The 57,671-nt window shown below is 22.3% G+C and carries 47 protein-coding genes and 2 pseudogenes (1 of these 49 only partly in view); 37 read left to right on the top strand and 12 right to left on the bottom strand.

The features are described 5' to 3' along the window. The first annotated feature begins 457 nt into the window (after positions 1 to 457). Positions 458 to 2,326, top strand: coding sequence for a hypothetical protein (locus tag ACJA27_RS02535; RefSeq protein WP_406617736.1), 1,869 nt, complete (start codon positions 458 to 460; stop codon positions 2,324 to 2,326). A 74-nt stretch (positions 2,327 to 2,400) separates the two neighbouring features. Next, on the top strand, positions 2,401 to 4,587 hold the full coding sequence (locus ACJA27_RS02530; RefSeq protein ID WP_406617734.1) for an ATP-dependent Clp protease ATP-binding subunit: 2,187 nt from the start codon (positions 2,401 to 2,403) through the stop codon (positions 4,585 to 4,587). Positions 4,588 to 4,829: 242 nt separating this feature from the next. Here ACJA27_RS02530 and rpmA read toward each other — a convergent pair. The 4 genes and pseudogenes from rpmA to ACJA27_RS02510 all read right to left on the bottom strand — a co-directional run. Continuing rightward, positions 4,830 to 5,090: pseudogene (rpmA, locus tag ACJA27_RS02525) on the bottom strand (50S ribosomal protein L27); the annotation flags it as partial. Positions 5,091 to 5,128: 38 nt separating this feature from the next. Next, complete coding sequence (gene rplU, locus ACJA27_RS02520) at positions 5,129 to 5,428, bottom strand: 50S ribosomal protein L21 (RefSeq protein ID WP_406617733.1); 300 nt, start codon at positions 5,426 to 5,428, stop codon at positions 5,129 to 5,131. 119 nt (positions 5,429 to 5,547) lie between these two features. Beyond that, positions 5,548 to 5,823, bottom strand: coding sequence for a hypothetical protein (locus ACJA27_RS02515; RefSeq protein WP_406617732.1), 276 nt, complete (start codon positions 5,821 to 5,823; stop codon positions 5,548 to 5,550). Positions 5,824 to 5,922: 99 nt separating this feature from the next. After that, positions 5,923 to 7,299, bottom strand: coding sequence for a YitT family protein (locus tag ACJA27_RS02510; RefSeq protein WP_406617731.1), 1,377 nt, complete (start codon positions 7,297 to 7,299; stop codon positions 5,923 to 5,925). Between the two features lie 146 nt (positions 7,300 to 7,445). Between ACJA27_RS02510 and ACJA27_RS02505 the strand changes: the two genes are divergently transcribed. From ACJA27_RS02505 to ACJA27_RS02410, 20 genes and pseudogenes are all read left to right on the top strand, one after another. Beyond that, positions 7,446 to 7,703 carry a DUF2188 domain-containing protein gene (locus ACJA27_RS02505; RefSeq protein WP_406617730.1) on the top strand — a complete coding sequence of 86 codons (258 nt, stop codon included), beginning with the start codon at positions 7,446 to 7,448 and terminating at the stop codon, positions 7,701 to 7,703. A gap of 14 nt (positions 7,704 to 7,717) precedes the next feature. Further along, the gene (locus ACJA27_RS02500; protein ID WP_406617729.1) at positions 7,718 to 7,984 is read left to right on the top strand and encodes an HPr family phosphocarrier protein; all 267 of its coding nucleotides are present in this window, start codon (positions 7,718 to 7,720) and stop codon (positions 7,982 to 7,984) included. 42 nt (positions 7,985 to 8,026) lie between these two features. After that, positions 8,027 to 8,995 (top strand): ABC transporter permease subunit, encoded by a 969-nt coding sequence (locus tag ACJA27_RS02495; RefSeq protein ID WP_406617728.1) that lies wholly within the window; start codon positions 8,027 to 8,029, stop codon positions 8,993 to 8,995. Next, on the top strand, positions 8,982 to 10,142 hold the full coding sequence (locus tag ACJA27_RS02490; RefSeq protein ID WP_406617727.1) for an ABC transporter permease subunit: 1,161 nt from the start codon (positions 8,982 to 8,984) through the stop codon (positions 10,140 to 10,142). Before ACJA27_RS02495 ends, ACJA27_RS02490 begins: the two co-directional genes overlap by 14 nt. Positions 10,143 to 10,152: 10 nt before the next feature. After that, a complete protein-coding gene (locus ACJA27_RS02485; RefSeq protein ID WP_406617726.1) occupies positions 10,153 to 12,369 on the top strand; it encodes an OppA family ABC transporter substrate-binding lipoprotein in 2,217 nt (738 codons plus the stop codon). A gap of 107 nt (positions 12,370 to 12,476) precedes the next feature. Continuing rightward, positions 12,477 to 12,677 carry a 50S ribosomal protein L32 gene (gene rpmF, locus ACJA27_RS02480; protein WP_406617725.1) on the top strand — a complete coding sequence of 67 codons (201 nt, stop codon included), beginning with the start codon at positions 12,477 to 12,479 and terminating at the stop codon, positions 12,675 to 12,677. A 77-nt stretch (positions 12,678 to 12,754) separates the two neighbouring features. Next, the gene (pip, locus tag ACJA27_RS02475) at positions 12,755 to 13,705 is read left to right on the top strand and encodes a prolyl aminopeptidase (RefSeq protein ID WP_406617724.1); all 951 of its coding nucleotides are present in this window, start codon (positions 12,755 to 12,757) and stop codon (positions 13,703 to 13,705) included. A 107-nt stretch (positions 13,706 to 13,812) separates the two neighbouring features. Then, positions 13,813 to 13,962 (top strand): 50S ribosomal protein L34, encoded by a 150-nt coding sequence (gene rpmH / locus ACJA27_RS02470; protein WP_406617723.1) that lies wholly within the window; start codon positions 13,813 to 13,815, stop codon positions 13,960 to 13,962. A gap of 28 nt (positions 13,963 to 13,990) precedes the next feature. Next, positions 13,991 to 14,317: a ribonuclease P protein component gene (rnpA, locus tag ACJA27_RS02465; RefSeq protein ID WP_406617722.1), complete on the top strand. Its 327-nt coding sequence runs from the start codon at positions 13,991 to 13,993 to the stop codon at positions 14,315 to 14,317. Then, complete coding sequence (gene yidC / locus ACJA27_RS02460) at positions 14,307 to 16,235, top strand: membrane protein insertase YidC (protein WP_406617721.1); 1,929 nt, start codon at positions 14,307 to 14,309, stop codon at positions 16,233 to 16,235. The genes rnpA and yidC overlap by 11 nt, the downstream gene beginning before the upstream one ends. Before the next feature lie 49 nt (positions 16,236 to 16,284). Then, entirely contained in the window at positions 16,285 to 16,896 is a 612-nt protein-coding gene (gene trmB / locus ACJA27_RS02455; protein ID WP_406617720.1) for a tRNA (guanosine(46)-N7)-methyltransferase TrmB, read from the top strand. Positions 16,897 to 17,019: 123 nt separating this feature from the next. Then, the gene (gmk, locus tag ACJA27_RS02450; protein WP_406617719.1) at positions 17,020 to 17,607 is read left to right on the top strand and encodes a guanylate kinase; all 588 of its coding nucleotides are present in this window, start codon (positions 17,020 to 17,022) and stop codon (positions 17,605 to 17,607) included. A 1-nt stretch (position 17,608) separates the two neighbouring features. Continuing rightward, positions 17,609 to 18,385, top strand: a complete 777-nt coding sequence (locus tag ACJA27_RS02445) for a PP2C family protein-serine/threonine phosphatase (protein ID WP_406617718.1) — start codon at positions 17,609 to 17,611, stop codon at positions 18,383 to 18,385. A gap of 1 nt (position 18,386) precedes the next feature. Beyond that, entirely contained in the window at positions 18,387 to 19,391 is a 1,005-nt protein-coding gene (locus ACJA27_RS02440; protein ID WP_406617717.1) for a serine/threonine-protein kinase, read from the top strand. A 7-nt stretch (positions 19,392 to 19,398) separates the two neighbouring features. Beyond that, positions 19,399 to 20,259, top strand: coding sequence for a ribosome small subunit-dependent GTPase A (gene rsgA / locus ACJA27_RS02435; protein ID WP_406617716.1), 861 nt, complete (start codon positions 19,399 to 19,401; stop codon positions 20,257 to 20,259). Next, positions 20,252 to 20,926, top strand: a complete 675-nt coding sequence (locus ACJA27_RS02430; protein WP_406617715.1) for a ribulose-phosphate 3-epimerase — start codon at positions 20,252 to 20,254, stop codon at positions 20,924 to 20,926. The genes rsgA and ACJA27_RS02430 overlap by 8 nt, the downstream gene beginning before the upstream one ends. A gap of 146 nt (positions 20,927 to 21,072) precedes the next feature. Further along, a pseudogene (locus tag ACJA27_RS02425) lies at positions 21,073 to 22,918 on the top strand (ribonuclease J). Positions 22,919 to 22,938: 20 nt separating this feature from the next. Next, a complete protein-coding gene (locus ACJA27_RS02420; protein ID WP_406617714.1) occupies positions 22,939 to 23,634 on the top strand; it encodes a pseudouridine synthase in 696 nt (231 codons plus the stop codon). A 199-nt stretch (positions 23,635 to 23,833) separates the two neighbouring features. After that, a complete protein-coding gene (locus ACJA27_RS02415; RefSeq protein ID WP_406617713.1) occupies positions 23,834 to 24,037 on the top strand; it encodes a hypothetical protein in 204 nt (67 codons plus the stop codon). Beyond that, positions 24,021 to 24,929, top strand: a complete 909-nt coding sequence (locus tag ACJA27_RS02410; protein WP_406617712.1) for a discoidin domain-containing protein — start codon at positions 24,021 to 24,023, stop codon at positions 24,927 to 24,929. Before ACJA27_RS02415 ends, ACJA27_RS02410 begins: the two co-directional genes overlap by 17 nt. A 335-nt stretch (positions 24,930 to 25,264) precedes the next feature. On the opposite strand, the gene ACJA27_RS02405 is transcribed toward ACJA27_RS02410, so the two are convergent. Then, a complete protein-coding gene (locus tag ACJA27_RS02405; RefSeq protein ID WP_406617711.1) occupies positions 25,265 to 26,572 on the bottom strand; it encodes an ATP-binding protein in 1,308 nt (435 codons plus the stop codon). A gap of 429 nt (positions 26,573 to 27,001) precedes the next feature. Here ACJA27_RS02405 and ACJA27_RS02400 point away from each other — a divergent pair, with 429 nt between their 5' ends. Next, a complete protein-coding gene (locus ACJA27_RS02400) occupies positions 27,002 to 27,190 on the top strand; it encodes a hypothetical protein (RefSeq protein WP_406617710.1) in 189 nt (62 codons plus the stop codon). A 61-nt stretch (positions 27,191 to 27,251) separates the two neighbouring features. Here ACJA27_RS02400 and ACJA27_RS02395 read toward each other — a convergent pair whose 3' ends face one another. Beyond that, a complete protein-coding gene (locus ACJA27_RS02395) occupies positions 27,252 to 30,476 on the bottom strand; it encodes a DEAD/DEAH box helicase (protein WP_406617709.1) in 3,225 nt (1,074 codons plus the stop codon). An 85-nt stretch (positions 30,477 to 30,561) separates the two neighbouring features. On the opposite strand from ACJA27_RS02395, the gene mnmE reads away from it, so the two are divergent. The 5 genes from mnmE (at position 30,562) to rsmA (ending at position 35,095) form a co-directional block, all read left to right on the top strand. Continuing rightward, positions 30,562 to 31,893, top strand: coding sequence for a tRNA uridine-5-carboxymethylaminomethyl(34) synthesis GTPase MnmE (gene mnmE, locus ACJA27_RS02390; protein WP_406617708.1), 1,332 nt, complete (start codon positions 30,562 to 30,564; stop codon positions 31,891 to 31,893). Positions 31,894 to 31,902: 9 nt separating this feature from the next. Beyond that, the gene (locus ACJA27_RS02385) at positions 31,903 to 32,670 is read left to right on the top strand and encodes a TatD family hydrolase (RefSeq protein ID WP_406617707.1); all 768 of its coding nucleotides are present in this window, start codon (positions 31,903 to 31,905) and stop codon (positions 32,668 to 32,670) included. A 2-nt stretch (positions 32,671 to 32,672) separates the two neighbouring features. Next, entirely contained in the window at positions 32,673 to 33,566 is an 894-nt protein-coding gene (locus ACJA27_RS02380; protein ID WP_406617706.1) for a DNA cytosine methyltransferase, read from the top strand. A 70-nt stretch (positions 33,567 to 33,636) separates the two neighbouring features. Next, complete coding sequence (locus ACJA27_RS02375; RefSeq protein ID WP_406617705.1) at positions 33,637 to 34,332, top strand: UpaP162 family type II restriction enzyme; 696 nt, start codon at positions 33,637 to 33,639, stop codon at positions 34,330 to 34,332. After that, the gene (gene rsmA, locus ACJA27_RS02370; protein ID WP_406617704.1) at positions 34,313 to 35,095 is read left to right on the top strand and encodes a 16S rRNA (adenine(1518)-N(6)/adenine(1519)-N(6))-dimethyltransferase RsmA; all 783 of its coding nucleotides are present in this window, start codon (positions 34,313 to 34,315) and stop codon (positions 35,093 to 35,095) included. The genes ACJA27_RS02375 and rsmA overlap by 20 nt, the downstream gene beginning before the upstream one ends. A gap of 37 nt (positions 35,096 to 35,132) precedes the next feature. On the opposite strand, the gene ACJA27_RS02365 is transcribed toward rsmA, so the two are convergent. Continuing rightward, positions 35,133 to 37,766 (bottom strand): hypothetical protein, encoded by a 2,634-nt coding sequence (locus ACJA27_RS02365; RefSeq protein WP_406617703.1) that lies wholly within the window; start codon positions 37,764 to 37,766, stop codon positions 35,133 to 35,135. A gap of 176 nt (positions 37,767 to 37,942) precedes the next feature. Here ACJA27_RS02365 and ACJA27_RS02360 point away from each other — a divergent pair, with 176 nt between their 5' ends. From ACJA27_RS02360 to ACJA27_RS02335, 6 genes are read left to right on the top strand one after another with little or no spacing between them, the layout of a single operon-like run. Continuing rightward, positions 37,943 to 39,160: a replication-associated recombination protein A gene (locus tag ACJA27_RS02360; protein WP_406617701.1), complete on the top strand. Its 1,218-nt coding sequence runs from the start codon at positions 37,943 to 37,945 to the stop codon at positions 39,158 to 39,160. A 1-nt stretch (position 39,161) separates the two neighbouring features. After that, positions 39,162 to 40,121, top strand: a complete 960-nt coding sequence (pheS, locus tag ACJA27_RS02355; protein ID WP_406617700.1) for a phenylalanine--tRNA ligase subunit alpha — start codon at positions 39,162 to 39,164, stop codon at positions 40,119 to 40,121. Further along, complete coding sequence (locus ACJA27_RS02350; RefSeq protein WP_406617699.1) at positions 40,111 to 40,764, top strand: uracil-DNA glycosylase; 654 nt, start codon at positions 40,111 to 40,113, stop codon at positions 40,762 to 40,764. Before pheS ends, ACJA27_RS02350 begins: the two co-directional genes overlap by 11 nt. A gap of 1 nt (position 40,765) precedes the next feature. Beyond that, positions 40,766 to 43,030, top strand: a complete 2,265-nt coding sequence (locus ACJA27_RS02345) for a phenylalanine--tRNA ligase subunit beta (protein ID WP_406617698.1) — start codon at positions 40,766 to 40,768, stop codon at positions 43,028 to 43,030. Positions 43,031 to 43,047: 17 nt separating this feature from the next. Further along, positions 43,048 to 44,313, top strand: coding sequence for a serine hydroxymethyltransferase (gene glyA / locus ACJA27_RS02340; protein ID WP_406617697.1), 1,266 nt, complete (start codon positions 43,048 to 43,050; stop codon positions 44,311 to 44,313). After that, a complete protein-coding gene (locus ACJA27_RS02335; RefSeq protein WP_406617696.1) occupies positions 44,313 to 45,338 on the top strand; it encodes a hypothetical protein in 1,026 nt (341 codons plus the stop codon). The genes glyA and ACJA27_RS02335 overlap by 1 nt, the downstream gene beginning before the upstream one ends. 211 nt (positions 45,339 to 45,549) lie before the next feature. Here ACJA27_RS02335 and ACJA27_RS02330 read toward each other — a convergent pair whose 3' ends face one another. From ACJA27_RS02330 to ACJA27_RS02310, 5 genes are all read right to left on the bottom strand, one after another. After that, positions 45,550 to 45,753, bottom strand: coding sequence for a hypothetical protein (locus ACJA27_RS02330; RefSeq protein WP_406617695.1), 204 nt, complete (start codon positions 45,751 to 45,753; stop codon positions 45,550 to 45,552). 269 nt (positions 45,754 to 46,022) lie between these two features. After that, positions 46,023 to 46,418, bottom strand: coding sequence for a hypothetical protein (locus ACJA27_RS02325; RefSeq protein ID WP_406617694.1), 396 nt, complete (start codon positions 46,416 to 46,418; stop codon positions 46,023 to 46,025). 127 nt (positions 46,419 to 46,545) lie between these two features. After that, positions 46,546 to 47,250, bottom strand: a complete 705-nt coding sequence (locus tag ACJA27_RS02320; RefSeq protein ID WP_406617693.1) for a hypothetical protein — start codon at positions 47,248 to 47,250, stop codon at positions 46,546 to 46,548. 60 nt (positions 47,251 to 47,310) lie between these two features. Beyond that, entirely contained in the window at positions 47,311 to 48,999 is a 1,689-nt protein-coding gene (locus ACJA27_RS02315) for a hypothetical protein (RefSeq protein WP_406617692.1), read from the bottom strand. 441 nt (positions 49,000 to 49,440) lie between these two features. After that, positions 49,441 to 52,716, bottom strand: coding sequence for a hypothetical protein (locus tag ACJA27_RS02310; protein WP_406617691.1), 3,276 nt, complete (start codon positions 52,714 to 52,716; stop codon positions 49,441 to 49,443). A gap of 128 nt (positions 52,717 to 52,844) precedes the next feature. Here ACJA27_RS02310 and ACJA27_RS02305 point away from each other — a divergent pair, with 128 nt between their 5' ends. The 3 genes from ACJA27_RS02305 to ACJA27_RS02295 form a co-directional block, all read left to right on the top strand. Beyond that, positions 52,845 to 54,896 (top strand): MAG3240 family lipoprotein, encoded by a 2,052-nt coding sequence (locus ACJA27_RS02305; protein WP_406617690.1) that lies wholly within the window; start codon positions 52,845 to 52,847, stop codon positions 54,894 to 54,896. 124 nt (positions 54,897 to 55,020) lie between these two features. Then, positions 55,021 to 56,895 carry a hypothetical protein gene (locus ACJA27_RS02300; protein ID WP_406617689.1) on the top strand — a complete coding sequence of 625 codons (1,875 nt, stop codon included), beginning with the start codon at positions 55,021 to 55,023 and terminating at the stop codon, positions 56,893 to 56,895. A gap of 39 nt (positions 56,896 to 56,934) precedes the next feature. Further along, a protein-coding gene (locus tag ACJA27_RS02295; protein ID WP_406617688.1) for a hypothetical protein crosses the window boundary here: on the top strand, positions 56,935 to 57,671 show its beginning. The gene runs 8,248 nt beyond the window's last position; the window shows 737 of its 8,985 coding nt (coding positions 1-737); the start codon lies at positions 56,935 to 56,937; the stop codon falls past the right edge of the window.

Raw genomic sequence — 57,671 nt, 5'->3', positions numbered from 1 at the left:
ATTATTAAAGGAGTAATAAATATAAAAGAGAGAAGAAACCCAATAAATAATATTTTAAATTATATTAAACAAATTTTTTAATAAATGAAAACATTAAAAATATATAACGATATAACGAATAGTTAATACAATACACAATAAGAGATATATTAAAATTTAATAAATAATTCATCAATAACAATAATGAAAGATATAGAAAGGAAACATTGTTATCAATGGATCTATAATACGAAAAAATTTTAAATTTATAAAAACATATATAAAAGATTAAAATTATTCTACTCATTTAATAAGAGTAGGCCTACTTTTCAATAGGCTACTTTATTATAGTAAAAAAATAAAGCATTATTTATGTTTAACCAATAATTCACATATTTTTATAAAAATTACTATTTTATAGGTAAAAAAATAAAAATTTTTTTGAATAAATACTTATTATTATAAGTATAATAAACATATGAAAAAGAAAATTATTTTTTTTTTGGTACCTATAATACCTTTATCAACAATCTTTATTTCTAGTAATTGCGAAAATACAATAAATGATAAAAATAAGCAAACACAAAAAGAAATTAACAGATTAGATGAAATTATAAAAAAAACTAATCCTATTTTTAAAGAAAAACTTATACAAAAAGATCAAGATGGAAAAATTTTATCTACAACAGAATTAATAGATGTTAAAACAAAAAAGTCATTAATAAAACCTTCTAATTTAATTTTTAATTCTTCTAATATAGATTATGTTTTGAACCATATTTATTTTAATGATGTAAATAATAATTTTTTAAAAGATAAACAATTAAAAATTGTTGATAATTATATTTATTTTAATAAAGAACATACCAAAGCATTTTTATCTTATAGATTAGAATCAACAAAATTAGAATTTCAAAATTTAAATATTAAATCTAAAAGAATTGAAAAAGAAATTCAAAATTTAGAATTCCCTAATAAATTAGATTATAAAGAATTAAAATCTGGTAAGATTCTACATCAAAATACTATTTTTATGCACCATAGTTCTTCAATACCTTTGTTTAAAAATGATTTTTATAGCTATATAATGAATTTATCTTCTATTAATTTTAATATTGGTAAAAAATTTAAAAACACATTTAGATTTTTACAAAATTGAATAAATGAATTAGAAGAACAAGAAAAAAATAATACTCTCAAATTAGAATTAAAAAATATGAATACATATTTAACTAATTTAAAAGATTCTTTATTAAATTTGTTGAAAACAATGTTTAATATTGAAAATACATATTTTGAAATGAATTTTTACATAAAAAAGAAAAAAAATATTGAAGATATTAAAGAACAAATTGATAAAGAAACAAATGAATCTATAAAAGCTAATTTAATGAAAAAATTAGAAGATGAAGAAAAAAATCTTTTACCAGATTTAGAAAAACAATATTTATATAGTTATTTTGATAAAAATATAAACAATTATAAAAAATTAGCCAATTATGTTTTAGGAGCTTTTGGTATAGAAAATGATGCAAATTATGGAATGTATAAAACTACCATTAATGAAGAATTACAAAAACTTAAAAGTACAATTGATACATTAAATACTCAAAAAGAAGTAGAAGAAAGATGTGAAGATTTTTATTTTAAAATTTCTTCTTTACTGTTTTCACCAGAAAATTATGATAAATTGAATATCCCGGAAGTAAAAGATACAATTAACCAATATAAAGAACAAATTTATAACATTATTCTTTCTGGTTTAAATTCTTTAGCAAAGAATTTTTTTAAAGATGAAAAAGATTATTCTAATGTGGATATTAATATAGAAAACAATATCCTAAAACGTTGAAATAAATTGATAAATGATTCAAAAGCAAACCCAAACAAAACAATAATGATGCTTATAAAAGAAAAAAACCATTATAAATATGATTTTTCAAAAAGTGAATTTGATTGATATAAGAAAAATTTAGAAAATAAAATGAATTACTTTATTCAAAAGGTAAAAGAAGAAAAGGGAAATGATTTTCAAGTAATTGATAATAATACAAAAGATTGAGAAGATTTATATTTTGATCCAGTAGAAAATAATAATCTTCATAATGAAAATATTTTTAAACTTTTTTCAACAGATAAAACAAGATTATTTAGAAAACAATCTGTTGGTAAACATATATTGTCATTAGTAGAATATTATAGTGGTAGTTTTATTGATATATATAGTAAAAAAGAAAAAACAACAGCTATTTTTATAAAAAATGGAAAAATTATTGGTAGACTATATGATAAATTAGATAGTATTACTCAAATCAGCAAAGAAATAATAAATGAAATAATTGAATAAATATTTAGCACTCTAATGGTTAGAGTGCTAAATTTATATGTTATAATTTTTTTTATCTTCAAAAGGAGGATAAAATGAATTCATGATTTGATGACTTTATGAATAGTTTAAATGATGCTGATCCAACTAATACTTCTTCAAAAGAATCTAAAAAAGATCCTTTAAAAGAATTTGGTAGAAATTTAACAGATTTAGCAGTTAAAAACCAATTAGATCCTGTTATAAATAGAGATGATGAAATAAGAAGAATGATAAGAATTCTTTCTAGAAAAAATAAAAACAATCCTGTATTAATAGGGGAACCAGGTGTTGGAAAAACTGCTATTGTTGAAGGATTAGCTAGAAAAATTGTTGAAGGAAATGTTCCTGAAAACTTAAAAGATAAAGAAATAATTGAATTAGATTTACCAGCAATGCTAGCTGGTGCATCTTTTCAAGGACAATTTGAACAAAGATTAAAAGATGTATTAAAAAAAATAGAAGATTCAAATGGGGATATTATTGTTTTTATTGATGAAATACATATGCTTATAGGTACTGGAAAAAATGCACAAGGTGGAATGGATGCTGCTAATATTGTAAAACCTTTAATGGCGCGTGGAAAAATGCATTTAATAGGAGCCACTACTTTTGATGAATATCGTAAATATATTGAAAAAGATGGAGCATTAGAGAGAAGAATGCAAAGAATTGATGTTCAAGAACCTTCTATTAATGATACTATTACAATTTTGAGAGGTATTAAAGATCGTTTTGAAAATTACCACAATGTTAAAATTCAAGATGAAGCTTTAGTTTCGGCAGCTAGATTAAGTTCAAGATATATATCTGATCGTTTTTTACCTGATAAAGCAATTGATTTAGTCGATGAAGCAGCAGCTACTATTAAAACAGAAATGGGATTTCAACCTGAAGAATTAGATAAAGCAAAACAACAAAAAGCTAAATTAGAAATGGAAAAAATTGCTTTATCAGAAGATAAAAAAGCTAATAATACAAGATTACAAGAAATTGAAAAAATTTCGAAAGAAGTAGATTCTAAAATAGAAGAATTGCAAGAAAAATGAGATTCAGAAAAGAAAAGATTAGAAGAATTATCTAATTACAAAGCAAAATTGGATAATATGAAATATCGTTTAAATATTTTTCAAAATGAAGGTAATTTTGAATCTGCTTCTAAATTAATGTACAATGATATTCCTGATTTAGAAAAGAAGATTAATGATTTAGAAAAAAAACTTAATACTTCAAGTAATACTTTAATTAAAGATACAGTAACTAAAGAAGAAATAGCCAACATTGTATCAAAATGAACTAAAATTCCTGTAACTAAACTTTTAGAAACAGAAAAAGAAAAACTTTTAAATTTAGAATCAGAATTAAATAAAAGAGTTAAAGGACAAGAAGAAGCAACTAAATTGGTAGCCAATGCTATTTTAAGAGCAAAAGCTAATATTAATGATCCTAATCGACCTTTAGCTAGTTTTTTATTTATGGGGTCAACAGGTGTTGGAAAAACTGAATTAGCAAAAGCATTAGCATATACTTTGTTTGATAGTGAAAAACAAATGATTAGATTAGATATGAGTGAATATATGGAAAAACATTCAGTAGCTAAATTCATTGGTGCTCCCCCAGGTTATGTAGGTTATGATGAAGGCGGATCTGTAAGTGAAAGAATAAGAAAAAATCCTTATACTATTTTGCTTTTTGATGAAATTGAAAAAGCTCATAATGATGTTTTAAATATACTTTTACAAATTTTGGAAGATGGAATTATTACCGATTCAAAAGGTAGAACCATTAATTGTCGTAATTTAATTGTAATAATGACAAGTAATTTAGGAGCAAATTTAGTTGAAAAAGAAAATGAAAATGAATCTATAACTAAAAAAGATCTTAAAAATGAATTGATGAATAAATTAAAACCTGAATTTATAAATAGGATTGATGAAATTGCTTGATTTAAATCTTTAGATAAAGATACAATTAAAGAAATAGTTAAATTAGAATTAGATAAATTATTAAATAGAATTTATGAAAGTAAAAAAGTTTCTTTAGCTTATGATGAAAAAACTATTGAATTTATATCAGAATCTGCTTATGATTCAAACTTTGGAGCAAGACCTATAAGAAGATTTATTCAAAATCAATTAGAAAGTTTAATTGCTTTACAAATTATTAAAGATAATATTAAAGAAAATAAAAAATATAAAATCTCTGTTTTTGCTGGTTCATTTATTATTAAAGAAAACAAATAAAAATAGGATTCATAAAACTTAAATCCTATTTCATAAAATGAAATATCAAGTGCAATATATGTGCTTGCTATTTTTATATTTATATTAAAAAATTCAAGTGCAACATAATTGGATAGAATCTAATTGTTTTGTACTTGAATTTTTAATTATTTTTCAACTGTTTTTTTAGTTGATGTTTTTTTAATTTTTTTTGTATCTGTAGCTTTTACAGTTACTTTTTTTGAAGATTTAACAATTTTTTTATCTTGTTGTCTTTCTTTGTAAACAGAAGCATATTTTCTATTTCTTTTTGTTTCAAATTTAACAAAACCATCAATTAATGAATATAATGTATCATCATTTCCTCTACCAACATTTGTACCAGGAAAAATTTTTGTTCCTCTTTGGCGAAAAATAATTGAACCTGCTGTACAAAATTGACCATCACCTAATTTAATACCTAATCTTTGTCCACGTGAATCACGGCCGTTTCTACTAGAACCACCGGCTTTTGTATGTGCCATTTTAAATTTCCTTTATTTTAAAAATATAAATAATTAAATTAAGCAACAATTTCAGTTATTTTTACACGTGTATAAGGTTGGCGGTGTCCTAATTTTCTTTTGTGAGTAGATTTAGGATTATGACGATAAACAATAATTTTTTTTGCTTTTCCTTGCTTTTCAATAATTCCACTAACATGTGCTTTTGCAAGGTATGGTTTGCCAATTTTTTGATCAACAACTAAAATTTTATCAAAGGTAACTTTACTTCCTTCATTGCCTTCAATTTTTTCAATAAAAATTGATTGATCTTTTTTAACAAGAATTTGCTTGCCTCCGGTTTCAATAATCGCAAACATTCGATTATTCCTCCATAAAATTGACACATCCTTAAGGTGGTAATAAAACACTTGTAAACCTTTTTAGAATGGTTACAAAAAGTAACACTACTATTATATATAAAATATTTATATAGATACTAAAAAGCAATTATTGTAGGTCCTGATGAAGTTCCACTAGAAGATGGGTTTTTCTTTGTTGGTTCAGTTTTTTTATCATTTGAACCATCATTCCAATTAGCATTACCAGTGTTAGATTCATAAGAACCGTTTTTTGATTTGATAATTTTTATAAAGGTACCAATAGCGGTTAAACCTTGAGAAATTAATGGGACAACAGTTGAAGCAATTCCAAGAAAGCTTCCTCCATAAATTTCAGTTTGTTTTTTGTTGTTAAGTTTTTTAAAATTTTTCATAAAAAATGTCCTCCATATATATATGTCCTTTTTTTACAAAAAAGCCAAAAAAATTTATAAAAAAATGCAAAATAGGAATTTTTTTATTTTTGCATTTTTTTATTCAACATAACTTGTGTTAAATTTACCAATAGCTTGTTTAACAGGTTTTATACTTATTCATGCTTTTGGTTCAATTTTTTTAATGTCTAAGATTAAGTTTTTGGTTTCTAATAAAAGCATTACAGATTCAATAATATAAATATCATTTCCTGTATATCCGCTTTTTACTTTTTTAATTGAATATGCATGTCAAAAGTTAATCTTTTTGAAATATTTTAAAATTACATCAGGATTTGAACATGAGACCTCAAATTGAACTTTGGCATATTTAGGATAAATAAGTGTTAGAACAATGTTATTAATCAATATGTAAAGTAAAGTAGATAATTCTCTCATTCCAAAAGTAGTGGTTTTATTTAACTTATTGATTCCTCTGATTTGAGGCATATAAGGAAAAGTATTGGTTTCATTTAAATATTGAATGGATCTAAAAGAGATAGAATGAGGTTTGGTAAATCTAAATATAATTAAAAAAGTTAAAGAAAACATTAAGGATATTAAAGAAAAAATAGAAGCAACATTTTTTTTGGATTTAGTAGCAAAGTAATAGATAACTATATCAGTTCCACCAGTTGATCCTCCACTTTTCCAAGTTAAAGAAATAGCTACTGCTATACAAATAGCACCAAGAACTCCATATACAAGAATTGGTCAACTAGTTGGATTTTCAATTACATATGGATTAACTGATTTTCTATATCATTCTGTAGTGATATTAGAAATATATTCTTCTTCTATAACTTGTAATTCTCTTGATCAATTGGGAGTTAAATTGAAAGTTCTATATAAAAAGTCATTTATTGGTGTTCAAGTAAAAAAGAAGTTTGTAGGAATTTGAAAAAGCATAAACAACAAAGTTAGTATGATGAAAGATCTTTTTTCTTTTAGACCAAATGTTAAAAATAAAGGAATATTGGCGCCTAAGTAAATTAAAGCAAAATATGGTTTGATTTTAGGAAAAATTAGAACTAATAAAGTAGGAAAACCTGTTAAACCACTAGGTATAGTTTCAGAACGATTAATGAAAGTATTTATTCCAAAATTGAAAAGCAAAGCAGATAAAAAAACTATTAAAACTCTTTTTCAATAATTTTGAATAATAAATTTAATTTTTTCTTTGACATTTTTGTGTTCATGTTTTAAATTTTTTAAGTAATATTTACCCATTTCTAATTTTTCTAAAGGTAAATCATTTTCTTCTTTATTTTGTATTTCATTTTCCTTATTTACTTTTAAAATTGAAGAATTAGTTATTTTTTCTTCATCTTTTTTTTCTTTTTTTTCTTGATTTTTTAATGTTTCATCATATGATGGAACATTATTAAGATTTTCTTGTAATTTGGTTTTTTGCCTTGATTCTTTTTGCTCATTCATAAGTATCTAAATTATCATATATTTATATATTTTTTTTAAATAAAAAATAATAATTTATAATTATTAAAGATACTATATAGAATTTATTTTAATATTCATTGTTGTATATATAAAACTTAATTTTAAGTATTTATAGAAAGGCATTAATGGCTACAGAAACAGAAAAAAAACCTTTACCAATTTGACATATAACTCCTAAAGGTAAAAAATGACAAATCAAAGGAGTTGGTCGTGATAGAGCAACTAAAATTTTTGATACTCAAAAAGAAGCGATAGATTATGCAAAAGTTATGGTTAAAGATAATGAAGGAACTTATTTAGTTCATAAAGCAACAGGTCCTATTAGAGTTGGACAAAGTTATAAACCAAAAAAAGTTAAAAAAGAAACAAAACCAAAGAAATAAAAACAGGAGAAGATATGAAACAAATTATTTGTAAAATTGTTGAACCTTTAGGTTTACATGCCATTCCTTCTAGTATTTTAGCAGGCACAGCTTCAAAGTATAAATCATCTATTACTATTACTACTGCTAATGGACATCAAGCTGATTTAAAATCTATTATGAACATTACTTCTTTAGGAATTAAACAAGGTTATGAAGTGATTATTAAAGCAGTAGGTGCTGATGAGCAAGAAGCAATTGAGGATATTAAAAAGGTTTTAGAAACAAATTTAATAATTTAATTTATGTAGAAAGTTACTTTTTATCTTTAAAAAGTATTACTTATGAATTTTTACTATTTTTTATTTAAGAAAATTAGTTTAGCAATTTTAGGGGTTTTTATAACTCTTACTTTTTTATTCTTTTTTTTAGGTATTTTTATAAATAGTGATTTTTCTTCACCATTGGTTATCCAATATTTTAAATATCTTTTATCAATTTTTACTTTTAAATTTGGAAAAATTTATAATTCAACTATTTCAAATTCATTTATTAATCCAGCAACATTTTATTTTTTTTATATTAAATTATCATTAATTTTTACTTTAATTACATTTTTATTGTCAATAATTATAGGATTTGGTATAGGTATTTTTAGTGCTTATAAAATTAATACGAAATCAGAAATTCTAACTAATATTATTATTTTCTTTTTTTCTTCTATTCCTACTTTTATCTTAGCGCCTATTGGGATTATTTTGGCAGAAAAATTAGATTTTCCAATTAATTATATTGATCCAAATTTATTGGGATTTAGCTTTACTATTAATTCTTTTATAATTCCAGTTATTATTCTTTCTTTAGGAACAATTACTATTTTTTCTATTTTAACTAAAAAAGTTCTTTTAAATATTTTAAATCAAGATTATGTAATTATTATGAAAGCTAATGGAATGAGCAGTTTTAAAATTTTTTGAAAAGTAATATTCAAAAATTTAATTATTAATCAATTAAACTATTTAATTCCTATTTATGTTGCAATGGTAAGTTATAGTATGATTATTGAAAGAATTTTTCAAATTCCTGGTCAAAGTTTACTTTTAAATAGCGTTATTAAAATGAATGAATTAGAAATTCTATCTACTTTTATTTTTTTTACTTCTCTTTTTATATATCTTGCTCAAGCTTTAATTGAAATTTTGTATCAAACTTTAAATGTTGACAATAAAATGAATTTTTATTTCAAAATCCAAAATAGAAAAATAAATTTATTTAACGAACAAAGAGAGGGGGTAAAAAATGAAATCAAATAAATACCATCATGTGCATTGTGTAGTTGATGATGATGTTAAGCATCATTTAAAACATTTACTTAAAAAAGTAGAACATAAACATTATGCTGTTTCATTAACAAAACAAAAATCTAATATAAAATTATTTTGGAATCGTTTTATAAATAGAAAAATTAATTTAATTCTTTTATCTTTTATAGTTTTATTTACTTTATTTTTAATTTTTACTTCTTTATTTTATCCATATAGTTCTAAAAAAACTGCTATTTCTAATCCTCTTTTATTAACTAATTTACCTAAATTTTATTCTCCAATTGTTGAAAAAAACCTTCCAGTTGGAGAAGAATATAATATGATAAAAAATATTGCTAATTTATCACCTCATAGAAATATTATTATTTCTGAAAAACAAATTTTAGGTTTTATTCAATTAAAATATAACCCTTATGAATTACTTTATGCTACCTTAGAATTAGGTGGTAATAAGATGACAAAACTTAATTTTTTATTAGGAACAAATGAGAATGGAATTGATAATTTTTCTCTTATCATAAATTCAATTTTATGAACAATAATAATTTCCTTATTTTCCTTATTTATAGGTTTATTAGTAGGAACTTTATTAGGTTCTTTTGTTGCTTATTATTCAGAAAAAACAAGTGTAAAAATTGGTTATTATACTTTTTCTAGTTTATCAATTTTACCTTATTTAATTTTTTCAATATTTTTATTTTCTATATTTAAGTTTTCAATATTAAGTTCTATTATTATTTTTAGTTTATTAAGTAGCATTAATTTCTTTCACTCTTCTTATGCTTCTGGTTTAGAAATCAAAAACAAAGAATTTATTATAGCTGATAAAGCATCAGGATTTAATAATTGAAATATCATTATACGAGATTTATTTAAATACAATTGGTGAAACAATATTGTTATTATTTCTGATCAATTATCATTAATATTTTTAAGTTTAGCAGCATTAGCATTTTTTAATATTAATGGTGTTTCAAATTCTAACAACATAGGTTTAATTTTTAAACAAATTATTTCAGACGTTACTAATTTTGATTATTTATTTACTGTCATTTTTTTAAGTATTTTATATCTTATATTAACTAAATGATTAAGTATTTCTCTTTATGTTTCTTCAAATCCAAAACTAAAATAAAAAGGAAAATATGAAAAAAAATAAATTATTATTGGGTTCTTTATCTTTAACTTTTCTTACGTTAACTTCATTATCTTGTCAAAACATTAGAGAAAAAAGAGAAAAAGATACTTATATAAAGCAATACAATAGAGAAAATTTTTATAAAAATAAAGATTTTTACTACAATAAAAAAGTAGAAAATGATTTTGAATCACTTATCCATAATCCTTTAATTCGTTATGAATATCAAGATAATATAAATTATGATAATGTTAATAAAACATTTATACATCCAACAAGAAAAAAGTTAAGTTTTAATTTAATTGAAAAAATCATTTTATCAATAAAAGGTGAAACAGATAAAGAATATAACAATGATGATAAAGATTTATTTTTGCCTCCACAAAATAAAAATTTAGGTTATAACTCTGGAATAATTTCTTATTTTTCAAAAAATGAAAGCAATATTAATCATCCAGATTTTTTAAAGAATTTACAAAGAGCTTACAAAATTAGATTTGTTTTAAAAAAAGATATTTATTTTATCAATAATAAAGGTGAAAAAACTAATAAACAATTAAGTCCTAAAAATTACTTAAAAACTTTTGATAAAAATTTAAAAGATTTTCAAGAAATAATGAATAGTTTTAATTTAAATTACAAAACTACATTAAATTCAAAAGGAAATTTTTTAGATTTTGAACAAAAAAATATGAATTATGCTAATAAAATGGTTTCATTTTTAAATAATCAGATTATTACTAATTTATTATTTAATCCTACATATTTAGAAGAAAATGAAAATAATTATTTCATTGGTAATTATTACTTAAAAGAAAATACATTAAATAACCAAACTTTTCATATTAATAATTATTTTTATTTAAATAAAAGCACTAAAAATAAACTTAAAAAAATTATTTTAAAATATAATCCATTACCTTTAGATAGAGAAACTTTTTCTCTGCAATCATTTAATTCTTATCGCCAAAATCTAATATCAGAAACAGATTTTGATCATTTTAATAAGAAACAACAAAATGAAATATATTACAATAAAAAACTTTACGGGTTAAATTATCAATTAAAATCTTCAACAAATAATATTCCTATCAATACATTTTATAATTTTATTTTTGATAATAAAAATTCTATAAAATTTAATGATATTTTTTCCGAATTGTTTTATGGTTTAGATAAAAAAGAAATAATAGAAGGAAAAAATATTCTTAAAACATATAATCAAAAAAATCAATATTTATTTAGAAGCATTTTATCTTTAATGATAAATAAAATAACATATTTAAAAAAATTAAATTATGATAATTTGTGAAATTCATATGTTCCTGAAAATCTAGAATTGGATGGTAATGATATTGAAAATTCATCATATAAAAAAGCTTATGATGCTAAAAATTATTTAAGTTCAGAATATGGAATAGATGGTAATTTAATAAATGAAAATAATTACAAAAAAAGTTTTTATGATTATAAAAATTTAATTGACATTTTTAAACAATACCAAGGTATAAATTTTGAAAAAACAAAAGAAATGTTAAACAAGATAATTGATGATTTATATGCTGAAAAAAATTATGATAAGAATCAAAAAATAGAATTTACTATACCTATTTTTGAAAATGAAAATGATGATTTAAAACAAATTTATGATATTTTGATAAGTTTATTTAAAAAGATAGATAAAAGGATTAATCCATCTTATGAATTTGTGAAAAATAGTGATGATCAATATTTTATAAATTATCAAAAAATTTCTTTAGTAGAAAATTCCATTTCTAATTTTTTAAAACAAATGTTTTTTGAAAATAACAACTCTTGATTACTAATGTTAACTTTTATAGAAGAAGACAAATTATTTGGAAATGAATTGATTAGAGAAATTAAAAATTTTAAAAATGATTTTTTAAAAAAACAAACAAATGTTTTTGATAAATTAAAAAGTATTCAACTAAAAAAAGGTTTTTCTCTAAAAAGATATTTATTTTCAACAAATGAAGAATATTATGAATTTGAGCAAAAATTAGATACATATCTAAAAAAATTAACTTCATGAGAGCAAATAAAATTACTATTACAATTGAATAATTTGGTAAGAATTCCTTTTAATACTCAAAATTATTCTAATTCAGAGAAATATGAACAAATATTAGTCCAGAATTATTTAATAAAACCAATAAATGATTTAGGATATACTCAATTTCAAGACATAAAGTTAAAAAAATAGTATTTTGAATAAAAATGCTTAATTATTTTTTGCTTATTGTCTTATAATATATACATTAAAAATGACTTTTGCTGTAATATTTTTAGCAAATAATAAGGAGAAAAGATATGATTAACCCAAAAAGAAAAACTAGTAAACAAAGAAAACATAAGAGAAGAACTCATGATGCTTTACCAGTTCAAAATTTAGTTCAATGTAAAAATTGTTCAATGTTATATCAACAACACCATGTTTGCAAAAATTGCGGTTTTTATAATGGAAAAAAAGTTGCTGGTTATTTAGCAAATGAAGATCGTATAAAAGCATAATATTATCTTTTCTTAATTTTAAAAACTGCTATGTTAGCAGTTTTTTATATCTAACAATTAATATAAAAGGAGTGGGAATGGAATTATATCCAATGATAGAACCATATAATAGTGGTTATTTAAAAGTAAGCCAATTGCATAGTATTTATTTTGAAGAAGTGGGGAATCCACAAGGTGTTCCAATTCTTTTTGTTCATGGCGGCCCTGGCGGTGGTATTAGTCCTTCTAGTAGACAATATTTTGACCCTAAATATTACAGAATAATTTTATTTGATCAAAGAGGTTGTGGAAAAAGTTTACCAAGTGCTGAAATTAAAGAAAACACAACTTTTGATTTAGTGGAAGATATAGAAAAATTAAGAAAACATCTTAATGTAAAACAATGAATTCTATTTGGCGGTTCTTGAGGTTCAGCTTTAAGTTTAATCTATTCAATAAATTATTCACAAAATGTTTTAGGGTTAATTTTAAGAGGTATTTATCTAGGCAGAAAAGAAGATAATGAATATCTTTATCAAGAAGGGGCTAATTTTTATTTTCCAGATTTATTTAATGAATTTAAAAATTTTGTTGCACCAAATGAACAAAATCATTTAATTAAAAGTTATCATAAATATTTAAATGATACTAATTTACAAATTGCTACAAAAGCTGCATATCATTGAGCAAAATGAGAATTGAGTTTAATTACTTTAAATCCTATTTTGGGACTAGAAGAATATTTAAGTGATGCAAAGGCCAATTTAGAAATTGCTAGACTGGAAAATCACTATTTTATAAACAATAATTTTTTATCAGATGATAACTATATTTTAAATAATGCTAATAAAATAGAAAATATACCAACTATTATCATTCATGGAAGATATGATATGGATTGTAGACCTATAGGTGCTTATTTATTAGCACAAAAATTAAAAAAATGTGAATTAAATTTTATAAATGCTGCAGGTCATTCTTCAAAAGATTTACCAATTAGTGAAGGATTAGTAAATGCTACTGAAAAATTTAAAAGCATTATTAAATAATTTTGCTTTTAATATATATAATTGTTATTATTTAGTATCTATTTATATTAAAATAGATATATATTTATAATTAATTATCAACAAAATAAAATGTTTAAGGAGATATTATGAGTTTAAGAACTTACCAACCAAATAAAGCTAAACATATTAAAACTCATGGATTTAGAGCTAGAATGGCTACTGCCAATGGTAGAAAAGTTTTGGCTGCTAGAAGAGCAAAAGGAAGAGCAAGATTAACTGTTTCAGATGCTAAATAGTTAATTTTGCCATTTTTTATTTTTAATTATGAAAAAAATATATAGGCTTCAAAAAAATTGACAATTTGAAGAAGTTATAAATGGCAAAAAACAATTGATTAATAAATATCTAGTTATTTATTTTTTACCTAGTAAAGAATTTAAAATAGGAATTACTGTACCTAAAAAATTTTGTAATGCTGTAAAAAGAAATTATTATAAAAGACAATTAAAAGCAATTATTCATTCATTAAATATTTATGAAATGAAGTATAAATTTGTTTTTATTTTACGTAAAGAATTTCTTAATCAAAATTACAAAGTTAAATTGGATACAACTAAAAAACTTTTTGAAAAGATAAAATATGGAAAATAGATCAAAAAACTTTGATTTTTTCACTGAAAGTGGAAATGCTTCAAATAAGAAAAAGAATATGTGAAAAAAAATATGGTTCTGAATAAGAATCGTTCTTTACTTATTCGTTTTTGCATTATCACTTTCTGCTTGTGTTCAAACTTGTGTAATTAAAAGCTCTAACTATACAGGAGCAGGTGCTGAATTTTATCGTAATAAAAATGAAGTAGCACCAAGGGTTGCTTCTTTTGAAGCTAAAAATAAAAAAGATGGTGAATTTTATAAATATGAAAGAGTTCAAAATTCAAACATTTTTTTAAAAAATAAAGAACATAATAATATTCTAGAAAAATTACATCAACAAGATCAAGCTAATAAAGGTTCTTTAGGTGAATATAATTCTTCCACATATTCTTCTGCAGTTCATTTTAGTGATGATAAAGATGACAAATTTATTCACAATGAAAATGGAAAATATTTATTTTACTCAGGTAGAGAATTATCTTTAACTAGAAAAGAAAAAAAACAAAAATTAACTTTAGAAAATAAATTGCAAAATCAAGGTGAAATAGAAAATTATGATTCTATTTATGATGGTTATGAAGATATAGTTTGAATGTCATATAAGGTTATTAAAACCAAAACTAAAAATAAAACTGAAACCACAATTATTTCTCATTTGCCAACTAATGAAAAAGATAAAACTGCTGATGGTAAATGAATTATTAAAAAAGAAAAACTACAAAATAAGGATTTAAAAAGAGAATTAAAAAGTGCTAAAACTTATGATGATATTAAGAAACTTCCTAAAAATGGTTTATCTGGAAGAGAAGCATTTGCTAGAGATGTATTTGAAACTTTATATAGAAAAACTTTCAAAACAAAATATTATGTTGATAGATTAAATCGTTCTATAAGTTCTCGTGGTTGAAGTGATGTTAAATCTTTATCTGCTTATATTAACAAAATTTATAATGAAATTATTTCTAATGGTCAAATTGAATTAACTAATGAAGAATTAGAATTAATTAATACTTATCAAGATGTTATACGTGAATATTTAGCTACTTCTGGTTATGATATTCAAGCAAATAAATATATCTATAATGGAAAAGTTCCTTTGAATCTTGATAGTGAAGTTCAAAAAGCAACTTATAGTGCTGCTGGTTATTGAAGATATGGTCCTTTCTATGGTTTAATTGTTTGACCTTTATCTTTATTAACTCAAGCTCTTAGAACTTCAATGCCTGATATGAATGGTTGAGCTACTATTATCACCATTATTGTAGTAGTAGTATTAACAAGATTAATTACTCTTGGATTGACATGAAAATCAATTGTTAATCAATCACGTCAAGAAGATATAAAAGCTAAGAAAGCAAAAATTGATGCTAAATATGCTCAATATGATCGAACTAATAAACAAATGAAAGCTCGTCAACAACAAGAAGTGATGGAACTATATAAAAAGAACAATATCAATCCATTGGATAGTTTTATTAGTTTAATAGTAGGAATGCCAATTTTTATTGCTATATGGAGGGTAATTCAATGTATCCCAGATATAAAATCTACTCATTGAGCCGGTTTAGATTTCTCAGCTACTTCATGAAGAGAATTATTTGCTGGTAAATTTGTTTATTTATGAATTATTGTAGCTTCTGTTCTTATTCAAGCTCTATCTCAATATCTTCCTAAATTATTAGCACTTAAAAGATTTAAGGAAAGAACAACTATTGAAGATAAAGCTGCTCTTAAAAAAGCAAATAGAACTCAAAATTTAATTTCTATTTTCTTCTTAATTTTTACAGTTATTTTTACTGCAGGGGTTCAAGTTTATTGAATTATTGGTGGTATATGATCGGTAGGACAAATCTTATTGATTCACTGATTTAAAAAATCTAAATATTATAGAGAAAAATATTTACAAAAAAAATAAGTCAGTAAAAAACTGATTTATTTTTTTCTTATAAACATAAAGGACAAATATGCGATTAAAATTTGATAAAAATGCTATAAATAAGTTAGAAAAGACAAAATATTTGGTTAAAAATTACCCTTTAAAATTGGATGAAAATACCATTTTAGAAATAGGAATGGGAAAGGGTGAAATGTTAACAAATATGGCTTTTTATTTACCTACTAAAAAATTTATAGGATTAGAAAAATTTTCTACAGTAGCTGCTAAAGCAATTATTAATGCTAATAAATATGAACTTAATAATTTTCAAATTGTAATTAATGATGCATTAAAAATAAATGAAATTTTTACTGGCAAAACTAATGAAATATGATTAACCTTTAGCGATCCATGACCAAAGAAAAAGCATGAAAAAAGAAGATTAACATATAAAACATATTTAAAAATATATGAACAAATATTACAAGAAAATGGATTTTTAAAAATAAAAACTGATAATGATAATTTTTTTAATTATTCAATTAACTCACTTCAAGAAAATAATTGAACTATATTAAAACAAACTAATGATTTTCATTCACATCAGGATTATGATAAGAGATTTCAAACAAATTATGAAATTAAATGATCTTCACAAGGTAAAAATATTAATTATTTAGTTGCTAAAAAACCAAATTAGCAACTTTTTTATTTACTTTTTTGATTAAAAAATGAAGAAAAAATTTTAAAAAACTAACTTTTTACAAAGTTTTTTAAGATATCAAATTAATCTTTTTTCTATTAATATATAATAATACTTAATATGAAGACAAATTCTAAACCAATCATTATTTTTACTGGACCTAGTGGAGTTGGAAAAGGCACAATTGAACAACTTCTTTTTACTTATCCAGAATTAAAATTAATGTTTTCTTGTTCGGCAACTACAAGAAAACCAAGGACTGGAGAAATAAATGGTGAACATTATCATTTTATTTCTAAAGAAGAATTTCTTAAAAAAATAGATAATAATGAATTTTTAGAATATAGTTTTCATTTTGATAATTACTATGGTACTTTGTATTCAGAAATAGATAAAATACATGCTAAAAATGGAGTTCCTTTTTTAGAAATTGAAACCAATGGAGCAAAACAAATTTTGCAAAAAATTTCCAATAACAAAGATTACAATTTAATAACTATTTTTGTATTACCTCCTTCCATAGATGAATTAGAAAAAAGAATAATTAAAAGAAATTCAGAATCAGAAGAATCTTTGAAAAAAAGAATTGAAAAAGCTCAAAATGAACTCAAAGAAGCTCATTTATTTAGATATAGAGTTATTAGTGATGATGTAGAAAGATCAGCTCTTGAAGTAAAATCAATCATATTAAAGGAAATTGATAAGTAATATGGAATTTGGAACAAAAAGTAATGTAGGAAATTATCGTAAAGAAAATCAAGATCGTGTTGACATATTTCATAATCAACACTTTCATTTTTTAATTCTTTGTGATGGTATGGGTGGGCATTATGGAGGTTCTTTGGCTTCAAGTACTACCATTAGTACTTTTCGAAAAGAATTTTTAGGAAAAAATTTTCCAATTGATTCTGATAATTTTGAAGATTATACTTTTTGATTTAAGCAAACAATTAAAAAATGCATTGATGAAATGATAAAAAAAGCTAATGGTGATGAAGCTAAATTAGATATGGGAACTACTGTAACTTGTGCTTTAGTAAATACTAAAGCCAAAATTTTAACTATTTTTAACATTGGAGATTCAAGAACTTTTATTTTATCTACTGATGGTGAATTAAAACAAGTTACTAAAGATCAAAACCTTTTAAATAATTTAATTGCTGAAGGAATGAATGAAAGAGAAGCTAAATTAGCGGCCCCAAATTGAGCTGCATTAGTCTCTGCTTTAGGTCCTTATAAAAGAAGAAAAATAGCAGTTTTTAATATTGAAAAAAAATGATATGAACGAATTTATGCGATTATTACCACTTGTGATGGAATTCATGATTTTGTAAGAATTCCAACAATGGAAGCAATTTTAAATAAAAGCAATACCATTGGAGAAAACTTAGAAATTTTAATAAATGAAGCATTAGATAATAAATCAACAGATAATGTTACTGCTGGAATGATTGTTTTAGATAACAAAAAGAATTTGGAAGGTTAATATGATAATAAGAAGAGATAGTAAAGTTTTTGAAAAATATAAAGTAATATCTAAAATAGGTGTTGGTGGTTTTTCAGAAGTATATAAAGTTGAAGAAAAAAATGATCCCAATCATAAACACTATGCTCTTAAATATTTAAAATCTGATGGTGATAAAAATAAAAATGAAATTGCTATTAAAAGATTCATACAAGAAATAGATATATATAAAAATATTAATTCTCGTAGTGTTATTGAATATCATGATTCTTTTGTTTCTGATACTGAACAATATTTAGTAACTGAATTTGTTCCGGGTACTTCAATTGCGGACCATTTAAAAAAAGAAGGAAGAATTATTCCTAAAAAAGCAGTTATGTTAGCTATTCAAATTGCTGAAGGATTTCAAGAATTGCATAATAATGGAATTACTCATCGTGATTTAAAATCTAATAATATTTTAATTAATAAAACATATAATATTAAAATTATTGACTTAGGAATTGCTTTACGTAAAGAAAGTCAAAGGTATACTCGTGTTAATAGTGTTATAGGTACCCCATATTATTTAGCACCTGAACTTGTGGATACTAAAAATAAATATAGAATTTCTCATAAAGTGGATATTTATGCATTAGGAATTTTATTATATGAAATGTTGGTAGGTGAATATCCATTTAATGGTTCAGATGCTAAAGCCACCATAAAAATGCATTTACATAGTCAAATACCTGATATTAGACAAATTTTAAATGTTCCTCAAGCTTTAGCAAACGTTATTACTAAAGCCACAGCCAAAGATCCTATGAAAAGATATAATTCAATGTGAGAAATGGCCAGAGATCTAAAAACTTGTTTAGAAGAAAAAAGATATTATGAAAAACCTTTAGATTTAAACAAAGTCAAGCCTAAAAAAACTTTTGCTGATATTGTTAATTCAAGAGCTTTTTTAATTTCTTCGCTTGTTGTTATAGGTTTAACTGTTTTAATAATTATTCTTATAGCTATTTTTATAAATAAAAAATAAGGAATTGATGTTAGGAAAAATTTATTCTATTGTTTCAGGAAAATATCATATTAAGTGTAAAGAAGATGATTCTTTAAATATTTTGCCTGCCCTTGGAGTTTTTAGACACAAAGAAATTACTCCTTTAGTAGGAGATTATGTTGAATTTATTGAAAATGAATATTTAACAGAAATTTTACCTAGAAAAAATGAATTATTACGTCCCAAAGTAGCTAATATAGATCAAGGAATTATCATAATGTCCATTGAGGAACCTAAATTTTCTTCATATTTAATTGATAAATATTTAGCAATTTTAGAATTTAATAATATTAAACCTATTATTATTATTTCCAAAGTAGATTTAAATCAAAAACAAAATCTTATATGAAAAAAACTCTATAAAAATTTAAACTATGAAGTTTATGACATTCAAAATCAAAAAATTGATAAAATTTTTTGAAAAACAATTTTTGCTAATCAAACTTCAGTTCTTATAGGACAAAGTGGAGTAGGAAAAACCACTTTTTTAAACAAGTTAGGTAATTATAAATTTAAAACAAATGAAATTTCTTATGCTTTAAATAGAGGCAAACACACAACTAGGGTTGTTCAAATTAATACCCTTTTAGATGGAGAAATTATTGATACACCTGGTTTTTCTTCTGTTGATTTAAATATGTTTGAAATGACTAAAATTAATTTAGCACAAAGTTTTAAAATTTTTAGAGAAAATCTAGCAAAATGTAAATATAAATCTTGTTTGCATTTTAATGAACCTATTGAAAGTTGTTATATTAAAAAATTAGTTTCAGAAAATAAAATCCCTAAATTTAGATATGATAATTATTGTAAGTTATTACAAGAAATAAAGGATAAAAATGAATAAAAAAGAAAAATTTATTACTCCTTCATTGTTAAATGTTGAAAAAGAAAAAAGACTTGAAATGATAAATCTTTTAATTGATAATGGAATAAAATGATTCCATTATGATGTAATGGATGGTAAATTTGTTCCTAATTATGCTATTGAATTGGAAGAAATTAAGAATTTTAGAAAAAACGCAAAACAACATTTTTCTGATGTTCACTTAATGATAGAAAATCCTTTAAATTTTATTGATGATTATAAAGATTTTTGCGACATTGTTACCATTCATTATGAAGCAATAAAACCTAAAGAATTACTAAATTTTTTAAAAACTAAACACCATGAATATAAAATTGGTTTAGCAATTAAACCAAATACAGAAGTTGAAGAAATAGAAGAATTTTTACCTTATTTATCTTTAGTTTTAGTAATGTCTGTAGAACCAGGAAAGGGTGGACAAAAATTTATTCCTAGTGCATTAGATAAAATAAAAATTTTAAAGAATTTAAGAATTCAAAATGGTTATACATATTTAATTCAAGTAGATGGTGGAATAAATTCTGAAACTGGATTAGAAGCTTTTAAAGCTGGTGTAGATGCTTGTGTAGCTGGTACTTTTTTGGTTAAAGATCCAACAAAAGAAAGAATTAATTCAATTTTACCTAAACTTTATCAGTTAAAATAATTAGTAATTTTATAAAAAATTACTAATAAAAATTAAAGTTTTTATGCTTTTCTTATATACTTAATATAGTTATATATTAAGTATTTTTATATATCTATTGTATTCATTTAATAATTAAAATAAATTAAACCCAAAAGGAGAAATTTATGCAACCTACAAAAATTATAGGTCTTGGAGGCATACAAGAAATAGGAAAGTCAACTCTTGTTGTAGAACATGAAAATTCCATTTTTATAATTGATGCCGGAATAAAATTTGCTGATACAGCGAATACAGGAATTAAAGGAATTATTCCTGACTATTCTTTTTTAAAAGAAAAATTTCAAAATATTGAAGGTCTTTTTATAACTCATGGACATGAAGATCATATTGGTGGAATTATTTATTTAGTACAACAAGTTCCATTAAAGAAAATTTTTGCTCCTAGAATTGCTGTGCAATATTTAACTCTAAAATTTGAAGAATTAAATATTGGAAAAGATATTGAACTTATTGAAATTCATAAATCTGATGTTTATCATTTTGGGGATTGCAAAGTTGATTTTTGAACAGGACAACATTCAATTCCTGATGCTTTTGGTATTAGATTATCAACTCCAAATGGTTCTTTAATGTGTACAGGTGATTTTAGATTTGATTATCGTCCAATTGGAAATTTAACTGATTTTGCTCGTTTAGATGAAATGGGCAAAGAAGGTTTAACTGTACTTTTTTCAGATTCAACTAATGCTATGAGACCATTTCACTCACCTAGTGAAACTGATATTTTAATTGATATTGAAAAACATATGCGTGCAGCTACTAGAAAAACTATTATCACTTTATTTGCTTCTAATTTAATTAGAATTAAAGCTTTAATTGATTTAGCAGTTAAATTAAAAAAGAAAGTAGCTTGTTTTGGCAGATCAATGATTCAAGGAATTAAAATAGGTAGAAAATTAGGATATATAGACGTTCCTGCTTCTACTTTTGTTGAAAAAAAAACAATTAGATGGTATTCCTGATAATCAACTAGTAATTTTAACAACTGGTTCACAAGGCGAACAGCTAGCAGCTCTATCAAGAATCAGCTATGGAAAACATGGTTCTATTAAAGCAGAAAAAGGAGATATGGTTATTTTTTCATCTTCTCCTATTCCAGGTAATAGAATGTTTGTAGAACTTTTGGTTAATCGTTTATATAAGTTAGGTGCTATTATAAAAGAAAATGGTCCTGATGGTTATTTACATACTTCTGGTCATGCCTATAGATGAGAACATGATAAGATTTTTCAATTAACTAAACCTAAATACTTTATGCCTTATCATGGAGAATATCGTATGTCTATGGTTCATGGACAAACAGCAGTGGAAAATGGGGTTTTACCAGAAAATGTTATTATTCCTGAAACTGGTCAAGTGTATTTGATGGAAAATAACGTTATAACCAGATCTAACGAAAAAGTAAATTATGGTCCTATTTATATTGATGGTAATTCAGTTTTAAATCTAAATGCTTCTCTAATAAAGGAAAGAACTGCATTATCTGAAAATGGTTTTGTTAATTTGGTAATTACTATTAGTAGAAAAACTAATTCTATTTTAGGAAGACCTCATTTAATTTCAAGAGGTTCATTTTATGTAAAAACTTCTTTAAAATTAGTTGAAGAAGCTAAAAGAATAGCTCACGGAGCAGTTCTTTATCATATTAAAAATAATAAAGAATGAAATGTAGTGGAATTAAAACAATTAATCATTGAAAGATTAGAAAACTTATTTTATAAAGAAAAAAGAAGAAGACCAATTATTATTCCTACAATTTTATTTGATGATGAGGAATCGGAACCTGGTTTAGCAGATGTAAAAATTAAATTTAAAACAATAACTAAGAAAAATGAAAATCCTATTTCTAATGAAAAGGTAAAAGAAGAAATTCAAAATATTAAAGATGAAATGTTTGGTTCTATTGATGAATTAAATGAAGATATTCATGACCAAGATGATGAGATTTAATTTTTAAAACAAGGAATAATATGCAACAAATTAGGATTGAAAAATATATTGGTGATATTACTACTTTAAGTCGTAAGGCAATTAAATTAAAAATTAAACAAAGTGCTATTAAAGTTAATGGTATAGTTATTAATCAACTTATTAAAATTAATCCTAATAAAGATGTTGTGGAATTAGATAATTCTATATTGAAATATGAAGAATTTCAATATTATATGTTTAATAAACCTCAAGGTTTTATAACTGCTAATAGTGATTGATATAATTCAACAATTTTTGATATTTTAGGTCTTAAAAGAGATAAGTTTTTTGCTTTTGGAAGATTAGATAAAGATACAGAAGGTTTATTAATTATTAGTAATGATGGTCAAATGTGTCATAACTTATTAAGTCCTAAAAATCATGTTCCTAAGAAATATTTAGTTAAAGTGGATAAAAAATTAGATTCACCAATTTTATTAAATCAATTACCTATTCAAATTGATGATTTTTTAGTAGAAAATTATAAATTTGAATTGTTAAATGATAAAAATTGTTTTTTAACAATTTATGAAGGAAAGTTTCACCAAGTTAAAAAAATGTTTGGTAGTTTAGGATATAACGTTGTGTTTTTGAAAAGAGTTCAATTTGGTAAATTATCTCTTGATCCTAATTTAAAAATTGGCAGTTTAAAAAAATTAACTCCTGAAGAAATAGATTTAATGCAACAAAAATAAAATAACTTTTATTAATATAAATTAATAAAAAATATACAATATTCAATTATGAAAAAGAGTTATAAAAATATGTTTATTTTTGGTTTAGCATCTATATCAACTTTGATAGTAACGCTATCATCAAAAATAAACTATGCATCACAAAAATTTGTTATCAAGATATAACTAAAAAATCAGAAATTGCTAAATTGCTAATAAAATGATTTATGCATCAAATTTAAAAAATAATGAAATTATTTATTCAGCAGAACATAATGGTAAATTATTTAAAGATAAACAATATAAAGGTGGAGATTTATCTTTAAAAGTAAATAATGAGATTCGAAAATTTGATAAAGGGATAGGAGTACATGTAGGTTGTACTTTAATTTTGGATCCGTGAAAAAGTGGTTTGTTGGAATAAGTTTTATAAAAATATTAAATATAGTGATGATATTTATTTAAGTTCAAAAAATTATGTAGGTTTAGCTTCAAATGAAGAAACAAGTAGTGAAAATTTAAGTATGAAACATCTTTTTGATGGAGATGATACAACTGTATGACATAACAATTATAGAGAAGAAAATAAAGATAAATTTATTACTTGACATTTTGAGAAAACTATTGATATTAGTAAATTAGAATATTTACCATATAAAATTGAACATACCATTTTAGAGGGAAAAATTTTAGTTAGTGATAAAGAAAATGAGCCAAATCAATGAAAAGAAATTGGAGAATTTAAATGAGGTAAAAATTTAAATAATAAATTCTTTTATTTTGATAAAAACACTAGAATTAAACATTTAAAATTACAAATAACTAAAACTTCTAATCCTAATAGTATACATGCTTTATCAAGAGGTTTCAATATTTGATTAAGAAATAATGAAAGCAGTAGAATTCTTTCTAAAGATTTATCTGTTTTTACCAATTCAGAAGAAATAAATAAATCTAATGATTCTGTAAAAAATCTTCTTGATGATCATAATTCTATATGACATACTAAATGAGATAAATCAATACCTAATCCATATCTTTTATTTGAATTTAATGAAATTAAAGAAATTACAAAAATAAAATATATTCCTAGACAAGATGTAAATTCAGGTTTTATTAAAAAATTTCAAATTTTATCTTCTAATGATGGAATTAATTTTGAAGAAATTAAGCAAAATATTAATTGAGAAAATAATAAGAATATTAAAGAAATTATTTTTAATTCACCTATTAAAACTAAATTTATAAAATTAGTAAACATAGAAAGTTATGATCAACATATAGCAGCTAAAAATTTGAAATATTTGAAAAAATAAAAGAAATAAATAAACAAAAAACCAATCAAGATTCGTCTAATAAATCTAATAAAGAAAATAAAAATTTAGAAAAAAATAATAAAATATCAATTATTTTAGGAACTATAGGTGGTTTAGCAACTTTATCAATAGTTAGTTTAATTTCATATATAGTTTATAAGAAAAAATTTTAAAAAATAACTTTAAAAAAACGAATTAGCCTTATTTATAGGTTAATTTGTTTTCATTAACAAAAATTAAATATTCATTTTTTATCTTAGTAATAATTTATAACTAAGAATTTTTAATATTAGTTCTTTTTTATTTATATGTTTTAATTATTTTTGTGATTAAAGCTAAATAAACATAATCATATAAATAGGTAAGGTTATTAAATTATTTTCCTTGGTTACTATATTTTTATTTCCAAATATATAACCAAATGGTAAATTATAATTTTTAGTAGAATCAATAAGTTTGGGTATAGCTCTAAAGTTATTTTGATTATTTCCTGATTTAATTTCAATTGGTATAGCAGATAAAGAATCATAGTTGTTTATTAGAAAATCAACTTCACCTACTTTTTTACTATCAAAATAAAATAATTTATGATTATGTGCTGTTAATTCCATTGCAGCTACTGTTTCATAGACCGATCCTAAATTTATTCCTTTATTTTTATTAAAAATAGCATCAATATTATTTTCGAATAATAAATTAGTTAGTATTCCAACATCATTGTAATATAGTTTTATTAAATTTTTGCTTGTAGATTCTGAGAGAGGAAATTTTGGGTTACTAATAGCAAGTGTAGAAAGTGCAACACCTGAAGAAATTAAATAGTCAAATTCATCTTCATATTTTTTTCTTTCTTTTTGTTCAATTTTTTTAAATTGAATTCTTTTTACTTTGTTTTCCATATTTGAAATCAACATATTGTAAATAGTTGCAATTTTTAATTTATAAATTTCTCCATATTGTGAGCAATCATCTGAATAATAAGAAAATATTTGTTTTTGTACTTCTCTTGTTTTTTGAATATTACGATTTATTACATATTGAGTTACTGCATCTGGTAAACCACCACTAATTAAATAATCCTGAAATAATTCCATTATTTTTTTGTGAATTGATTCGTTTACAGGAGTTAAATTAAAAAATGAACTTCTTAAATATTCTATAACATCATTACCAACATCGTTAGCTCATAAAAATTCTTCAAAATCCATTGGGAACATTTTAATTTCATTTATAGAACCCATAGGTATAAAAATATGTTTTAAGGTTATCCCTAATAAAGAACCACTAGCTATAAATTTATATTTCTTTTCTTTTTTTAAATCTTTTAACATTGTTATTAAATGAGGGTAAAATTGAATTTCATCTAAAAAAATAATGGTATCCTCATAAGAATTTAATTTTGTTCCATACAAAGAACTTAATATTAAATAAAAATCTTTTGTGGTTTTTGCTTCCAAAAATAATTTTTTACCTTCAAAATCAGATTTTAAATCTATTTCTACATAATTTTTAAAATAGTAATTCGCAGTATTTCTAATAACAAAACTTTTGCCAATTTGTCTAGCACCTTTAATTATTAAAATTTTGTCATCATTATTTTTATAATATTCACATAAAATTTTTTCAATTTTTCTTTTAAACATTTTTACCTTTTAAACTATTTATTATTATGATTTTAACATAAATACACTTTTCCAATAAAAAATTATTAGATTTTATACACTTTTCCAATAAAAATATTACAAAAAAATGTATCTTTTCCAATATTTTAAATTTTTAGATAAAATATAATAAGAGGTTTTTTTATGGAAGATTTATTAAAAAAAGAATTTGATTATATAGAATACATTATTAAAAATTAGGATTTAAATTTTTAAATAAAAGTTCATTATATATACAATGGGAAGAATTGCGAATTGGCGATTATAAATTATTAAGAAATTTTGATTTTGCTTTTAATAATAAAAAAATAAGTTGGTTTTTATGTTGGTACTATGAGCAGAAATGATTAATAATGAAAATAATAATTTTTAGATATAAAAATCACAAATTTAAAACATAATAAAAAATATATGTTAGAAGGATATAAAAATTGATTTCCTAAGTTGTTAAATGAATTTTCCAATGATAACAAAAATAACCAATTATTATTTTTTATATATGGCAATAAAAATGTAATTTTTGAAAATAATAATGTAGCATATATGAAAGCAGTTAATGGGCAAACATTAGAACGTTGTTTAAAAGAAAATATTTTATAGATAAAATTAAAAATTCCAAATATTTCTATTTTATAGTGATATTTGGAATTTTTATGTTAAATTATTTATTGATTAAAGCACTGATAAATCTAAACATTGATGGTTTATTTTCATTAAATCTAAAATTAGATACTCTATAGATAGGATAACCTTTAACTGCCATAAAATCTGTTTTTATTCTATTTTCAATAAATTCATCTAAATTTATTTCATCTGCTGCTGAATCTAAATTTAAACCAACAATAAAATTATTTTTATTATCTAAAATGGCCATATCTATATTATATGAACCCACACAATAATCTAAGTTAACTTTAATTTCATTAGCAAAAGGTTGTTCATTTAACCAAGAATTTATTTCAAAAATAAATTGTGATTTTTTTAATTTGTTTTCTTCAGATAAAGCAATTCTAGTATATGCTTTCTGTTTTTCATTGCTTAGTTGAATATATGATAACCATTTTTTAAAGGTTAAAAGATTATCATTTTTTGGATCAATTTCATTATTTTTGATACTTTTAATAATAATCATTTTATCTTTAGCACGAGTAATAGCAACATTTAAAGCATTTCTACCTTTTTTAGAACCTATATAAGTAGCATGTAAAGAAGTATTAGCGGTATAACCAATAGAAGCAATTACTAAATCAGCTTCATCCCCTTGAATATTTTCTATATTTCTTAAAATTACTTTGTCTTCTAAAACTTCAAAAATTTTGGGTGAAGTTAAAGCAATTTGTTCACATATATAATCTTGTTGTTTACGATTAAAAGCTAATAAAATAATAGAATTGTATTTTTTAAGATTTTTTTCACAAATTTCAATCATTTTTTTGCATTCAATTTCATTTTTATTATCTTCTCAAATTCCATTGACATCAATTACTTCAATGCTTGCTTTATTTCTTTGGCTAAAGTTATCTAATCCTTTAAGTTTAGAGTTATAAAATTCTTTACTTGAAAAAAGAACCAATTCAGATGAGTTAGAACGGTAATTCATTTCTAAAACATATTTAGGTAAGTGATTGTGAATAGCTCAATCTAATAAAGAAGTTATTTCTTCCTCACTATATTCATCATCACTTTCATCTCTAGTTGAAAATCAATTAGTTGGTTGCATTTGTTGACTATCACCAGCTACAATAACTTTTTTACTAATGGAAATGAAAGGAATAGCTTTTTCAATAAATATCTGCGATGCTTCATCAAAAATAACATAATCAAATTTATCTTTTTCAAAATCTAAGAAGTTAGATAATATTTCCGGAGTTCCAACAAAAATGTTATAAACTTGTTTGATTATGTCATTAAATAAAGAAGTAATAATGTATGGGGGAGTAATTTTTCTTTCCAAACGACCAAAGAATTTATTTAGTTTTTGTAATTTGCTATTACTTAAAGTACGATAAGTATTTAGTTTTTTCTTACTTAATAAAGCGTTATTGTTATATATTGCTTCTAGTAATTCTGGAGTAGTGTTATTTATATTTTTGAAATCTAAATATTTAGCATATTCTTGTTCTTGATTATCAAATTGAATAAATGAATTTAATCTAATGAAATTTGATAATTGGATTAAATCATCAATTTGATATTTAGATAAATATTTTTTATGAAAAGCATAAAGTTTTTTGGTTAAAGCATAATTAGTGCTAAATTCTCCAATATATGAATTAAATAATGGTTTGCTTTCATTAACTCTTAATTTTGCAGCAATTTTTCTTTTTGATAATTTTTTGTAATATTTAAAAATTTTTAAAAAATCATTTTTAGATTTAAATTTATTGAAGAATTTATAAAACTTAAATAAGTTTTCTATATCTTCATTTAAGTTTCCTTGATTTTTTAAATTTTGATATGCTATTAAATCTTTATTAAAAATTTCTCCAATTTCACTTTTTGAATTTAAATATTCCATTTCATTTTTATCAAAAAAACTTGAATTGAATTTATTAATATCTTGAAATTTAAATGAGTTATTTATTTTGTTAAAATAATCAATAATTGGTTTATAAAAATATTCTTTTTCACTTTTACTAGATTTAGTGCTTTCAGAAAACTGAAACATCATATTTTGATAAACACCTAATCTTTTTAAAACTACATCTAAGGCTACTTTTTTTTGAGAAATGAATAATGCTTTTTTATTATTTTTAGCAATATTAATTAATATATTAGCAATAGTTTGGGATTTTCCTGTCCCCGGAGGTCCTATAATAATAGCTGAATTATCAAGAGTTCCAATAATTGCTTTTTCTTGACTAAAGTCAGAAGGAGTAACTCTTGCTATATTATTTATTTCTAAAGATTTTTCATATGCTTCCTTATTATAGTTAAATAAGTCATCAATAGTAATAAGTTTATCTATTTTATCTTGAGAAATTAAATTAAGCATTACTTCTCTTAATTTGGTTCCTAAAGGGTTAGCTTGAACTAATACAGAACCATCAGTTAATTCAATTAAAGATTTATTTTCAAAATCTTTTTTACCTAATTCAATAAAAGAATTAGTAAATATATTACTATCAATTTTAGGAGTGGTTAAAAAAGTTTTTTGTAATGATTGAATTTCATTTAAAACGTTATTTAAACTAACTTCTTCTCCATCTACTAAAATTGGTAATTTATATTCACTATGTTGTTCAATTAAATATTTTAATTTTTCATTAAGGATAATATTTTCATCCATATTTTCTAAATATATAAAATCATTTTCAATAGTAATTTTTACTGCTTTTAAAATAAAAGGAGCATGTAAATAAACATCTTCTTTTCTAAATTTTAGAAAATAAGTTCCAACATAAAGAGGTCATAAATTAGTTTCAGAATATACTTCTTCAATTTTTTTAGCATTTGATTTTCAAGTTTTTATAAAGTTTGAATTAGTATCAATAATTCTTTTTTTATAAAAAGGCAATCATTTTAAAGGTTCTACTTCTAAATTTTCTTCCATTTTAGGAGTTATTTGAACATCATTTTTTTGAGTTCAAATTTTAAAATTTTTAACATTTTGAATCTTACTTAATTCATCTAAACTTTCTTTTTCAAATGTATTTTTAAGAGGGATTTTAAATTTAGAATTAGCTAAAACTTCTCTTAAATTTTTTATACCTAAAAGTTTCTTTAAATCGTAATTAATATTTCCTAATTTAAAAAAAGTGGCATTATCTCCTTTACTTTTAATGTCTAAAAGATTATTTGCTAATCTTTTATATTTTGATGAATAAATTTTTTTGATATCAACCTTTTTAATTTTTGAAGAATCTAAAGTTAAAATTTGTTTCATACCCCTCTCCTTAATTTTGATTTTAATTATAAATATTTATTTATAAATATTAAAAAACTTTATTAGTTAAATGTAAAATTAAATTATGTTTGATAATATCGTTGCTATTAGTTCAGGAAATAAAATTAATCAACCAATTTCAATAATAAGATTATGTGGTCCCGATTCAGTTGAAATTTTAAAAAAGATTTATAAAGGACCTATTGGAGAAAATCATTCTATTACTTTTGGGAAAATTTATGATAAAGGAAAACTTATAGATGAAGTTTTAGTAATGTGATTTTTAGGTACAAATAACTATACAGGAGAAATAACTATTGAAATTAATGCTCATGGAGGTATTTTAGTAACTAATAAAATTTTAGAATTATTACTAACTTCAGGTGCAAGATTAGCTGAACCTGGTGAATTTACTAGAAGAGCATTCTTAAATGGAAAGTTAGATTTAGTTAAAGCAGAAGCAATTCATGATTTAATTATGGCAAAAACCGATTATCAAAGAGAAAAAGCGGTTCAAAAATTTGATAATAAAACCTCTAAATATTTACAAAATTTTTTAGATAAAATTATGTATTTAATAGGGGCTTGTGAAGTTAATATTGATTATCCTGAATATGAAGATGTAGAACAATTAAATAATGATGTTTTATCACCTAAGATTAATTTCTTACTAGAAGAATTGCAACAATTAATAAAAATTTCAAGACAATCAAAAATGTTATATGAAGGAATAAAGGTAGCGATAGTTGGAAAACCAAACTCAGGAAAATCATCAGTTTTAAATGCTTTACTAAATGAAGATAGAGCAATAGTTACTGATATAGCAGGAACTACTAGAGATACTATTGAAGCAAATTATACAATTGAAGGAATTTTATTTACTTTAGTTGATACAGCTGGAATTAGAAAAACTAAAAATAAAATTGAAAATATTGGAGTAAAAAAATCTATTGAACAAATTAAAAAATCAGATTTAGTTTTACATATAGTAGATGTAAATTTAAAAGAAGATGAATATGATCAATTAATAGAAAAAGAAGCTTTGAATAACCATAAAAATTATTTAAAAATATTTAACAAAAATGACTTATTTATAGGTGAAAAAGAAAAAAATAAAATATATATTAGCGCTAAAAATAATGAAATAAAAACCCTTGAAAATAATATTGTAAATTTGTATTCATCTATTCTAGAAAATGATCAAGAAGTGATTTATAATGCTCGTCAATTATCGTTGATTGAACAAGCTTTTAACAGCTTGAAAAATGCTAAAAAATCTTTAGAAGAAGGTTTTACTGTAGATGTTGTAATAGTAGATTTACAAGAATGCTGAGAACATTTAGCAGACATATTAGGTAAAGCAAATAAAGAAGATTTATTAGATTCTATGTTTAAAAATTTTTGTTTAGGAAAGTAAAGGAGAAAAATGTCTTCATTAAAATATATAGATGCTCATACTCACCCTTTAAAAGAATATTATCCAAAAAATAATGATGTTATTTTAAAAGCACATAATAAAGGTGTAAAAATAATGATGATAACTGGATGCAATAAAAAAGAAAATCAAGAAGTTTTAGAATTAGCAAAAAATTTTGATTTTACTTTTCCAGTTATAGGTATTCATCCCAATGAATCTAATGGAAAAATTGATGGTGAAACAATTGAAGATCAATGAAATGAATCTGTTAAAGGAATAGGAGAAATAGGATTAGATTACTATTATGAAGGTTATAACAAAAAAGTTCAAATAGAATCTTTTGAAGCTCAAATTGAAGTTGCTAAAAAACATAAAATTCCTGTGGTTGTTCATATGAGAGATTCTTATGAAGACTTATACGAAATTATAAAAAAATATCATAAGGAAGTAACTTTTATGATTCATACATACAGTGGAGATTTAGATTGAGCCAAGAAATTTTATGATTTAGGTTGTTATTTTAGTTTTTCAGGAACAGTTACTTATAAAAATCAAAAACTAATTGAAGTCGTTCAATGATTACCTCTTGAAAGAATATTAACAGAAACAGATGCTCCTTATTTAGCCCCTGCACATAAACGAGGACAAACCAATTATTCAAATTATGTAATTCACACAGCTAATTATCTAGCGGGATTAAAAGGACTTTCAATAGAAAAATTTACTGATAGAGTTTATAAGAATTTAAAATTTTTATTTAAATTAGATGGGAAATAAATATGAAAGATATTAAAATGGTAGATTTATTTGCTGGTGCTGGTGGTTTAACATTAGGTTTTGTTCAAACTGATTTTAAAATTTTGGATACTATTGAATTTTGAAAACCAGCAGTCGAAACATATAATTTTAATTTTTCTACTAATATTGTTCCTAGAGATATAACAGATGATGATGTTAGAAATGAATTAGAATTAAAATGTAAAAATAAAACTAATTTGGTAATTGGTGGATTCCCTTGTCAAGGTTATTCAATGGCAGGAAAAAGAGATCCCGATGATCAAAGAAATCAATTATATAAATATACGATAGATGTTATTAAAAGATTACAACCAGAAGTTTTTGTTTTAGAAAATGTAAAAGGTATTTTATCTTTTAAAGAAAAAGATGGTGAATTAGTTATAAATAAAATTATTAATATTTTAAAAGAACAAAATTATTATGCTAGATATATTCTTGTTGATAGTTCTAAATTTGGAGTTCCACAAAAAAGAGAAAGAGTTATATTTATTGGTTCAAAAGATAAAAATAAAGTTGATTTAGCAATTATTGAAATTGCTAAACACAATGAAAAAATCAAAACTGTTAGAGATGCTATTTCTCATTTAGAAAATCAAAAAATGGATTCTAATATACCAAATCATATTTTTTCAAATCATACTACTGAAATGAAAGAAAGGTTGTCAAAGTTAAAAGAAGGCGAAAGTTTATATGGTAATTACTCTGATGCTTTTAAAAGAATTTATTATGATAAACCTTCTCCAACAGTAAAAGAAAATCATGGCGGTGTACATGTACACCCAGTTTTAAATAGGGTTTTAACTCCTAAAGAATTAGCGTTATTACAATCTTTTCCTGATAATTTTGTTTTTCAAGGAACAAAAACAAATATTTAAAAACAAATAGGAAATGCAGTTCCTGTAAAATTATCTTATGAAATAGCAAAAATTATAAAAAAGGTTTTTTATGGAAAATAAATATTTTGAAAAAGCAATAATTTTTAAAAATAAGTTGCTAGATGCAATTAAAGAAATTTTTTATTCTTCAGGAAATGAAATATTAGTAAGGGTTGAGGATATAAATATCTTACAAAGAAAAAATAATTCTATTGAATCATCAACAGCAATAGGTTATTTGTTAGAAGAATATTTAATTAGTAAATTAAGTTTATATTTAAAAACTAAAAATGTTGGAATTAAAATAAATGAAACAAATTTTTCTACACAAAATTCTAGTTATGATTTTTCTTCTAATTTTAAAGAAGATTTTTTTATGATTAATATAAAAGCAAATAGAGCGAATAATAATGCTGTAGTAGCAATCAATAAACTTTATAACGATTATGTTTTAATTGAAGAAAATTTGGTTAAACATTTTTTAATCATAAAAATAAATTATGATGTTAATTTTTCAAAGACAGAAAGTCAAATAAAAAAAGTGATAATAAAAGATATAGATTCATTTTTTTTGGAAGAATTAGATTTTGCAAAAAATCATTTTCAAGATCATAGAAATTGAAGTCAAAAAATGAATTTAAATTCAGGAAGGTTATTGGTTATAAATAAATTTAGGTTGGAAAATAAATTAAAAAAAGAAATAATAAGTTATGAAAGAACAAAATCTTTTTTAAAGAAGATATATTATGGAAATATTGAAGATTAAAGCAAAAAAACAATTTGGTCAAAATTTTTTAAATGATGAAAATATTGTGAAAAAAATTATTGATGTTATAGAACCTAAAAATAAAAAAATTATTGAAATAGGACCAGGACAAGGAGCATTAACAAAATATTTAATCCAACAAGCAAAAGAAGTACATGCTTTTGAAATAGATAATGATATGGTTGAAATTTTAAATTCTAAATTTAGAATAAATAAAAATTTAAATTTATTTCAACAAGATTTTTTAAAATCTGATTTAAAAAATTATGAAGATTTTGAAGTCGTTGGTAATATTCCATATAACATTAGTACAGATATTTTGTTTAAATTATTCAATTATAGATATAACTTTAAAAGAGTAGTGCTGATGGTACAAAAAGAATATGCACAAAGAATGGTAGCAAAATTTAATTCAAATGAATATTCAAAATTAACTTTAATATGTAATTATTTAGCTAAAGTTAAAATAGAATTTTATGTTAATAAAAAATCTTTTTCACCTATTCCAAAGGTAGATTCGGCAATTATTTCTTTAGATTTTTATCAAGATAAAAATGATGATTATGAACAAATTAGAGATTTTTTTAAACTTTGTTTTTTACACCGTAGAAAAAAACTTCTTACTTCTTTAATGACTAAATATTCAAAAGAAAAAATTTTATCTATTTATAGAAAATATAATTGAAATGAATTAATAAGGATTCAAGAACTTAATTTAGATCAAGTTTTAAATTTATTCAAAGATTTAGAACTTGATTCATAAAAAACCTACTTTTTAAAAGCAGGTTTTTTCATTGAATTTAAATTAACTTTTCATTTTTTTCTTTAATGTTTTTATATATATTTTCATTGAATTCTTTGTAAAGATTTTTTAATTTTTCTATGGTAGTTTCACCATATGGTTTTCTTACTTCTTCTCTTAATTTTTGGATAGCTTGTTCTAATTCATTTTTTAATTCTGCTGAAATAGGTTTATTCATTTTTTCATTTTTATATTCAATAGCACTATTTATAATAGTTAAGATTTGAAGTTTAATTGTATCACCATTATCATTATAAGTGTTTTCTTCGATTTGTTGCTTAAAGTCAACTATTTCTGTATAAATTTCTGATACATATTCTTTGGTAATAGGGAATGGTTTATCATCACGATATTCAATAGTTTTTACAGTTTGAACAAATTGATAAATAAGTTGTAATTTATTTTCGTCTGATTTTGAAAAGCTTATATCAATAAACTTAATTTTTTGTTTATAACTTTGAATATCCATTATAGGTTCAATATAATCTAAAATATTTTTTTGAACATCTTTTTTATCTTTAATGTCTAAATATTTAGAATAAAACAATAAATCAGTCATAATTCCATCATTTTTAGGTTTAAATATTGCTTGTTTAAATTTAATATTTTTTTGTGCTTTAAAATTAGAAGAAATTAATGATAATTCTTTTTTTAGCAAACTTACATATTTAGATGGGTCTTTAGGATCTTGCATTAAAAATTTAACATTGATTAATAATGTTCCATCTAAATCATTAGGTAATAATTCAACTTCAGTTTTGTAATTTGAACCTGAAGGTAAATTAAATTTAATATTATTAGCAGTAATATTAGATGCTAAAGTATTTTCCTTATCTAGAGGTTTATTTTCACTATCTACAAAGCTATAAGTTAGATTATTAAATATTTCACTTATATCATTGTTTATTTTTTCTCTTTGAGAAATCAACTTATTGTATTCTTCATAAGCTTTATCATAATATTTTTGGTAATTTTCTACAGGAACATTAGTATTTTTAGGATAAGCATAATTATCAGTTAAATCGCTATCTATATCTTCCAATTTTTCATAAAATACTTTGTAAATATCTGGAGAAACTTTTGATTGAAAATTACTTTGTAAATTATTTTTAATAAATTGAGACATTTCTGAACAATTTTTATAACTTTGATCTTTTTCTATTTTTTGTACTGAAGCATTAGAGATTAAATTTTTGTATTCAGCATATAAAGTATGCATATTGTATAAACTTTCACCACCAGATTGTGCTTCAACTTTATCTCTTAATTCTTTTCTTTTAGTTAGTAATTCATCTATTATTTTTTTATCATTACCTTGATATAAAATGTTATTAACAATTTCAGGTAATTGATCTAAAGCTAAATCTCTTGATAAAAAATCTTTTTTAAATTCATGGACATTATCATCATAATTATTTTTTATGTAAATTCTTGAATCTATAAGATTTTTATATTCTTCAGTTTTTTTCAAGAGGGTAAATAATGATTTTAAACTAATATTTTTATCTACAAATTCTCTTAAAATATCATCATTAATTTTAATTTTTTTAGAAATTTCTTCAAAATCACTAACATTTAAATTTTGTAAAATCTTTAAATTATTTTTAATGTTACTAATATTAGCGGCAATTCTTTTAGCGATTTCAAAGAAATTTTTCATTTGATTTTTTTCTTTTAAAATTTCTAAGTCAACTAAATCAGCATGTTCTATTAATGAACCAGTTTTTTTATTTAATTGAGAAAATTTACCAGTTTGTGGGTTATTATCCTTAAATAAGGATTCAAGTTTTTCTTTTTGATTTTGAATATTTTCAATGCTTTGACCAATATAGTTAAAATTCACTAAATCAAGACTAGTTTTAACTCATTCAATTTCAGTATTGATATCTCTTAGTAAATAATCCGCTTCATTTATTGCGGCAACTAATCTATCATAAGGACTTTGATTAAATTTAGCAGCATTTATAAGATTTGAATATTTAATAATTTCATATTTGAAATTAATTAAGTCTTGTTCATATTCTTGTCTAGATCTATCATTTGAATAAGCAATTTGTTGATATTTTTTAAACATTTTTTGAATGTTTGTTAATTGTTCAGGAGAAATATTTTGATCTTGTTGATATTCAGTTAGCAATCTTTGATTATAGTTGTTTGAAATAACTTCTTCTTTTAATTTATTTTTAGAGATTTTTAATAATTCTCAAGAAGTATTAATTGAATTTACTAATCTTTTGATAGAATTAGCAGCAACTTTATAATACTCTTCATTAAAACCAAATCTATCATTTAAAAAATTTTTAGTTTGTTGAATTTCATTTTTTAATAATTCAATATATGATTTCATTTCACTATTATTTTTGCTTTTTTCATCAAATGAATTCAAATAAGATTCCGCAGAATTTAATTGTGATTTTAAAATTTGTTTAGATTCAGAAATTTTAGTAATTTTTTTACCTAACTTAAGGTGAATATAGTATCCAATAGTAGCAGTTGAAGCAACTACTGAAACAGCAAAAACAGTACCTAAAGTAATTAGTAAACCTTTTCAAAAATTACGTTTCTTTTTTCTAGGTTTTTGTTCTTGAAGTTTTTGTTCTTGAAATTGGTAATCATAACTAAATTGATCCATAATTTTTCCCCTAACTAAATAAACATATATATCTTATTAATATATATTTTATATTATTTAACAATATTATTTATGCATAAAACAATAATGATTAAAGGACTTTATATAAAAAAATAATTTATTTAAAAATTCCTATTTTTTAATTTTTTTATTATTTTAATAATAAAATTATATATATGAATTTAGCAAATAAGATACGTCCAAGCTCTCTTGAAGACATTATTGGTCAGCAAGAAATAGTAACTTTATTACAGCGAACGGTTAAGAAAAAATATTTAAGTAATTTTATTTTTTATGGTGAACCAGGAATTGGAAAAACATCAATAGCTATTGCTTTAGCTAATGAACATAAATTAAAATATGGAATTTTTAATGCTGCTAATGATTCAAAAAATGATTTGCTAAATTTAATTCAAACTAAAGATTTAATTATTATTGATGAAATTCATAGAATGAACAAAGATAAACAAGACATTTTATTATCTTATTTAGAAAATGATAAGGTTTTAGTTTATGCTACAACTACTGAAAACCCCTATTTTAGAATTAACCCTGCAATAAGAAGTAGAATGCAAATTCTAGAACTTAAAAAAATTTCTATAGAAGAAATAATTAAAGGATTAAAAAAAATAAAAAACAAATATTTTCCTGAATTAAAAATTAAAGATGAAATTTTTAAAGAATTAGCATATTTGGGAAATGGTGATTTAAGAATATGTATCAATAATTTGCAAATGTTATGTACTTTATCAGAAAAGAAAGAAATTGATAAAAATGATTTAAAAATTATTATTCCAAATATAAATTTTTTTAGTGACAAAAATGGTGATTCTCATTATAATAATTTGTCCGCTTTTCATAAATCTTTAAGAGGTTCTGATGCTAATGCAGCTTTATATTATGGTAATTTGATTTTAAAAACTGGAGATTTAATAGGATTATATAGAAGAATAACGGCAGTTGCTTATGAAGATATTGGTTTGGCTAATTCTACTATTCAATTAAAAGTAGAAGCAGCTATTAATGCTGCTGAAAGACTAGGTTTTCCAGAGGCATATTTACCACTCAATTATATTATTATGTTATTAGCTTTAAGTCCTAAGAGTAATTCGGTGTATTGTGCTTTAAACAAGGCAAATAAGTTAATTGAACAGGGTAAAAATTTTGATATACCTGACTATTTAAAAGATGCTCACTATGCTTCTGCAAAAAAGTTAAATAGAGGTATCGGTTATAAATATCCACATGACTATCATAATTCCATCATTTATCAAGAATATTTACCTAAGGAAATAAAAGATGAAAAATTTTATTTTCCTAAAGATAATGACGACCCTAAAATTGTTAATTATTTTAATTTAGTAACTAACTTGAAAAAGGAAAAAGGAGATTAAAATGGAAGAAATTAAGTTCGAAGAAATTAAAACTCTTGAAGATTTAAAAATTGCTAAAAATAAAGTTTATTCTGAAAATGGTGTTTTATCTAAATACTATGAAGAAATTAAATTAGCAAAACCTGAAGATAAAAAAGAATTGGGTAAAAAAGCATATGAAATAAGAATGTTTTATGATAAAAAATTTAAAGAAACTGAAGAAATTATTAACCAATTAATTATAGAAAATAAAGTTAATAGTGAATTTATCGATGTTACTAAAGATATTTTTTATTCTTCAAGTTTGCATCCTATTTCATTAGTAGAAGAAAGAATAAGAAGTTGATTAATTCAAAATGGTTATTTTGAATCAGCTGCTGGTGAAATTACCACTGATGAATTAAATTTTGAAAAATTAAATATTACAAAAAATCACCCCGCTAGAGGAATGCAAGATTCTTTATATATTAATCCTAATTTATTGTTAAGAACTCACAATACAGGAATTTCTGCTGAAGAACTTGCTAAAAATCCAAATCAAAATGTTAATAATTTTGCTATTGGAAGTGTATATCGTAATGATGAAGATGATGCTACTCATTCACATCAATTTCGTCAAGTAGACATAGTTTCGGTTGGAGAAGTTAGTTTTCCTAATTTAATTTGAACTTTAAAATCTTTATTAAGCTATGTTTTTGAAGAAGAAATTGAAATTCGTTTAAGACCAAGTTATTTCCCTTTTACAGAGCCTAGTGTAGAAGTAGATATGTTTTATAAAAATAAATGAATGGAAGTTTTAGGTGCCGGAATGATTCATCCAAATGTTTTAAAAATGGCAGGATTTAATGTCAAAAAATATAATGGTTTTGCTGCGGGTTTAGGAATTGAAAGATTAGTAATGATTAAATATGGAATCAATAATATTAGAGATTTATACAAAAATGATTTACGTTTCTTAAAACAATTTGCTTATGAAAAATAGTTTCAAAAAATTTTTAGAGCAAGAACAATTAAAACCTTATTATTTTGCTTTAATGGAAAGAATAAATTTTGAGGAGCAAAATCACTTAATTTTGCCTAAAATTGAAAATCGTTTTCGAGCTTTAGATTTTTTTGAAGCTTCAGAAACTAAGGTAATTATTTTAGGGCAAGATCCTTATTATTTAGAAAACCAAGCAGATGGATTAGCTTTTAGTTCATTATTAGATATAACTCCAAAAAGTTTAGTTAATATGATAAAAGAAATTCAAAAAGATTACCCAGAAAGTGTTTTTGAAACTAACAGGTTAGATTATTGAGCTAAACAAAAAGTTTTATTATTAAATACTTGTTTAACGGTAAATTTAAATTTACCTAATAGTCACAAAAATTTTGGATGAGAAATTTTTGTTCATAACTTACTTAATTTTATAATTCAAGAAAATCCTAATGTTATATTTGGCGTTTTAGGTAATAATGCTTTAGAAGTAGTAAAAAAATTAAATGTTAACCCTAAACAAATAATCTTTGCAGCTCATCCTTCTCCATTAAGCTACACAAGAGGTTTTAAAGATAGTCATTTTTTCAAAAGAATTAATGATATGTTAGAAGAAAAAATTGATTTTAGTATAAGAAAGGAATTTTAAAATGATAGTTACTTTATTAAATCTAAGAAAAAGATTAGGAAATCCTTTAAATTCTAAACAAAAAAAGTTTGTTAATAAATTAACACCTGAAGATTTTGAAAAAGCATTTAATCATCTTGGTTATGAAGTAGAAAGTGTTAAAAAATTTTCTAATTTAAAAGGTTTAAAATTTGCCAAAATAACTGAAGTAGTTAAAAATAATAATGCTGATTATTTAAATGTTTGTAGAGTTCAAATAGCAAAAAATAGTTTTTTAACTATTCAAACAGTTGCTAAAAATCCAGCGGTAGGATATATGAGTATTATTTTTCCAGCAGGAGCTGAAAAAGATGGCCAAGTTTTTCAAGAAAAAGAAATTAAAGGTGTGGTTTCACAAGGTATGTTTTGTGGACTAAATGAATTGGGTTATGAAGATGAATATCTTAATTTAAATAAAGATGATATTTTAATTTTCAACTTAAATGGTAATCAATATGAAGAACAATTTTATAATTCCGATCCAGCAGAATTTTTTGAATTAAATGATTATATTTTTGATATTAGTATTCCAGCAAATAGAAATGATGCTAATTCATATTATGTTTTAACAAAAGAATTAGCAGCTTTTTTTAATGTTGATTTTTATTGAAGATATGAAGATGATTCAATTAGAAAAGTTTACAATACAAAAATTAAAATTGCTAAGAGTCCATATGTAAAACATTTAAGTTATATGGAAGTTAAAACTTCTGATCATTTGCCTATTCAACTATATTTAGCAGATAATTTGCTTTTAGCAAAGCATAAAATCAAAATTACTCATGATTTTGGAATTGATTTATCTAACTTGTGTTTATTGATGACTGGTACCCCAATTATGAGTTATAATCGTGAACAAATTAGTAATAGTTTAAAACCTTTACTTTATTCAGGAAAATTAAAATTAGATAATGATACCGAAGTAAATGTTAAAGATGCATTAGTTATTCAAGATGATAATAATGAAATTTTAAGTTTAGCACAAGTATCTAATTGTAACAAAACATTGCCAACTACTACTAAAATCAAACCTTATAATGTGGTTTTTGAAATTGGAATGTTTGAACCAGATTTAATAAGAAAAAATGCTAAACAAGTTAATATGTTAAATAGTTTTTCTATGCAAGGATCAAGACCATTAAATAAAGAAATGTTAAGATTAGCTTTTCTTTATTTAATGAATAAATTCAATGAATATAAATTAAAAATTTCTAATATTATTAATCCAATTATAGTAAAGAAAAATAAAGCAATAGCTCAAAATAAAAAGAAGTTAAAAGTTTATGCTAATTCTAAATTTAAAAAACTTCCTATTAAAGAAATTTCTAATTTAGATAAAAATAAATTGGGAAAAATAGGGTTTAAAATTAATAAAAATCGTTTTTTAGCCCCACCATATAGAAATGATATTTTATTATATGAAGATATTATTGAAGAATATTTTAGATTTTATGGTTATGATAAATTTATTCCTTTTCCACCAGATATTAAACCATATAAAACTTCTGTAAGAGATAATAGAAAAATTATGTTAAGATCACAAGGATATTCTGAAATTAAAACTTATACATTAACTTCGCTTGAAAACAATAAATTAAATCCTTTTAATTATCAAGAAGATATTAAATTAATGACCTTTGTTTCTAAAGAAAGAGAAGTGGTAAGAAATTCTATTATTACTTCAATGATGGAAACAGCTATTTATAATACTAAACAAAAAATAAATAATTTTAGTCTTTTTGAAGAAGGAATGATTAATCAAAATCAATTTGTTTATGGACTTTTAAGTACTGAAAAAAGTTTTTTTGAAATGAAAAAAGATATCATTAATCTTTTTAATGATGATCAATTAGAATTTATTCCTTTTATAGATAATGAATACATTCATAAAAATGTTTCAACTAAAATTATGAAAAACAATCAAATGATTGGTTGAATAGGAAAAGTACATCCTAAATTGAATTGATTAGATTGCTTTGCAGCAGAAATTTTTAAAACTCCTATTTCTAGTTCAAATATGCAAGTTAAGGAAACTATTTATGAACCTTTAAAAAGCATTGATTTAACTTTTGCAATTCCACTTAATTCTTATGTTCAAAGTAAAATTGAAGAAATTAAATCTTTAATTAAACCTTTTGAAATTAAAGTTATTGATAGTTTTATTAAAAATGATTTGAATTACATAACTATCAGAGTAACTTCAAAAAATGAAGATATTGAATTATTAAACAGAACTTATAATAATTAATTATTTTGAGGTGATATATGTACAAAAAAATTAATTTAAAAGATCACTTAATTGCTAATGCAATTAATAAAGAATTAATTAGACAAAAAACAAATATTGAATTAATTGCTAGTGAAAATTATGTTTCTAATGATGTTTTAAAAGCTACTGGTAGTATTTTAACCAATAAATATGGAGAAGGATACCCAGAAAAAAGATATTATGGTGGTTGTGATAATGTTGATGTAATTGAAAAAGAAGCTATCAATCGATTAAAAAAACTTTTTGGTGTTGAATATGCTAATGTGCAACCATATTCAGGTTCAGTAGCAAATGCTGCTGCTATTGCCTCTATTTGTAATTATGGTGACAAAATTATGGGATTAAGTTTAGATTCTGGAGGCCATTTAAGTCATGGATATAAAATAAGTTTTTCTGGTAATTTTTATAATGCTATTACTTATGATGTAGATGAAAATGGTTTTTTGGATTACAATAAAATTAAAGAAATAGCAATTGCGGAAAAACCTAAATTAATTATTTGTGGATATTCAGCTTATTCAAGAATAGTTGATTTTGAAAAATTTAGAGAAATTGCTGATGCTTGTGGAGCTAAATTAATGGCTGATATTGCTCATATAGCGGGTTTAATTATTGCTGGAGTTCATCCTTCACCAGTTAATTATGCAGATATTATTACGTCTACTACTCATAAAACTTTAAGAGGAACTAGAGGTGGTATTATTATGACTAACGATCCAGAAATAGCAAAAAAAGTTGATAGATGAGTTTTTCCTGGATATCAAGGAGGTCCTTTATTTCATACCATAGCAGGGAAAGCAGTAGCTTTTTATGAAGCTTTACAACCAAGTTTTAAAATTTATGGAAAACAAATTGTTGAAAATGCTCATGAATTTTGTGATGAGTTTTTAAAATTAGGAGCAAAAATTATCTCAGGTGGAACTGATAATCATCTTTTTATAATTGATGTTTTAAAAACTTATAATATCGATGGTTTAACAGCACAAAAAGTTTTGGAAATGATTAATATTACTGCTAATAAAAATTCAATTCCTTTTGATACCTTACCACCAAGCAAAACTTCTGGACTTCGTTTAGGAACTCCTGCTATGACATCAAGAGATTTTAAAGAATGAAAACTTTTAGCTAATGTTATTCATAATGTTTTAAAAGAAGGAAAAGAAATAATCTCTAATCTTGATTATGCTAAAAAAATTATTAGAAAATATAAACCCCTTATAAAAGATTTAAATAAAAAATATCCAATTAAAAGGAGTTATTAATGAAAAATCATATATATGATTACTTTAGTAAATGAAAATTAAATTCATTTGGTAATAATATGTTTAATTTTCCTGATGGAAAACCTGCTTGAAAATTTCCTAGTTATGGATTTTTCCATTTATTTTGAGTTCTTCTTGCAATTATATCTATTATTCTTTTGGTTAAATTTTTAAAAAAACCAACTATAAAACAAACTAAATTAGTATTTTTAGTTGCTTGAATTATTTTATTAGTTTTTGAAATTCTTAAACAAATTTTTACTGCTGGTCATAATTTTCAAAGTTATAGGGAAAAATGATTTTTACATCCTACTTCCTTATGTGCTACTTTATTACTTTTCTATCCAATTTATTTACTTATTCCTGGAAAATTAAAAAAAACTTCTAATGTATTTTTAGGTTATACATCTACTATTAGTTTATGAACCGGATTATTTGTTATGGTGTATCCAGCTGATGTTTTTGCTCCAGAATTATTTATTAGTTTTCATACAATGATTTATCATGGAACTTTATTAGTTGTAGGTGCATGAGCATTGATAAGAAGAATTTTCAACATAACTTGACAAAATAGTTGAAAACATTTACTTTGAATATTTTTAGTTTTATTTGTGGTTATAACATTGGCAGTTATTGGAAATGAAATTATTTATCAATACAATATAAAACATAAAAATAATATGTATTTGGGTAATTTCTTTAATTTTAGTCATAGATATAAAACACCATTTGGTTATTCTACTCCATGATTATGAAAAATAAATCCTTTTTCTTTTATAACTATTTATATTATTACAACTTTCTTTGGTGTTGGATTATTTTATTATTTATTTATAGGATTAGGATACTTAATTGAAACAATTGAAAATTATTTAACTATCTTAAAAAATAAAAAAATAAATCAAAATGAAAATACTTTGGAAAATATCATAGAAAATAATGAACAAAAAAATTTAAACAATAAATTAATCAAATCAACTAGAAAAATGCGTTTTTCTAAAGAAAAAAGATTTAAAAATAAATAGATTTTCATAGTTATTTTAAATAATATTTAGTTTCTAAAAAATACATCTAATGTTTATTTAGATGTATTTTATTTATTAAAAAGTTAATAAATGGTATGTAATTATGAAATCATATTTTTCCTTATTCCTTTATAAATAAGACAAATAATTTTTTAACTTGAAATAAATAGGAAACTTTAATTAATTATTAAAATAATAAATAACTTAACTTTTACATTAGATCATTTTTATGTAAACTTTCTAATCTACTTACTCTTTTATCTAAATTATCAATTTTATTTTCTATAATGTTTAATCTATATTCAATAGAGGTTAAGTGATTCTCTATAGATTTAATTTTTTCATCAAATTTTTTATCAAAAATATTACTAATAATATTAGTTAATTGTTCAATAGTTAGATTACCAACTGTCATATTAGGTTCCTACACTGGTATAGGAATTTTTAAATCATTAAGATTACAAATTGCTTTGCATTCAACAATATTTTTCTCTTTTTTTAATTCTATAAAAATATAGGTGTTTAAATTTTTTTATTTCATTTAGAAATTCTTTTTTACTAATTTTACTTTTCATAAATAGTGACCTCCACACCTTATATATGTCTATTTTTTTGTAAAAAAACAAAAAAATAGAGTGGATTTTTCTACTTTTTGTATTAAAAAAGTAGTTTTCTAAGACAAAACTACTTATTATTTTTATGATATTCTTGAATTTCTTTAGTATGAAATGATTTTAACATTTTTATATCTTCTTCAATTGGTTTTAATCTTTGATCTAAATATTCTTTAGTAACCATTTGTTGTTTTATTAATGAAATTTCATTACTAATAGGTTTAATTTTTTCATCAAATTTTTTATCAAAAATATTACTAATAATATTAGTTAATTGTTCAATAGTTAGATTACCAACTGTCATATTAGGTTCCTCCACTGGTATAGGAATTTTTAAATCATTAAGATTACAAATTGTTTTACATTCTAAAACATTTTCCTCTTTTTTTAATTCTATAACAAATCTAGGATGTTGAAATTTTTTTATTTCATTTAGAAATTCTTTTTTATTAATTTTACTTTTCATAAATAGTGACCTCCACACCTTATATATGTCTATTTTTTATGAAAAAGATGAAAAATAAAAAAATAAAGGGATTTTCTACTTTTTGTATTAAAAAAGCTGAAGAATTATTTTCTTCAGCTAATTTTATTTAATTATTATTACAGTTGCCTGGATATGAATTATCTCTTCATATATCTTCTGCTTCTTCTAATGATTGAATAGCATCTTTCAGTTGATCATTAGATACTTTCGCCATATTTTGATTAATTAAATCATATAATTCGGAATAGTTTTCTTTGTACTCCATTCAAACAAAATATAAAATTCATCGATTATCAGCACATCTAGTTGATAATGGAGACCATCAATCTAAATGTCTTTGAGCTTCATTTAATAATTCTGCTCTTTCTTTTAAAGAATAGTAACTTGATTTATAACTATAATAAGATATAAATATTTTGAAAAATTTTAGTGGATTATCAAAATCAAATTCATTACTATGATTTGAACTAACTGAAAACATAGGTTTAATTATTTCATTTAATTTATTGTATATATCCAAAAACCCATAATCTCTAACATTTCAAAAGTTAGTATTTTTAATTAAATTGAAATTATCTTCGCCAAATTTATGATATAAAGTTTCAAATAAGCCTTTTGATAGTGTATTTTTAAAAGTATTGAATAATTCACTTTTTAATTCTTGTGTCATGAAATAATGTGCTTGCCTAATTTCATCATCAGATAAATGACTCATTCTATATTGGTCAAATAGTATTCTATATCTTCTTAATTGAATAAATCATTGAATTTTTCAATCATATAATTTGTTATAATTTCATTCTTTATTCAATCAATCATTGTTTTCTAATTCATATGTTTCATTAAATATAGATATATTTTTTAAATAATCTTATATTATTTGATCAACAAAATATTTTCTTTGTTCAGCTTTTATTTTTAAATTATTTAATATATCTCTATATTTATTTGCTACTTTTCTTATTTGAAAACGATCTCTTGTTAATTGTGCTTGATATTTTTCAGTATTGTATTCATTTCTAATTGCAGAAACTTCATTATATGTAGGTGAATAAAAATTTCCTCTTAAATATTTTTGTTTTTCAGTATTTATTTCATATAGAAATTTATCAAATTCATCAGCTAATTGATTGCTTTCATCAATAGCATATCTTAATAATTTATCTTTATATGCTATATATTCTTGAATTCATTCATTTAAATCTTGGATTGCTTTTTTATAAGTGGGAATATTAGAATTTGAACTATAGTATTTATAATTTTTATCTAAATGTGCTCTAATTTGGTCCATTTTGGTTTTATTATAAATACTAAATTCATCTTCATTACTATTGATAAATGCTGTAGTTTTATATTTTCTTACATATGCTTCCATTTCAGGAATTCTATTCATATGTGATCTAAATTTATTCATTTCAGCAGGTAAAGTATTTTTGGAAATACCCTCATTATAGTAATATGCAGCATTTTTAAAAGTAGTTAAGAAACTATTTCTGTCATTAATTTTTGATCTTTTATTGCTTAATATCCTAATAATAGAACTATTTAAATCATTATATAAAGATTGAAGTTTTATAAAGGTTTCTTTGCTATTAGTATATTTTAAGTTTTTAAAAGTTTGGTTTAAGGTTTCATCATCTAAAAATTCATCATCATTTTTAATAGTAAGTTCTTGATCATAACCTGGTGTAGTAGAAAAATTAATGTTTTCTTTATCTTGAGTTTTAATAAAGTTATATTTGTTTGTTAAGTTTTTAATTATTTGATCTAATTGAATACATAAAGTTTCTCATTTATCTTTTAAGTTATATTGGCTTTCATTAATAGTGATATCAGTTTTTTGTTTTAAAGCATCTAAAGCATTAGTTAAAGATTCCACAGTAGTAGTATTAGAATTATGCACGTTTAAAGCTTTATTACATTCATCATTAATGATTTTAATTAAAGGTTGAACATCAATTAAATTAACCCCCTCTAATCAAGTTTTAATAAAATATTTTCTTTCATCAATAACTTTTAAAATATCTTTTTTAAGATTAAATTTTTTAATTTTAATATTTTTATATTCTTGTAATTTTTCTTCTAAAAGTTTTTTAATATTTTCATAAACTTGTTCAATAGTTTTTCCTGCTGCTGGTTCTTGTTCCATTAAGTTTCTTTGGGTGTTTATAATTGTGTTTAATGGAGTTTTTATGTCTAATTCATCTTGACTAGTTAAACCTTCTATTTCTGGTTCTAATCCTTCAGCATCTTTGGTTAGTAATTGTCCTTGAACATATTTAACCATTGTAAATTTAATATAGTTAAGAAGTTCATTACGTTGTTTAGTAAATTTTGAGAATTTTTCATTAATATTTTTTTCTTCTTTTTCAAAATATTCATAAGCTGTTTTGATTTGATCAAAAGTTAGAGAAGTAGTTATTCCTTCTCCAGTAGTTTCTTTTGCTTTATTTAAAAGTTTATTTGCTTCTTCTAAATAATATTTAGCATATTTTTTTTCAACTAAATTAGTATTTTTGAAATTAATAAATTTAATAATTTTGTCTCTTAATTTTTCCAATAATTCAAAAGTATCAGCATATTTAGTTAAAATTTCTTTTTCAAAATGATTTTGAATATCATTTAATCTTTTTTGAATTTTTTCTACTGTATTATCGTTTTCTTTTATTGCTTCGTTGGTTTCATTTATTAAATTAGTAGTTAAAGTTAAATAATGCTCTTTAATTTGAATATCTATAAAAGTATTATTAGCTTGTGATTGTATAGAAATTAGTTTATTTCTTAAAATTTCACGATAATGATTTTTTTGGTTAAAAGTTTGTTCATTAACTTGTCTAATAGATAAAGCATTATTATAAGTATTTTTTATTTCTTCTATATTAGTTGCATAATCATCTTTTAAAACTTTTTCAATATTAGTGATATTTTGTGTAATTTCATCAGCTTCTTTTTTATCAGCTTTAAATGTTTCGGTTCCTAAAATACTATTTAGTAATTTCTTTTATAGTTTTAATTCATCTTCTATTTGCAATAAAGCAATATTTTTAGCTGATTTAGCAGATAAAGTAGTTTTTTTCTTTGCAATAATTTGGTTAGCGAATTCATTACATTTTCTAACAAATTCTTTAGCTTCTTCAGAATCAGGAGTATTTAAAATTTGGGTTAAATCTTTTTCTTTATATTCTTTAGCTTCATTTAAAAGATCTTTTAATGGTTTAATTAAATCGTTAAGATCTTTTTTATCATCAAGTTTTTTACTAATCAATTTTTCTAAATCTTCATAAGCAATTTTTAATCTATTTTGGGCTTTACGAATAGTAGAAGATTCATTATTGGTTTTTAGAATATCATCAAGGAAAACTTCAGCAGTAAAAGTTTCTGTATATTCTGTGTAATTATTTTCATTTGGATTAGATGCTTTTTTACCTACAACTACTTGCCTTAATATACGGTATTTAATTTCAATTTTTTTATTAGTAGCATTATCTTGGTTAGTGATACTTGTGATTTTGTATTTGTTTTTTGAATTAGGATCATAATCAACCCCCAAAATTTCATTATCTACTTTTCCTATATAATCGCTTGTTATATTGTTGTTTACATAACTTTGTAAATCTTCAACCACACTTTGAGTATCTTTATAATTAGGTGAAAAATGATTATGAATTGAAAAGTTTAATTTATCTTTTTCTTCAAAAGCAAATTTTTTCATTTCAACTTGAATATTAGAATTATTTAAATCTTCATAATATAGTTTTTTAATTTCTTTTACTCCAGAAGTTATGTCGTTAGGATTGTTGTAAATTATTTTTTCATAATAAAATCTAAATTTTAGATTTAATTTACCACTTTCATCATTTGGTATAAATTGAACTTCATTATGTAAAAAATTCTTTAAATGTTTTGAAGTTAAATTACTTGTTGTGGCTTCTACAATATCATTGATTTCAGAAGGTAAATAATTTTGATAATCACTTTCTTCTAAAACTGGTTTTTTTCCATTAGTAGCAGTTTTTTTAGGATCTACTAATTTAAATTTTTTAACATTTTCTCTATAAGTAACTAAATCATCATTGATTTCTTTGACTTCTTTAGTGTAATTAGTATAGTTTTGTTTAGCTTCTTTTTGATATTCTTTAATTTGTGATAGAGAATATTGTTTATTAAGTTTTTCTTTAATATTTAAAATTAAAGCATCGTAAACGTTATTTAGATTAGCGAATATTCTTTTTTTATTATGCTCAGGAGATTGACTATTATAAGAACTATCATCAATATGATTAGTTAAAATTTTTTCTTTTAGAGCTTCTAATTGATTAATTGTTTCGGTTCTTGCTCTAGTTTTTTCTATTTTTTCATTTTTAATATTAGTAAAATTAGTTCTTAAATCATTGGTTTGACTTTCAATTTCAGGTTCAAGCATTGAATAATTACTTATTTTTTCAATTAATTGAATAGTTTTAAATAACAAACCACTTTGTTGAGTACCTAATTTGTCATATATATCTTGGTCATTTAATTTACTTAATGTTAAAAAACCATTTTCATCTGTATTTCCTTGATCATCAGGTTGAGTTTTTCAATATTCAGGAATTTCAATTCATTTTTCAATATTTTTTTTGATTATGTTAACTTGTGATTTTTTGTTATTTAGTCTTACTTCTAAAGCGTTAGCATTACTTTTTAATTTTTCTAACTCTTCATGAAGTTTTAACGCTTGTATTTCTAAATCATTATTAGTAATTGAAATATTATTTTTATTAATTTCTAAATCATCAACAAAATTTTGAAATTTCATTTTTTGACTTTTAAAATCAATTAAATGTTTATTATATAAATCTGTAAAGATATTATTTTGATATGTAAAATATTTTGCTTTAAAATCTTTTTCTAATTCATTATTTAAGCTTCTTATGTATTGGAATAAGTCTTCTCTTTTTTGTTGTTCTTTTTGAGCTTTTAAGTAATTATCAGCTAATTTTTGCATTTGTTTAGTAATGTCAACAACCTTAGTTTTATCATTAGGACTTTTTACATTAACAGAACTATTTTCTATAAAATTTGCTCTTGTATTTTCTAAAACATCAATCATTAAATTATTAATTTCATTGTGAACAAAAAGTAAATTATCAAATCATTCTTTTGCATTTTGATATAAAGTTTTTAATTGATTGAAAGCATTAACTTTTAAATCTCTTGCATTTTTTTTATCTTTTATTTCATTAATTTTAGTAATGAAATTATTTAATTTATCATTGTAAGTTTCTTTTGGCAAATTTCTATTTAAACTATTTTTTATTTCATTTATGATGTTTAATTCTTTAATGTATTCTTCTTTTAAGTCTACATATTCATCATATGAATATAAAGTTTCTTTTAATGAATTATTTTCTTCAGAATCTAAAAAATCTTGAATTTTATCAATACTGTCTTTTTTAGCATTATAAAATTCCAAAGCTTCTAAAAAGCGATTATATAAACTTGAATAAATTTCTTTGAAGGCTTTAATATTTTTTGGTTGTTTTTCTAAAATTTCTTTTGCTTGATTAATAATTTCTGTCAACTCATCTTTATCTTTTTGGAAAGCAACATAAGTTAATTTATAGTTAGCGAAATTTTCAGTTATTTTAACTAAATTTTCTAAATTTTTTTTAGGATTTACTTCATTACTTTTTGCTGTATGTATCATTCCTGCTAATCCACCAAAAAAGATAGTAGCACTAGCGACACCTGAAAGAGTTCAAAATAATATTTTTTTAAATCTTTCATCTACTTTTTTTATTTCAGCTAAATGTTTTTGATATTCTTCTGGATTCATTGGTAAATTAGCAGCAGATTGTGAAAGGATAGATAAAGAATTACCATTTAAGACAGATGGTAAAGAAGTATTTGGCTGAAAAGCCACTATTTGATTTTCAATTTCATCATTATCTTTTACTAAAGTGTTTTTTTCTATAGATAAATCATTTTGATTTTGTAAATTAATGTTAGTTTGTTCTTTATTTGAGTTTGAAACATTTAAAGGTTCTTGTACTTTAATATTTTTTTTATTTTCATTTTTTTCTTTTGATGAAACTATGGTATTTTTCTTTGTTGAAGTCTTTTTTTCAACATTTTCATTATTTTTTTTTGATTTAGTAGCATTTTTAGTTTCAACAATTTTATTTTGATTAAATTTAGAAGTAGATTTAGATTTTTTTTCTACATTATTATTTACATTTTTATTTTCATTATTTTTTGTGGTAGAAGAATTATTCTTTTTAACATTATTAGCCATTTTTCCTCCAAGAGAAATATACATATATTGATATGTCTTAATTAAATAATATATATAATTATAAATTATATATAGTCAAAAAAATAAATATTATGGCTTAATAAGCATGTAGAAAGTTAGTTTTATTTATGAAAAAGAAACTAAAATTGATAATTTTTAATAGTTTTATTGGTGGATCTTTTTTTATTCCTATATTTGTAATTTCATGTAATAAAAATTATGAAATTTCTATAAATAAAAAAATAAAAAATACATTTAATTTGAATAATCATTCATTAAATCAAGTTCAAAAGTTAGGAGAAATTAAAGATTTTTTTGTATCAAAAAATAATATTGAACAATTAAAAATTAAAGAAAAAAATGGAAAAATAAAGGTTGAAATAAATGGTAAAGAAAAATCATTTGAAGAAGTCATTAAATTAAAAAATAAATATAATTATTTTTACTTAAAAACCTATAAAACAAGTGAAAAAATAAAAATTATAAAAACAAAATCTAATGAAAAATCATCTAATCAAGATGTTAATGATTTATTTTTTAATGAAGAATATGATAAGTATTTTGGTTCAAATTTTCAAAAATATAATGAAAATAACTATAATGAATATTTAAAAAATATAAAAAATAAATTTGATTTACCTACTTTTAATATAAATTCATTACCAGAAGTACAAAATTTAATAAATTTAGCTACTAAATTAACTTTATTTGATCCTATTTTTTTTAACTATGTAGGAATAAATCCTACTTTTTCTAATGGTATAAGAATACAAGGATTTATGAATTCAAATATCCAACAAGAGTATTTTAGAAAAATTTTAGAATTTGTTTTTAATGAATATAATTTGCACTCAAATGATGGAAGAAAGTTTTCTAAATTAGTAATAAAAGATTTACAAAAATTAGAGAATTTTAATGATGTTTTGAAATTAAAATTTGATTTATTAGATGAAAATGGTAAGAGCATTTTAAATTCAAAAAATCAATCAAGATATTTTTTAATAAAAGGATTTAAAAATCAATATTATGATATTTCATATCCTAACTATAAATATACTATTGATGATAATGAGGAATTATTTAATGAATATGTTAAAAATCCTACCTTAACTTTTGAATATAATTTATTAGGTATAAAATCTATAGAAGATATTTTAAGAAATATTAATCCTATTTTTAATTTTAATTCTCAAGCTTTACTAAAAATGTTTTATGCTTTTCCTGAAATTTTTAAAATTGAAGTGGAAAATAAAAATGAAAATGATTTGCAATATAAAATTGTAAAAGTTGAAGATTTTTATGATAAAGATTTTTCAAAAGGAGTTAAAAATACTAAATCATTAGTATGTTTAACTATAGAAGTTACTAAAAAAAATGGACAAAAAGAATATAAAAAATGATATTCATCAGATTTTGATACTCATAATCATTTGCTTTCTGCTTATTATGATTCAGATAATTTAGAAATTTTAAAATTGAAAAACGAAAAATATGGAGTTAATAAAATTACTGAAACAAATAAAAAAATAACTTGGCCAAAAGGACAAAATTTCTTTGATTTTTTGGAAAAAAATCTATTAAATATGTTTAATTATTTTGCTAATTTTTATTTTAAAAATACAATTTTATGAAAAAATAATAATCAAGATGAAATAGAAAATTTAGAAATTTTAGAAAAATATCAAGATTCTTTAAAATATTTTGAATTAATAATTAATACTTTTTTATCAAATTTTATTTTTGATTATATTGATTTAAATACATATAGTTTTGATAATTTTTATATAAAAAATCCTGACAAAAACATTAAATTAAGGCCATTTTATTTAAAAATAAAAGTATCAAAAAAACACAATTTTTTATCTTTAAAAGCTGGAGAATTACCTATAGAATTTGAATGAATTACAAAGGATGAAAAAGGAAAAATTTATGACTATGAAAAGTTAGAAAACACTTATGAAAATACCATTTTAGAAGCAGAAAAAAATGCATTTTTAAAGCAAATAAATGAAGCAAAATTAAATACAATTTTTTCTAAAAAAACATACATTTGGTCAGGATTTAAAGGAACTAATTTTAAGAAAATTGATGATTATAAAAAGCAAAATAAAGAAAAAATTAAAAATAAAAATTATCCAAATAACGAAATAAATATTCCATTTTTAACTGTTAAAAATTAACTTTTTAGCAGTTTTTTCTTCTTTTTTTATTCACTATCATTAATAAAATATTATTTTATAATACTAATATATATATATATATATATCATTATTGTTTTAATATGATTGATATTTAGGGGGTGATATGGAGTACTATAATTCAGTTGATACTGAGCTTTTTGAAAAAAAGAAAAAAACCAAAAAAGCTAAAATTATAACTTCTCTTTTAGCCATTGGTTTTGTGACTACTATATCAGTTGGAACATATTTTTTGGTGAAAAATATTAAGCAAAAAAATCATACAAAAAGATATGAAGAAGAAGTCAAAAAATTGAACTCTTTATTGTCTGAATCAAACATCTTTTTGAACACAGAATTTAATACTGAAGAAATAAGAAAAAAGATGAATTATGATTTAATAACAACTATAAATTCTATTGAAAATTATTTACTACAATTAGATGTTTCAAAGAATAAATTATTACCTGAAACTTTAGAAGAAATTTCTAATTTAAGATATAAATTGAAAAAGATATTTTTGAAATCGAAAGAAAACAAAGCTATTTATGACAAGAAGAGAGAAATAATAAATAATTTGTATTCTAATTTAAAAAACTTTTCTGAAAATAAACTTTATAAATATAACTATTGAAAATTTAGAGATGATGTAGAAAATAAATTACAAAGATTTAAGAAATATATTGATTCTGGAAATTATTTTTCTTTAAATGATTTAAACCTTCAAATTGAAAATTTAAAAAGAGAAACTAGTTATTTACTTCAAAACTTTAATGAAAGGGAACAAGTTATCAATGAATTATCTAACTTAATTCAAATTGCTAGAAATTTTGTTGATAATGAATTAAATAAAAATGTGTTTTCTTTATTAAAAATTCAATTGACTAAAGAAATCAATAATTCTGTAGATTATTTGTTTAAAACAAAAATAGTGTCTGATACAGATACTTCAATCACTTTTGATGTTAATGTTGAAACAATTAAAAATCAAATAACTAAATTAAATTCTTTATATTTAGCCACCCTAGAAAAATATAATTTTAGAAACAAAGTATTTAGTGAACTAAAAAGAACTATTTCGAGTGCTGACCAATTTAAAATTCAATTAAGCAAAATTTTAAAATACAAAGAAATTTATGACAAGCTACAAAAAGAAATTCTTAAAGCTACTTATGTACTAAATGATTCAGATTCTAATGAAATAGAATTCCAAAGATCAAAAGTTAATTTAAGTTATTTATTATCAAATATTTCTATTGAAAAAGAAAGAATTGATTATTCATATAATAATTTTCACAATGAACTTCGTAAATTAGTTATGTGAAAAGAAGATATAAGATTAAAAGATTCTTATTTCAAAGAATTATTGGAAGAAGTAAATGAAGAAATTAAAAATAATGAGTTAATTCTTGAAAAACAAGAACTAAAAGAAGAAGAAATTGATTTAAAAACTAAAAATATTCCTAATAAAATATCAGAATTTAAACAAAAACTATCTGTTTTTAAAGATTTTGCTAAAGAATATGATAAAAAAATGATGGATGTTCAGAATAAAATAAATTACACAAATATTAAATTAGAACAATATTGACCAGTAAAAACTTTAAAAACAACAAAAGAGGAAATTGATAAAGAATACCATAAAGGTTCATTTAATAATCAAAACTTTAATGAATGATTACAAAAAATAGATCATGCCCTAAAAGATTATGATGAGAATCTACAACATCAAAAAGATGTTATTGAAAAAATCTTTAAAATTTGAGAAAAAGTACAAGAAAACACTAATTCTATACCAGAACTTTATCATAAAGCTATTACTCAAAAGAAAGATAAAGTAGATACAAATGATACTAAAACATATGAAAGTTTAACTAAAGATTATAAAGGCTTAAAAAATGAAGATATATTAAGTCCTCAATATGATTACGCTAAATTACAACAAATTTGAGAAAAGATGCAACAATTTAAATCTAGATTAGAAGATATCTTAAAAGACTAAAAATTAAAAGCAAATTAAATAAAAACCAAGGAGAAAATTATGCTTTATTTAAATAAAAAAATAAATCAATATATTTTTGAAGAAGATGGTGATTGAGTTGAAGAAGTTTCAGAAGAACAGAATGAGCAAGAACAAACTTCTGGTGATCTTTGAAATGATTCAGATTCTCCTTTCGAAGTAGAACAACCGGATGCTAATGCTCAACAACAAGTATTTAACAACCCTAACCAACAAGCTCAAGCAGCTGCTGCCGCTGCAGCTCAGCAACAAAATTATATGCAACAACAAGCATATATTATGCAACAGCAACAAATGCAAGCCCAACAAATTGCTAGACAACAAGCATATCAAGAGGCTGTAAAAAGAGCAACCACAGAAACTAATTTACAAAAAGCTGCTCCAATGAGCAAGAAAAATAAAATTATTATAGGTTCATCAGTTGCTGGTGGAGTTGTTTTACTTGCGATTTTAGGTGGTTCTTTACCTGCTATTATTAATTCTTCAAAGAATAAAAATGTTATTAAAACTGTTGATAATGAATTTGTTAAAAAACTTGTGGATGTTCAACAATATATTGATAGTATCAAAAACAATCCAAAAAAAATCTATGATTTAAAATATTTAGAAACCTTAGAAAATGTTTTAACAAAAGTTAAAGAAGAAAAAATTAATCTAGAAAAAAACACAAAACCCGCTCTTAAATATAAAAATGATGTTTCATCTTTAATCAATAAATTATCTAATCAACAAAAACAAACTAGTGACTACATTAGAAC

This window comes from Mycoplasmopsis lipophila (assembly GCF_045276895.1).
Taxonomy (GTDB): Bacteria; Bacillota_I; Bacilli_A; order Mycoplasmatales; family Metamycoplasmataceae; genus Mycoplasmopsis; species Mycoplasmopsis lipophila.
This window is presented reverse-complemented; position numbering and strand designations above follow the sequence as displayed.